Source organism: Mycobacterium uberis, assembly GCF_003408705.1.
Lineage (GTDB): Bacteria > Actinomycetota > Actinomycetes > Mycobacteriales > Mycobacteriaceae > Mycobacterium > Mycobacterium uberis.
This window is the reverse complement of the sequence record NZ_QAYL01000003.1, coordinates 1-57671: the sequence shown is the minus strand read 5'-3', so window position 1 is coordinate 57671 and position 57671 is coordinate 1. Positions and strand designations below refer to the sequence as shown.

The window sequence follows — 57671 nt, the reverse complement described above, 5'->3', positions numbered from 1 at the left end:
CCACAGGCGTGACGTAGCCAAGCGATGCCTACCCGGTCTCCCACATCGAACCCAGCGACTATACCTACTTCCGAGCCTACCTCAAGAACCTCCCCCACCACCTCGTGGCCAGGAGTCACGTGTTCGCGGTGCACAGGGAGATCGCCCTCTGTAACGTGTAAGTCAGTGCGGCATACCCCACATGCATGCACGGCAACCAGCAACTCGGACGGTTTGGGACGCGGCACCTCGGTGATGACTTGCTCGAGCGAGCCGACTTGGATCGGGCCGGGCCGACGCACCCGCCACGCACGCATCGTCATTTTCGCTTTCGGCCCCATCCCGCTATGATGCCGTGATCCGTCGAGACCGGGTTAGACCACCGAATTATTAGGTCTTTGATTATTATTTAGGTCTTTCGCACCTTGCCGACAGCCCAGATCAGGATAACCGAACCCAGGATCGCAGTGAGCAAAGTGAACCACCAACCACCGGCGGCGGTGTCGACAAAGAAGCTCAGTAGAAAGCCGCCGATTAACGCGCCCGCGACACCAATCACGATGTTCATCAAGATGCCTGACCCGCCGCCTTTCACGATCTTACCGGCGATCCAGCCAGCGATACCACCGATGATGATGTAGCCAATCCAGCCGACGCTGGTCAGCGTCGTTGAACGGGCAAGATATTCGGTAGCTGCCATGACATCCATTAGGGATCTCCTTACACTCGATAGTTATAGCCCAACCCAGATGTGGGGCTGTGATTTCGGTATACCCCGATTTGAGTGCCTATTTGGTAACAACGGTTTGCCGTGTGAGCGGCGAATCAGGCGGGCAAGGCCTGCGGTGGCAGTGAAGTGGAAACCGGACCGACTTGTCCCGCAGGCGTCTGGACGAGTGCCGGCTCTCCCGGTGCTGGCGCCGGGATCGGGGCTGTCCCTGACTGAATCGACTCGGCCAACGCTTTAGCTGCGCCCTTGTCCACCGGGTCGTCCGAGGTCCCAAGCCATACCGCAAACCAGCGCTGCGGGGGCCCCGCGTCAGGTGTGTTAGCCGCTGGCGAGCCAACTACGCCTGTCCAGATTTGGCCAATCGGCTTGGTGGGATCGCTGAATTTGACCTCATAATAGGACGCACTTCCAGTTGCCCCATTGTCATTGAGCGAAATGGTTTCTTGATTGATCCGCGTACCGGGGTATGGCAAATAGAATTCACCCATATCCGAGCCGAGGCGGACCGCAGCCTTGAGGTTATCAGGTTCGGCACTGGCGTAAAGCTTTTGGTCCAGTCGGCCAAGCACGGCACGGGTGTCGTTAGCAACCGGCGGCGGCTGGCCAGGCATGGGCGGCTGTCCGGTGGTTTTGCTGAGCAGCGCGGAACCGTAGTCGAGGTGCGAAGCGTCTGACTCAACCCAGCCGACAGGAAGGACGAAGCTAAAGCCACCGACGGGGTTGGCGGTTCGGCCGACATTGGGGTCGACTGCAGGTGGAGGCGATGCATTCGGATCGCCCGGCTGAGCTTCGGATGCATCAAGAGCACCTGAAAGGGGCACGGTGGCCTCCGGCACAGGTTCGGGTGCCGCGGCAGCCGTTGATGACGGCGCGGGCTCGGGATCGGCGTTGGCGACCACCGGCAACATAATTGTGACGGCACTGGTGCTGGCCACCGCAGCAATCACCAGCATCGCCCACAGTCTGTTGCGATGTGTCGAATTTGGGTCTGCCTGATTCATGGCGACGAACCTACCGTGTTATGGCTGCGACACAAGTACGACTTGCTGAAAAACGGTAGGGTTTTTCAGTTTGCCCGGTTCGAGACGTACTGGTTCACGGTCGGGCGTGTCGCTGCAAGCACCAGGTGTAAAAGTGCCACTTCATGAGCTTTGACGACGAGCCACACGCGATCTCCGGGTGTCAGCCGTAGCTCCGTGACAGGCATCAAAGGTGATTTCCGCGGCCAGGCCAAGAACGCCGTTAGGTTGCTGCGGGCCGCACCCGAAGGAAGCGCCTCCACAGGCATCCAGTTCCATCACGGTTAGTTCAACAGTGTTGTGTAGGCCGCCATGCGGCGGATCGCAATAGACTGAGACCGCGATAGACGCTAATACATCACACGAATACGGCGACTGCGTCTTGGCCAGCGGCGAGCTCATCTCCGAGGTCTTGGGCTGGCGTCTCGTGCCAACCCGCATCGGATCGGGTTAGCAAGGAACTGTCGGTGCCGATGCTCCCGTTGACTAGGTTGGCGCCTAACAATATCCGGACGCCAAAATGACTGCACGGCACGCTAAGCACATCAACTACCTTGCCTACCGTGCCGATCTCGGAAATCCTGCTGGACTCAAGTACTAGCACTCGATCGGCCAGGGTGAACACGTCCCAGCAGCTAGTGGGTTACCAGGATGATGGCACAGCTATTCCGGGTAACCAGGCTGCGCAGCACCGCTGCGAATAGCCGCAGCCACGGCCACACCAAACCAGGTCAACGGCTCGTCGAGGAGCAGCACCTCGGATTGGGCCGCCAACGCGCGTGCGATCGCGATCCGCTGCGCTTGACCACCCGACAGTTACCGTGGTTTGCGGTCGGCGAACTGCTCAGCGTTCACCAGGCGCAGCCAATCCAGCACCTTATCGCGAGCATGGACCTTGTCCTGGGTGTCGGCGATTCAAAACATGCCGAACACCTTGTGACGGCTGTGCGGTTCGAAGACCGCGTTGGCCGCAACAGTCACGTGCAGCAACAGCAACAGATCCTGCAAGAGCAACTCGACCCGACGATCGTGCGTTGCCACGTCCATCCCGGCCGCAGTATCGGTCAACACCCGGTCCCCAAGCGCACCAAATCCTCGTCAGAGCAAGTCAGGCCGGCGATGACGTCAAGGGCAGTAGACTTGCCCATGCCATTGGGTCCTAGTAGGGTCAGCACCTCACCCGGAGCTACCGAGAACCGATGACGGTCTGTCACGACCGCATAAAACTCTAATTCGCTCATGACGGCTACCTCGTATCGGCCCTGGTCATCCCGTGAGCATTCAAGTTCAACAGTACCAACGCTGCCGCTGCCACGAGCAGGATAGACAGTGCTACAGCTGCGTTCGCATCATTAACCTGCTGTAGGTAGATCTCCAGCGACAGAATCCAGGTAATTCCTTGCTAGGCGCCAGCAAAGGTCAGTGTCGCACCGCACTCCCCAGCGAACGAACGAATGCCAGCACCGCCTCCGACACCATCCCGGGCAGCAGTATCGACAGCGTGACCCGCCACCACACGATGCTGGCCGCACCCCGAATGTCGCCGCTCCTTCTGTAGTCTTCTACACTTGGCGTTCGCGATACGGTCGACACCTTCGAGGGAGATCACCAGAAACGGCAACAAGACGAAGGTCACGCCATCACCACAGTTACTGAACGCGATGGTGATGCCGGCGGCTTCCAGATACCCCCGATCAATCCAAGTCGGCCGAATGGATAAAGCAACGCGATGCTACCAACCACGGGCAGCAGCTACCAGCGGCAGCAAGATCAGCGGTCACAGCAATCGCACAAGCTGTACCGTGCAGCAGGTCAATACCAGCGCCATGGGGACCCCGAACAACACACAGAGCACAGTGCTCGTGGTGGCGGTCTTCAGGATCAGTAACAGTCTCATCGTCGATGAAGAGCTGGTGATCAACGGCCAGAAATTCGGCTAATCTACCTTGATCGCGATTGCTAACAAGGGCAATGCTACAAAGATGGTCCCCATTGCTGCGGTGATATACACTCAGCGGGGCCAATCGGTAAGCTGGTACACGTTGGTCGTCAGGGCTTGATGAAACCCAACTGAGCCAGGGCCTGGTGGCCTGCCTCGCCCGTGACCGTCGCTTGAAACTTCTACACCAGCGTGTGTAGCGGCGCCTTCTTGAGCAGCGTAATTTGGATATAGAAATTCACCGCCCCGACGGCCTCAGGAAAGTTGATGATGGTCATCATTATCCGCGATGCTGCACGCGTCGGTGACATAGACCAGTGCAGCGTCGGCCTGTCCTGTGAAGACCTTGTTCAGGACATCGGTCACGTTGAATTCTGCAACTGACGGGGATTGGGTGCACGCCGGTGGCATCTTCGATGCGCTAGGTCACCAACCCGCATGGCACCAGCCGCTGGCACACCACCACGTTGAACCCCGGTCGGCGAGGTCAGCGAAAGATCCGATCTTCTTCAGCTTGCCCACCGCGGTCACGATGACCAGTGTGTTGGAGGCGAAAGTTTATCCGTGTGCCAACCAGTAATCCGGCCCCGACGACAGTGTCTATCCGCACGATATCCGCCGATGCGAAAACATTCGGCGTTCGCGCCTTGGGTCAACTGGGTCGCAAGCTCCGGGGAACCCGCGAACTCGACGTCAACGCTGACGCCCGGGTTGTCCGTTTTGAACTGGCTGCTGATCTGAGTAAGCGCAGACTGTGAGTGAAGCCGCGGCAAAGTACCACAAGCGATCCGGAGGTTTGGAATGATTGAGATGGTGATGACGAGTGCGAGTTCGAACTGCACTCCGCTGTTTCGGCTAGCAAGCTGCCCACTAGCATCATCGATACCAAACCTGCGAGCACTCCGATGATACGCATGGGTGCAACTCTAGCTTGGCGCCGACGCGTACCGTACGATGACGCAAGGTGAGGGTACCGCCCAGCCGCGCAGCGGCGAGGTGGCGAAGCGGTTGTATAGTCACGTAACTTGTGTCCGACTTACGGCTATTCGCAATTTCGCCCAGTGGCTACTGTCCAGTAACATCTAGGCGAGATCGGCGCCACAACACGCTGAGATCCCGGGCAATGGCCCGATGCTGGTCACGACCAGAGCCGAGCTTGCTGCGCCGAATGCAAAGCAATTAAGTGCTGGTGAGCGACCAGGGTCTGCGTTCAACGGCGAACACGAGGAGGTCACGGCAGTGGAAGTGCTGGTCACTGGGGGCGACACCGATCTGGCGCGCACAATCGCCGAGGGCTTTCGCGACGGCGGCCACAAGGTAACCCTCGTGGGTGCACGTCGAGACGACCTCGAAGTCGTCGCCAAGGAGCTAGACGTGAACGCGATTACCTGCGACACCAATGACCCAGCCAGCCTGAGTGAAACCCGCGGATTGTTCCCTCATCATCTAGACACCATCATCAATGTACCAACGCCGGACTTTGACGCCAGCGACCCACGCACCTTCTCGCTGTCTGATACCGCCAATGCTTGGCGCACTGCGCTGGACGCGACGGTGCTCTCGGCGGTGCTGACGGTACAGTCCGTAGGTGATCATCTGCGCTCCGGCGGATCAATCATCGGCGTGCTGGCGAAGAACCCGCCAGCGGGTAGCGCCGAGGCCGCCATCAAAGCCGCACTGTCGAATTGGGTGGCCGGCCAGGCGGGCGTTTTCGGCACTCGTGGCATCACAGTCAATGCCATCGCCTGTGGACGTAGCGTCCAAGCCGGATATGAAGGTCTTTCACGCACGCCTCCGCCTGTCGCAGCGGAAATTACCCGGTTGGCGTTGTTCCTCACTACCCCGGCTTCTCGACACATCACCGGCCAGACTCTGCACGTCAGCCAAGGCGCACTAGCCCATTTTAGCTGAAAAAAGCTGGAAACTTAGCTGGTAACGGCGACCCCATCGCTACGGTAGACACCGTGGTTATTCAGCTTGATCTACAAATCCTTAGACTTTACAGCACCGGAACAGGGAAGCTTTTTCCGACGGCCATCGCCCAAGCTCGCGAGGCCAAGTTGGCTGGATTCAGCCCGGTTTTCATCATGGGCCACTTCAATCCAACCCTGCCGGCCAAGGTCATCACCACGCTGAACATGGTCAGCCATAACCGAGTAGTTCTAGGCAGCAGCACCAGTTGGCTCAAGCTCGAGTATGGCCAACTCGGCTTTAAGTTCGACACCTTCACCGATAAGCTGAACTCGATCGACGAGACGATACAAATCAACCTGCCGAGGATCAAGAGCGAGCAACCGAAAATTCTTCACGCGGATGCTACCACACCAACGAGACGCTGGCCAATCCCTACTTCCGTGACCACATTCCATTCATGATTGGCGGCAGCGGCGAGAAAAAGACAATCCCGCTTGCCGCAAGATATTTCGACCACGCTCAATGTTATCGCCGGGTTCGATAAGCTACCAGGCAAAGTGCAAGCGGTGCGGCAACGATGCAAAAAGACCGGCCACGATCCGGTGACGTTGAAAACCAGCACGCTGATCACGGCCGTTACTGACGAAAACATGAAACCGGACCAAATCCCCGCTCCCCGCCAAGATGACTCAGCGCATAGTGGTCGGTAACGCTAAGTCTATCGTAGATCAGATCCAGCTCAAGACGCTCGACGCAGGAATTGATAGCCTCATCATCAACATGCCCATCTACATACCGGGCGTCATCAGCGAAGCTGGCGAAGCGCTACGTTTGCTAGTAGGTCTGTAGCGGAAGCGCTGTCGGCGCAGCCACGAAACTTGTCACATCGCCGTTACTTCCGCGGGTGTGGCTAATTACACACACTCGCACCTAAGACTCTGGAGGGCGGCTTGACTACCGTGGTGATTAACTGCAGTCGCCATCACGGAGCCCCGTCAGGAGCAGCGGAACATTGAGTGTCCAGCCAGTAGCCACAGCTGCTCAAGACCGTCGGCATCGAGTCGTGATCATCGGATCAGGGTTTGGTGGTCTGAACGCGGCAAAGAAGCTCAAGCGGGCCAATGTGGACATCAAGTTGATCGCTCGCACCACCCATCACCTGTTCCAGCCATTGCTGTACCAGGTGGCTACCGGAATCATCTCCGAGGGGGAAATCGCGCCGCCGACTCGGGTGGTCTTGCGTAAGCAGCGCAACGTCCAAGTGTTGCTCGGCAATGTCACCCACATTGACCTGGCTAACCAGTGCATCATATCGGAGTTACTCGGTCATACCTATGAAACCCCCTACGACAGCCTGATCGTGGCTGCCGGAGCTGGCCAGTCGTACTTCGGGAATGACCAATTCGCTGAATTCGCACCTGGTATGAAATCAATCGATGACGCGCTGGAGTTACGTGGGCGGATTTTGGGCGCCTTCGAACAGGCTGAACGGTCAAACGATCCGGAACGGCGAGCGAAGCTACTGACATTCACCGTAGTCGGAGCCGGCCCCACCGGTGTCGAGATGGCCGGGCAAATCGCCGAGTTGGCCGACCACACGTTGAAAGGCGCCTTCCGTCATATCGACTCGACCAAGGCGCGAGTGGTTCTGCTCGATGCCGCCCCCGCGGTGTTGCCGCTGATGGGCGAAAAGCTAGGTCAGCGCGCCGCCGCACGGTTGCAGAAGATGGGCGTGGAGATCCAACTGGGTGCGATGGTCACAGATGTGGACCACAACGGCATTACGATCAAAAACTCTGACGGCACGGTCCGGCACATTGAATCGGCCTGCAAGGTGTGGTCCGCAGGGGTCTCGGCAAGCCGGCTGGGCAGAGACCTGGCCGACCAATCTTTGGTCGAACTCGATCGGGCTGGCCGGGTCAAAGTGCTGCCCGATCTGTCCATCCCTGGGTATCCGAACGTGTTTGTGGTCGGTGACATGGCCGCCGTCAACGGCGTGCCGGGAGTCGCGCAAGGCGCTATCCAGGGCGCTAAGTACGTAGCAAACAACATCAAGGCCGAACTCGGTGGCGCCGACCCCGCCGAGCGCGAGCCGTTCCAGTACTTCGACAAGGGCTCCATGGCCACAGTGTCGCGGTTTTCCGCGGTCGCCAAGATCGGTCCGCTGGAGTTCAGCGGCTTTATTGCCTGGCTGATGTGGTTAGTACTGCACCTGGTGTACCTGATCGGCTTCAAGACCAAGATCACTACGTTGTTGTCGTGGACGGTGACCTTTTTGAGCACTCGGCGAGGGCAGCTAACCATTACCGACCAGCAAGCCTTCGCCCGAACACGGCTCGAACAGCTGGCGGAGCTGGCCGCCGAAGCCCAAGGTACAGCGGTAGCTAACGAAGCCGCCATGTGGGCGAGCTAGCCAGTTACCCTGGTTCCCCCTGATTCGCTGTGACAGCCGGACTCAGCTATCGCTGGGCAGGTTCCGCAACTGCACCTGGCCCGGGGCTACCTAACGTTCGGTGTTGCCCGATGATCGTAACCAGCCATAGCCGCTGACGCCGGCCACGGGGGATCGGTGCAGAGGTGCCGTACACCATCTCGGAACTGATGGAGTGAAGGAAATCAGTAGTTGTTGACACCCAATAACATTTCCGCTGCCGCTGCAACTATTGAACCAGGCGTAAGCCGCCATGTCGGCCCATGCTTGCGCATGACCGAACAGTAGACACTGCTATGTACAAGGCCCATCGGCTGCAATCGTTTGGGCTTTACCCCAAGCTGGGCTTGGACACTATCGGGGCCAAGTTCAGTGAACTGCAGTCCCAACTCGCTGTCCATATGGTGCGGTGATACTCGGGCTTTTCGGGGTATTGACCGCGTCTTGTAGTTGCACGTTCTCGTGTCTGCGCCATCACCAGATCTGCCGATGCCTGCCAGCTTCTATTTTAACAAACTGTCAGCTCTCATTTTAACAAATATGAGGGCTACAGACATTAAGAGGTTTTCCAGGCAGACAACGGATGAGCCCCGTGCCGTAATGCACAGGGCTCATCAATCGAATAGACCGGGAGTCACTGACAGCCATCAGGACACCGGAGCGGTCGCTGTCGCATCAACAAACTAAGGATAGACACACCTGCTCGAATTTCACAAAGACTAGACTGCAAGTCACGTCTATCAACAGCTGCTCTCAATAAATATTGTATCAAATCCTAGGCAGCTGATCTACCAACTATGTCTATCGGCCGCCCGCTCGGCGACGACCCGACACGGCCGGACGCCAACTCTGAATACGACTGTCGGTAGTAATCCGGAGTACGCTGATTCTAATGCTCAGGAGATAAACGACTATGGCCAAACTGACGCGGCTGGGCGGTCTAGAACGCGCCGTGATGGGTCATTTGTGGGCCACACAGGAACCACAAACAGTTCGTCAGGTCCACGAAGCGTTGTCGGCGCGACGCGACCTCGCCTACACGACCGTGATGACCGTACTGCAACGATTAGCTAAAAAGAATATGGTCTCACAGATCCGCGATAATCGGGCCTACCGGTACGCGCCTGTGCATGGCCATGACGAACTGGTAGCTGGCTTAATGGTCGATGCGCTGGCCCAGGCCGAGGATTCCAACAGTAGGCAAGCCGCGCTGGCGCACTTCGTCGAACGGGTCGGAGCGGACGAGGCGGACGCGCTGCGACGCGCACTTGCCGAACTGGAAGCAAATCAACGCAATGCGTTACCTGCTGGCGTTTTAGCGGAGGGCTAGGTGAAACTAGCAGCGTGTCTGCGCTGGCCTTCACCATGCCGCTGGTTGGCCCCCGTATCGGCTCTAGTAGCACGCTCTACGTGGCCGTTGCGCGCACCGCATGCCGCGATGGCATTATGGCCGCCTATTGTGCTGGCTGCTAGGATTTTGGCGTTTAACACCGGCATCGCGATCGCCAGTCGGATACTCATGCCCGGCCCTGACAGGAAGCCCACCGTCAGCATTGTCGGCGCTGCCGGTTGGCTCGGTTGGCCACTTTGGGGGGCATACGTCGCCGCCTTTGCGCTGGCAGTGCTGGTCGGTGTGCGACTGATCGTTACGATCGCGCAGATGGCCATCGCCACACGGCGACGGCGGGCCCACCACCGCATGGTGGTTGACCTAATGGGGGTCAGACACGATGCTGCCCACACGCAGCCGCGCACCCTTCGGGTCTTGGAGGTAGCGCAACCACTCACCTACTGTCTACCAGGCGCGCGAAGTAAGGTGGTGGTCAGCGAAGGGACGTTGACTACGCTCAACGATACAGAAGTCACAACCATCCCCACCCACGAGCGAGCCCATCTGCGTGCCTGGCACTACTTAGTGCTGGAGGCAGTCACCGCGGTACATACGGCCTTTCTGCGGCCGGTCCGTAGCTCCGCCACGCTGAGTGCGGTGCGGCTGCTCGTCGAGCTGCCAGCCGATGACATCGCGGTGCATGCTGCAGGGCACACACCCCTGGCCCGGACGTTAGTTACTTGCTTGTCCGGGCAGGCGCCGTCAGGTGCGCTGGCTGCGGGCGGCCCCACCATCGCGCTAGCCATACCGTGGCTGACGGAGCTAAAACGGCTGTTCAATGCCTAACCCGGTCAACGCAAACGGTGACCAAAACATTTTTGTATGACCACCAGTCCGCTATGCCACAGTGTGTCGGAATAGCGTTGGCGAAAAACTTGTCGCACAAGTTCTCCAACCTAAGAGACCCAAGGAGGTGCAGAACATGAGTTCGTCGGAATCAAATACGGCCATTGCGCAAATCGGTGTCACCGGGCTAGCCGTGATGGGTTCCAACGTCGCCCGGAATTTCGCCCGGCATGGCTACACAGTGGCGTTGCACAATCGATCAATCGCCAAGACTGACACACTGCTCAAAGAGCACGGATCCGAGGGGAATTTCGTACGCACCGAAACGATCCCCGAGTTCCTTGCCGCACTACAGACCCCGCGACGGGTGCTGATCATGGTCAAAGCCGGTGACGCCACCGATGCCGTCATCAACGAGCTCGCCGATACCATGGAGCCCGGCGACATCATCATCGACGGCGGCAATTCGCTGTTCACCGACACCATCCGCCGCGAGAAAGCAATGCACGAGCGTGGTCTGTACTTCGTCGGCGCCGGGATCTCAGGCGGTGAAGAGGGCGCGCTGAACGGGCCCTCGATCATGCCCGGCGGACCCGCCGAGTCATATACCTCGCTGGGCCCGCTGTTGGAGGAGATCTCCGCGCACGTAGACGGTGTGCCGTGCTGCACCCACATTGGGCCGGATGGGTCCGGACACTTCGTCAAGATGGTCCACAACGGCATCGAGTACTCCGACATGCAGCTCATCGGCGAGGCCTACCAGCTACTGCGCGACGGGCTGGGCATGAGTGCACCGGAAATCGCCGACGTGTTCACCGAGTGGAACAAGGGCGATCTGAACAGCTACCTGGTGGAGATCACCGCCGAAGTGCTGCGCCAGACCGATATTAAGACCAGCAAACCGCTCGTCGACGTCATCCTTGATGAAGCCGAACAAAAAGGCACTGGCCGCTGGACCATCCAGTCCGCCCTGGAATTGGGGGTACCGATAACCGGAATAGCCGAGGCAGTGTTCGCGCGCGCATTGTCGGGCTCCGTGCCACAACGCAAGGCTGCCATCGGGCTGGCGTCCGGCAAGTTGGGCAACAAGCCCACGGACCACGAGACATTCACCGAAGACGTTCGCCAGGCCCTGTATGCCTCCAAGATCGTGGCCTATGCACAAGGTTTCAATCACATCCAAGCCGGTAGCGTCCAGTTCGGCTGGAACATCAAACCGGGTGACTTGGCTACCATCTGGCGCGGCGGCTGCATCATCCGGGCGAAGTTTCTCAACCGTATCAAGGATGCCTTCGACGCCGACCCGAACCTTGCCAGCCTGATCGTTGCGCCGTATTTCCGCAGTGCTGTCGAATCGGCGATTGACAGTTGGCGGCACGTGGTGTCCACAGCAGCCCAGCTAGGTATCCCACATCCCGGATTCTCGTCTGCGTTGTCGTACTACGACGCGTTGCGTACCGAGCGCCTGCCAGCCGCGCTGACCCAGGCCCAGCGCGACTTTTTCGGCGCGCACAGCTACGGACGCATCGACGCGCGGGGCAAATTCCACACACTGTGGAGTCGAGACCGCAGCGAAGTCGCAATCTAGTTGGGCTAAGCCAAAAGGGCATCCATGGGCCCCAAAAAACTATTTAGGGTGAAGCGGAGAGCGATGAGGTTTCTGAATGGACACCAGCCCGTGTTCGACCTGACCTACAATGACGTTTTCATCGTGCCGAACCGGTCGGATGTTGCGTCGCGGTTCGACGTCGATTTGTCGACCTACGATGGCTCCGGCACCACTATTCCGGTGGTGGTCGCCAACATGACGTCAGTGGCCGGGCGGCGGATGGCAGAGACGGTGGCGCGCCGGGGTGGCCTGGCGATCCTGCCGCAGGATCTACCGATCGCGGTAGTGCAGCAAACAGTGGAGTTCATCAAGAGCCGTGACCTAGTTCTCGACACCCCGGTGCTGCTGTCACCCGATGATTCGGTGTCCGACGCAACCGCACTGATCCATAAGCGCGCACACGGCGTCGCGGTGGTAGCCTCCGAGGGCCGCCCAATTGGTCTGGTACGCGAGTCGTCCTGCCTGAGTGTAAATCGCTTCACTCGAGTGCGGGATGTCGCGGTGACCGACTTCGTGACCGCCCCGGTGGGCACCGATCCGCTCAAGATCTTCGAGCTGCTCGAACATGCTCCGATCGACGTTGCGGTGCTGACTAACGCCGACGGCACGCTGTCCGGAATACTGACCCGCACAGGGGCGATCCGCACCGGCATCTACACCCCGGCCATCGATGCCCGCGGACGGCTCCGAGTCGGCGCTGCCGTCGGCATCAACGGCGATGTAGCCGGTAAGGCCGAGTTTCTCGCCGAGGCCGGCGTCGATGTGCTAGTGGTCGACACCGCACACGGACACCAGGTCAAGACGCTGGAGGCGATCAGGTGCGTCGCATCGCTGAACTTGGGCGTGCCGTTGGTCGCGGGCAACGTGGTGTCGGATGAAGGTACTCGCGAGCTCCTCGGCGCCGGGGCGACCATCGTCAAGGTCGGTGTCGGCCCTGGGGCTATGTGCACAACTCGGATGATGACTGGTGTTGGCCGACCGCAATTCTCGGCTGTGCTCGAATGCGCTTCTGCTGCAAGGCAGCTCGATGGGCACGTGTGGGCCGATGGCGGGGTCCGACATCCACGCGACGTGGCACTGGCATTGGCCGCAGGGGCATCGAACGTGATGATCGGGTCGTGGTTCGCCGGCACTTACGAGTCACCTGGGGACCTCATGCGGGACCACAACGACCAGCCGTACAAAGAGAGCTACGGCATGGCGTCCAAGCGGGCAGTGGTCGCCCGCACCGCCACCAACAGCCCATTCGATCGCGCTCGCAAGGCATTGTTCGAGGAAGGCATCTCGACCTCACGGATAAGACTAAACCCCGACCGCGGTGGTGTCGAGGACCTAATCGACCACATCACCTCCGGCGTGCGCAGCACCTGCACATATGTCGGTGCGTCCACCTTGGCAGAACTGCATGAGAAGGCGGTTATCGGGGTGCAGTCGGCGGCGGGTTTTGCCGAGGGCTATCCGCTGCCCTCGGGCTGGTGACGCCTGACCTCGACTAAGTCAGGCCGTGCAGCAGTCCGCTATCGCGTAGCCCAAACCTCTAAGCAATACAAAATAATATAGAAGACGACGTGCCCAGGCACCCGTTGAGACCGCAGGATTCCGGGACGAGCGGCCACCTGCACCATCGCCAGCTCCTCCGGCATCGCGAAGACCGGTCCTGTCATTAACGTCGCTGTCACCGTGGGCAGCTTGTTGTCCATCAGGTTGCTAATCTTCGGCAACGTGGTGTTCGTGGCAGCCGAATTTCTCGTTAACAACCCTGGCCCGCAGCACAGTCGAGGCTAGTGCCCGTGGCGGTATCAGACAGGATGGTTGTATTCGGCGCGCCCATCGCAAGTTGCCGTTCCAGCTTTCGGAGGGCCTAGTTGGGTATCTCGACCACCACTTTTACAACAGGCTACCTGACCGAACCAACACAGGTTAGTCTACCGCACCCGACGTTGGATGCGATCGGGATACCTGACCGAGTGGTCGACTGGACCAATACACTACCCCGGCGCTGCTGATCGTCACGTCGATGTCGATAGGATTCAGTGAACTAGTTGCCGAAGTATATCGCCGTGGCGCGCCCACCGAGCATCACCCGCGCCGTCGTGGGCGTGCAGCCGCTGTTTTTGTTGCCGTTCTACCCTGCCATCCGATTAACCCACTGAGCGGCGAACGGCATTATGCGCAAAGCCTGGGCATTGAGCCGGCCGAGGAGCTGCGGTCGAGCCAATCACCATAGGAACAACTGCTATCACTGGTGCGGACCTCAGCGCATGGCGGCATTGTTGGTGAGACAGTCGCTGCAGTTTGGCGCCCTGACCACCGAGGAACTGATGGCGCCCCGCTCCAAGATTGTGGCGCTGCAAACCGGCTACACCGTCACTTAACCTAGTTGCGGTCGCCGCCAAGTCCGGGTTCTTCTGTTTTCAATTATCGACCGTGACCTCGACGCCACCCTCAGCATCGTGTACATCAAACAGGCTTTCGACGTTCCACACGCCGATCGCGCGGACGCACTGTTGGCCTGCAGACCACGCTGTTGATCTATGAGTAAAAATGATAGCGGCACAGTGAGCATGGCGGCTGTCGAGGATTTAATCGAAGAGATCGTGGGCGACGTCCGTGACTAACATGACAACGCCACTCCAGACGTGGGAGCAAGCCGGCAACGGCTGGCGGGGGTAAAGTTTACCGCGCATTAATTTAACGCGCATTAATTTAAGTAGCCAGCGCCACCGAATATCGAGCCTCGAGGGTCCATAGGAGGCGATTGGCGGACTTATGCTCCGGGAGTTCGGTCACATTCCGGCAATTGGGAAACAGTGGAGCTGGCCGCTATGGACGTAGAGAACCTCTCGGATGCCTCGGCGCGTTGGCAAACGACCCAGCACCAACACATTTTTGTCGGCGCGGAATTCTCGCTGATCTCTCGGCCCGCCGCGACCGCCTTGAAGCGTTGGCTGAGCAGGGCAGAGTGAGCGCGGTCACCGCTATCAGGGATAATGGTCAGCCCTCATTCGTCAATGCTGGCAGGCGCTCAACTAGGTGCAACCGTGGCCTCGATCCTGCTCAGCCGAATTGGCGAGGTGGCGGTGACCAATCTGTTACGGATGTCGTTTCAGCTCACCGGTGTGCCATCACCTCTGAACACGCTGTCGCTGGTGACTGCGTTTACGCTGATGATAGCCCTGCATGTGCTGCCTGGCAAGATAGCACCCAAGAATATTGCCCTAGCCGGCCTAGAACGGACAGCAATGTGGTTTGGCCCCACTCTAAACTTGATCTACGTACGTGCTGCCCGACCGGTCATCGTGTTCTACACTGCATCTGCCAACGTAGTATTGCGCAGGCTGGGCGTGGAACCGAAAGACGAACTCAACATCACTGTTTCCACGGCTGAGCTTAGCGAGCTGATCACCGAAGCGGCATCAGAGGATCTGCTCTGCTGGATTAGTAAGAGCACAAGCAACTGACGCGAGCGCTGCAGGTTCGCACGAGGGTAGTCAACGCTGTTGGCCCGGCCGCTTGCCGATATCCGGGCGGCGCCAGTGGCGGTGGCCGGATATGGCCCAACTGCTGACGCGGTCGAACGCACTCTAGCCCAAGCCGGGCTATTCCCGATTTTCAGTTGCTGGTCTAGGCGGCGAGTTCGTAGACTACCTGCACATCTAAGGATATCCTGTCGCCCGGCGACAATCCGCAGACCGTGATTGATCTGGCGCTGGTAACTTACTGCCGGGGTGGCAAGGTGGTGGCGATGGAGGACCTGGTGGACGATCTAGTCGGCGCCATGCGCGACGGGACACATTGAAATTCAACATCGAGCAGCGCCGTCGGCAGCCCGTATGGTCCTCGGCGGCTACGCCTACTGGTCGATAGATGCGTTTCCAGCACACGTTTCGCAAACTGGGCGCCTTGCCGCCGATGAAGCTGTTGACCTGCTGTTGCGGGTCTGCAGAATACGCTCGCCAGGCTGTTGGCCGGTAGGCTGATGCGCATAGCCAGTGAGAGCCAGATCGGGTACCAGCGGGGCAGTAAGCCTAATGTGTGAGGAGAACCATGACTGATCGTGTGTCGGCGGGGAATTTGCGCGTCGCCCGTGTGCTCTACGATTTCGTCAACAACGAAGCCCTGCCTGGCACCGACATTGACCCGGACAGCTTCTGGTCGGGCGTCGACAAGGTGGTCGCCGACTTCACCTCGCAAAACCAGAGTTTGCTGAACTCCCGCGATGAACTGCAGGCCCAAATCGACAAATGGCACCGCCATCGGGTGATCGAGCCACTCGACCTGGACGCTTATCGGCAATTCCTCACCGATATCGGCTATCTACTGCCTGAGCCCGATGACTTCACCATTACCACCTCAGGGGTGGACGACGAGATCACCACGACCGCCGGCCCGCAGCTAGTAGTGCCGGTGCTTAACGCGCGGTTCGCGCTCAACGCCGCCAACGCCCGCTGGGGCTCCCTCTACGATGCCCTGTATGGCACCGACGTCATACCGGAAACCGACGGAGCCGAAAAGGGCGCTTACTACAACAAGGTACGCGGCGAAAAGGTGCTCGCCTATGCGCGCAAGTTTATGGATCAAGCCGTCCCGCTGGCATCTGACTCATGGACTAACGCGACGGGGGTGAGCGTCGTCGACGGCCACCTTCAGATCGCCATTGGTGCGGATTCCACCAGGTTGGCGAGTCCCGAGAAGTTTGTCGGCTACAGCGGCGAGTTGGGGTCCCCCAACTGGTCAGTGTTACTGGCCAATCACGGCCTGCACATCGAAATCCTGATCGACCCGAAGTCGCCGATCGGCAAAACCGACCCCGCTGGCATCAAGGACGTGATCCTGGAATCGGCCATAACTACGATCATGGACTTCGAGGACTCAGTCACCGCCGTCGACGCCGACGACAAAGTGCTCGGCTACCGCAACTGGCTCGGCCTGAACAAGGGTGACTTGGCCGAGGAGGTAAACAAGGACGGCAAGACCTTCACCCGTGTGCTCAACCCCGACCGCAGCTACACCACACCTGACGGCGGTGAGCTGATCCTGCCCGGGCGCAGCCTGCTGTTTGTCCGTAACGTTGGCCATCTGACGACCAATGACGCAATCCTTGTGGGCGGAGACGCCGGCGAAGAAAAAGAGATGTTCGAAGGCATTATGGATGCACTATTCACTGGTCTGGCCGCAATCCACGGGCTCAAAACCGGCGAAGCCAACGGCCCACTAACCAATAGCCGTACCGGTTCCATTTACATCGTAAAGCCGAAAATGCACGGCCCCGCGGAAGTCACGTTCACTTGCGAGCTGTTCAGCCGCGTCGAAGATGTGCTGGGGTTGCCGCAGGGCACCTTGAAGGTCGGCATCATGGATGAGGAACGTCGTACCACCGTCAACCTTAAGGCGTGCATCAAGGCGGCCGCCGACCGAGTTGTGTTCATCAACACCGGGTTCTTGGACCGCACCGGTGACGAGATCCACACCTCGATGGAGGCTGGCCCGATGATCCGTAAAGGTGCAATGAAAAACAGTACCTGGATCCAGGCCTATGAGGACGCCAACGTCGACATCGGGCTAGCCGCGGGCTTCACGGGCAAGGCACAGATCGGCAAGGGCATGTGGGCGATGACCGAGCTGATGGCTGACATGATCGAGCAGAAGATCGGCCAACCAAAGGCGGGCGCCACCACCGCGTGGGTGCCTTCGCCCACCGCGGCCACGCTGCATGCGATGCACTACCATCAGGTCGACGTGGCTGCCGTGCAACGAGAACTGGCTGGCAAGAGACGCGCCACCGTGGACCAGCTGTTGACGATTCCGTTAGCCAAGGAACTGGCATGGGCTCCCGAGGAGGTCCGCGAGGAGGTCGACAACAACTGTCAGTCCATCCTCGGCTATGTGGTGCGCTGGGTGAGCCAGGGTATCGGTTGTTCGAAGGTACCCGACATCCACAACGTGGCACTTATGGAGGACCGTGCCACCCTTCGGATCTCGAGCCAGTTGCTGGCCAACTGGCTGCGCCACGGCGTAATCACCAGCGAGGACGTGCGAGCCAGCCTGGAACAAATGGCGCCGTTGGTCGATCAGCAAAACGCGAACGACCCGACATACAGCCCGATGGCTCCCAACTTCGACGACAGCATTGCATTCCTAGCTGCGCAGGAGCTAATACTGTCCGGCACGCAGCAGCCCAACGGCTATACCGAGCCAATCTTACATCGTCGTCGTCGCGAATTTAAGGCACAGAGCCGGTGACGATACGGCTCAACATGCAGTGATGTGGTCGATGACTAGACTCGGCGCCGAGTTCAAACCAGGTCAGGTAATGGGTCAACGGAAAGGCGGCAGGTGTCGCTATGGGTAGGCACAGCATGCCCGACCCCGAGGATTCCATCGATCAGCCATCTAACCAAGTCGCTGCATTCAGGCCGGGCCAAGACAACGAGATAGATCGCAGCTCGGATCGTGGTTACCCGGGCGAGATTGGGTACCCAGAGCCTGTTTCTGAACCCGCGACTACCGACTCGCCGAGCGACCACGGCTATCCACACAAAGCAGAGTATCCGGCTGACTCCACACCCCAGATCCCCGACCAACCCGCCGGCTACCAGCGCTACTGCGCCGAAGACCATGAGGACCACTACCTCGGTGGTCAGCACCCCAACCGCGACAAAAGTTCTTTTACCGCCAGTGCAGCCGACGACTACTCAGACTTTCCACCCCGGCCTGTTAGCTCGTCGACTCGCTTGCAAGCGCCAACCGCCCTGTCGCGGCTATTCAACGCTAGCCACCGGAGCGGCGGCGAGTGGCAGGGCGGACACCGCAGTGACGGCGGACGACGTGGGGTAAGCATCAGCGTGATCGTGGCCCTTGTCGCGGTCATGGTAGTAGTAGGCACAGTGATTCTGTGGACTTTCCTCGGCCACATCTTGGACAAGCGCAAGCATCAGGCAGCCGCACGCTGCGTAGGTGGTCAACAGACGGTCGCTGTAATCGCCGATCCGTCGATCGCCGATTACCTAAAGGAGTTCGCCCACAGCTACAACGCAGCCGCCCGGCCGGTGGGCGACCACTGCATGGCGGTGACTGTCAAACCCGTCGGCTCGGAGGCAGCCCTCACCGGTCTCAACGGCAACTGGCCGGCTGACTTAGGAGCCAAACCGGCGCTGTGGATACCGGGCAGCTCGATATCCGCGGCACGGCTTGCCGTCACCGCAGGTCAGAAAACGATCAGCGAAAGCCATTCACTGGTGACGTCGCTGGTGCTGCTAGCGGTTCGGCCCGAATTGGAGCAGGCCCTCACCGACCAGAGCTGGGCAGCACTGCCCGGCCTACAAACCAATCCGTACTCCTTGGCTGATTTGAATCTGCCAGCCTGGGGATCACTCCGGCTGTCCTTACCAATAAATGGCAACAGCGACGCCACGCTTTTGGCCGGTGAGGCGGTGGCGGCTGCGTCGGTACCTGCTGGTGCACCACCCACTCAGGGCGTGGGAGCAGTGCGCACCCTGATGAGCGCCCAACCCAAGCTCACCGACGGTACCTGGGTAGAAGCGATGAGCGCACTGCTTAAACCCGGTGACGTGGCAACTGCTCCGGTGCACGCTGTGATCACCACCGAACAACAACTATTCCAGCACGGTCAGTCATTGCCAGACGCTAAGAGCACTTTGGGATCCTGGCTACCGCAGGGGCCGGCGCCGGTTGCTGACTATCCTGCGGTGCTGCTCAGCGGCTCGTGGCTGACGCACGAGCAGACTGCGGCGGCTAACGAGTTCGCCCGGTTCGTACAAAAGCCCGACCAACTGGCCAAGCTGGCTAAAGCTGGTTTCCGCGTTAACGGCGTCACACCACCGAGCAGCCCCATTACTAGTTTCGCGGCGGCGCCGTCCACCCTCTCAGTGGGTGATGACGGGATGCGCGCCACGCTGGCCGAAGCGATGATCCAGCCGTCTAGCGGAGTGGCAACGACCATCATGCTCGACCAGTCGATGCCCACCAATGAGGGTGGTAAGACCAGGTTGGCTAACGTCGTGGCGACACTCGATGCCACAATCACAACGATGCCGCCCACTTCAGTCATGGGCCTATGGACATTTGACGGCCAGGAGGGTCGAACGGAAGTGACAACCGGTCCGCTGGCCGACCCGGTCAACGGCCAGCCCCGCTCAGCAGCGCTGATGGCTGCGCTGGACAAGCAATATGCATCCAACGGTGGTGCCGTGTCGTTTACCACGCTGCGCATGGTCTACCAAGACATGCTGGCCAATTACCATGCTGGCCAAATGAATTCGGTGCTAGTGATCACTACTGGGCCACACACCGACCAAACCCTGGACGGGGCAGGGCTGCAGGATTTTATCCGTACCAGCACCGACCCAACCAAACCGATCGCGGTCAACGTCATCGACTTCGGGACCGACCTTGACCGGGCAACCTGGGAAGCTGTCGCCCAGCTCAGCGGCGGAAGTTACCAGAACTTATCGACGTCGGCCTCTCCTGACCTAGCTACAGCGATCAATACATTCTTGAGCTGAGCTCACTGACGCGGTTAGGAGCACGATGAACGTTGAATTCATTCCGGCTCGCCAGCTGCACCCATTCATGTCACGCTAGTTTGACAGCTCCCGAGGGGAGATCCACGACGTCGACAGGGGAGATGGTTCACCGATTTTTGCTGTGCCATAGAAATCCCACCTGGAGCTTCTTGTACCGTGATACTATGGCTGCATTTGTGACAGGCTTCGCTGTATCGCTCCCGACTATCTCGGCTTCAGGCTCTCTGCGCATCCCGCTAGATTCAGCTAAGCAATCGATGAACACGCCCGGCTGGTAAGCGAGTTAGTCGATCACCGAGACGTGAACGACTACCTGACGATAAGCCAAGACTAGGATGGGCCGGACGAATGTGCAGTGTCATTCTGGGCAATAACCTGGTTCTGGCCGGCCGATGTGTGGACGACGAAGGCATTTTAGTAGGGTGGTGGCTAGCCCGCCGATGCAGCACACAATTCTGTGGCGAAATTTCTTTGTCGAGCAGAGACCTGATCCCTGCCAGAACAGAACACCAGCCCAGCACCGCTGGTGGTGGCACGCTACCTGGCCATGCAACTCAACGCCGCAGCAAGGTTGGATGTAGCCGAAATGCCCAACCAGATGCTAGCCGCCGGTCCGCTGCTGGCACGGCTAGCACAAGAAGTGCCAGCCAAACTCGGTACAGAAACCCCCCTGTTTGTGTAAGGCATGAAAAACTTTGCCTTACGGCCCGATCCTTATGCTACCGTGGATGCACGTTCCTGAGGCGCGTTCTGGTTGCACTACCCACCGCCAAACATTTCATTACGGGGATACACCCGAGGCGGTCTCTGCGGCTATCACCCAACGCTTCGGCTGAGGGAGGGTGCGGGCCCGGCTCAGACGAACACCTCCACTGGAGGGCACGAACACACCAAATTGCGGTCACCGTAGACGTCGTCGATGCGACGCACAGGCGGCCACACCTTCGGCCGGAACGCTTTGCCGAGCGGATAAGCTGCCTCTTCTCGGGTATACAGATGATGCCAGTCGGAGGTCAACAGGCACTCAGCGGTGTGCGGAGCGCATCGTAGTGGGTTGTCCTCAACAGACCACTCCCCTGCACCGACACGAGCGATCTCGCCATGGATAGCAATCATAGCTTGGCAGAACGCATCGACTTCTGCCAAGCTCTCACTCTCGGTGGGTTCCACCATCAACGTCCCAGCCACCGGGAAACTCATCGTAGGCGCGTGAAAGCCGTAGTCTGCCAAGCGTTTCGCAACGTCGTCGACAGTCACACCAGTCGACTTAGTGATCGGCCGCAGGTCCAGGATGCACTCATGGGCAACCATGCCATTCTCGCCGGTGTACAGCACCGGGAAGTACTCGTCGAGCCGACGGGCTATGTAGTTGGCCGAGGCGATCGCGGTCAGTGATGCCGCTCGCAGACCGTCGGCGCCCATCATTCTAATATAAGCCCAAGTGATGGGCAGGATCGAGGCGGACCCATATGGCGCCGACGACACCGGCTGACCTTGGGGCAGTTCCGGGACAAAGGGATGACCCGGGAGGAACGAGGCCAAATGCGAACGAACTGCCACCGGCCCGACTCCCGGTCCGCCGCCGCCGTGCGGTATGCAGAACGTCTTGTGCAGGTTCAAGTGGCTGACGTCGCCGCCGAACTTGCCCGGCCGGGCCAGGCCGACCAGCGCGTTGAGGTTGGCACCATCGACGTAAACTTGACCACCGGCGTCGTGCACCGCCGCGCAGAGCTTGGCAATGTCGTTCTCATAAACGCCGTGTGTGGACGGGTAGGTGATCATCAACGCCGACAACCGGTTGGCATGCTCACTGATCTTGACGCGTAAATCGTCGAGATCAACGTCACCGTTATCGTGACAGCCCACCACGACCACCCGCATGCCGGCCAACGCCGCCGATGCGGCGTTGGTGCCGTGCGCGCTGGACGGAATCAGACAGATGTCACGATGCGATTCTCCTCGACTGGCATGGTAGGCATGGATGGCCAACAGACCTGCGTATTCCCCCTGAGAGCCCGCATTAGGCTGCAGGGAGACCGCATCGTAACCGGTGATCTGCACCAGCCAGTTCTCCAAGTCGCTGATCAGACGACGCAGCCCAGGGGTGTCAGATGCTGGCGCGAACGGATGCTGACGCGCGAATTCCGGCCAGGTGATCGACTCCATCTCGGTGGCGGCGTTGAGTTTCATCGTGCACGAACCGAGCGGAATCATGCTGCGGTCCAATGCGATATCCTTGTCCGCCAGGGCACGCAAATACCGCATCATTGACGTTTCGGTGCGGTATTGAGTAAAGGCGGGATGCGTTAAAAACTCCGAGGTGCGGGTCCCGATGTCCGGGCCGGTAAAGCTCGCCCGCACTGGCGTCGCTGCGAACGCCGCCAACACAGCTGCAATGTGCTCATCGGTGGTGAGCTCGTCGCAAGCCACCGAAACATGGTCGGCATCCATGAGCCACACATTGATCCCGCGCTCCTTGGTGGCACTCTGGATCTGCACCGCCCGGCCAGGTACCCGAGCCAGCACAGTATCAAAGAACGCTTGGTGCACTACCTCAACACCGGCGGCAGACAGACCGGCCGCTAGGTCACGTGCCTGCGCATGCACCCGACGTGCTATACCGGTCAACCCCTCAGCGCCATGGTAGCTGGCGTACATCGCAACCATCACCGCCGGCAATACTTGTGCGGTGCAGATGTTGCTCGTCGCCTTGTCGCGGCGGATATGTTGCTCACGGGTCTGCAGCGCCAGCCGGTAGGCCAGTGTGCCGTCGCGGTCGACGGAAACGCCGACCAGCCGACCCGGCAACTGACGGGCATGCCTAGTGTGTAGGGCGAGGTATCCGGCATGCGGTCCACCGAATCCCATTGGCACCCCGAATCTTTGAGTGGTACCGAATGCGACGTCGGCGCCGATCTCGCCCGGCGGTGTGATCAATGTCAGCGCCAACAGATCGGCACCGACGGCGACCAATGCACCGCGGTCGTGGGCCTGGGTGATCAAAGCGGTCCAGTCAGTAATCCTGCCGCTGGCACCGGGCAGTTGGGTGATGACGCCGAAGAACTCGCCGTCTGGTAGTCCGTCGCGTAGGTCGGCGATAACGATGTTGATGCCTAACGGTTTAGCCCGCGTGGCAAGCACCGCGGCAGTCTGGGCGAACATGTCGACGTCAACGGCCAGCCGGTTTGCCGTACTGCTCGCAGCACGACGCAATAATGTCATGGCCTCGGCTGCCGCGGTCCCCTCGTCGAGCATCGATGCATTCGCGACCTCCAAACCAGTCAGATCACTGACCAGAGTCTGGAAATTCAGCAATGCTTCCAGCCTACCCTGACTGATTTCGGGTTGATATGGCGTGTAGGAAGTGTACCAGGCCGGGTTCTCCAAGATGTTGCGTGACAGCACCGAGGGCATGTGGGTGTCGTAATAGCCCTGCCCGATCATCGATACGGCAACGGTGTTAGCACGAGCTAGCACGCCTAACTCGGCCAACGCCTCAGCTTCGGTGACCGGCGGCGGCAACCGGTCCAGGCCCGGTGCGATGCCAGTGTCGGTAACGTGATCAAGGATGCTGCTAGGGACTGCCTTAGCTGCCAGATCGTCAAGAGAGTCGACACCGATGACTGCAAGCATGGCCGCGACGGCCTGACTGTTCGGGCCGAGGTGCCGGGCTGCAAAGCTGATCTGCCTACTCGATGTGTTCAGTACCGACACTCGAAGACTCCTGATGTAGGGCTGCAACGCAACGCAGCGATGTCATCATCGTCGCGTTGCGGTCCTCTCCCTCTGTCGTCTACCCGAGCCGGGCGCCTGAGAGATTCGACAACCTGATCACCGTGTGGTGAGGTTGACTTTCCCCATGGGCGGGTAAACCGAATAGACGGATCACCGCTTTCCAGAGGCATCGGGGCCACGCGCGGTCCGGGTGCCTGAGAGGTTGACGGAGAGGTATTGCTCCTTCGGCGTCCGTAACTGGCAGTTACAGAACTCTCCCGCGTGAGGACGATGCAGAGACAACTTTACCCCCGCCTCACACGCAAGGGTAAACGAGAGGGTGCTGCCGGCTGCGCTACACTTAGCCGATTTTACGGTCGCGATGCTTGCGCCGAGAAGCCAGCTCGTCTTCCGGCGCGGCAATTGACTCGCCACCATCAGCGCGCTCACCACGGAAGTCAGCGATCACGCCGGTCAACTCACGCATAGCGCCGGACACGGCGATACCGAACACACCTTGCCCGCCTTGTAACAGGTCGACGACCTCTTCGGCCGATGTGCACTCGTACACCGTGGTGCCGTCGGAGAACAAAGTTATGTTGGCTAGATCCTGGACGCCGCGCTGGCGCAAATGGTCAACGGCAACCCGAATATTGTGCAGCGAGATACCAGTGTCGAGTAATCGCTTGACGATCTTGAGAACCAGGATGTCCTTGAACGAGTACAGGCGCTGGCTGCCGGAGCCGGCCGCACCCCGGATTGAGGGAACCACTAACGATGTCCGTGCCCAGTAGTCCAGCTGGCGGTACGTGATCCCGGCGATCTGGCAGGCGCTAGGTCCGCGATAGCCGACCAACTCGTCAGGCACGGAGTCGTCAGGGAATAGTCCAGGTTGCAAGGGTCTGCTCACTGCGGTGGGACCATGAAGGCTAGTGTCGCCACTGGTTGTAGCAGTCGGGGTGTCCCGGTGGTCTGCAAGGTCCAGCTGACCTTGACGTGACTGCTCGCTCACGGTGGTTCCTCTCGCCGATCGCGCTCTGGTTACTAGCTGCATCATGGCTGCCCCGGCAGCTATGTCTGATCAGGCCTGAGTGCTAGAGAGTATACGTTGTTCGGTAGCAGCCTTGCCTGAAGTCGTCATCAAAGTATGGCCATCACTAGTGTCTGTCGGCACTATCTGCCAGGCGTGTCGTATCGCAGTGCTATATCATAGCTATACCATGCCATATTCAGATGCTTCCATGATGTTTAGTGGAAGCGACGTACCCGCCTCAGGCCGTATCATCACACATCGTTGTACAGGCTAGGTCGCTTTGAAATCGTCAGGAGACACGCTGTCGAGAAACTCCTTGAACTTCTCTACCTCGTCCTCGCGAACAGCGCTGCCAGTCTCTTCGTCATTCTCGTCGGGAATCAGCAAACCGGCTTGTGCGAGCACGGCCTCCTCAACGTAGATCGGAACACCAACCCGTAGGGCGATCGCCACCGAGTCCGAAGGGCGCGCCGACACCTTGATATTGCGATCAAAGATCAAGTCAGCATAGAAAGTGCCTTCCTGTAGATCGACGATCCGCACCTCTTGGAGCGAATGCCCAAGTGCGGCAATGACGTCTCTGATTAGATCGTGTGTAAGCGGACGGGGCGGTTCGACGCCTTGCTGCTCGAGCGCAATGGCGGCGGCCTCCGATTGGCCAATCCAGATCGGTAGATACCGGTCACCATTGGCTTCGCGCAGCAGCAGCACCGGCTGGTTCTGCGGCTGCTCGACACGTATGCCGACAACACGAACTTCACCCATCTGTGTCCGCCCTCCGCACATGCCGCTGTGTCCGATTCACGCTCGGCGCGACGACGCGGTGGACAACGTGCCTTGCCACGCCGCCGAACACCAAGCTGTCGAACGAAGTTTAATCCTCAGCGGTGCAGAACGCCGCGAACCGCGGACTTGATCAACGAAGTGTGCAGAGTGATGGCGAGCGCAGCAACCTCACGCGCCAAATCATCGGCACGGTCACGGGCGCCGGCCTTACCAGCTTTGACTATCGGCCCAGCAATTTGAGCGATCAGGTCAGATTGGCGGTCGGCCGCTGACCGGAAAGCTCTCAGATGCCGCGGCTCAACACCATATTTGGACAGGGCTCGCGCGCATTGGAGAATCACGACCGCATGCTCATCGAAAAAACCGCCCGGCCCGGTGGCGATCACTCCGGCCTTGAGCAGTGCCATCAGCAGGTCATCTTCCACTCCCGAGCGGTCCAGGAGGTCTTCTCGACTCAACCGGATGTGAGCTGACGATACCACCGCCATGTCGGATCCGACCCCCGATCCGACATCGATACCCGGGCTATCCGTCACCGAAACCAATCGCGGCGCGGTGTAAGGCGGCGGCCCGAATGACGGCAGTTCACCATCAGGCTGGGCGTCCAGCTGCGCCCTGATGACCTTCAGTGGTAGGTAGTGATCGCGCTGTGCGGTGAGGATGAAACGCAGCCGTGCACAATCATATGCGGTGAACCGCCGGTACCCCGATGCAGAACGCCGAGGGGTCACCAACCCCTCAACTTCCAGGAAACGAATCTTAGAGATTGTGACATCGGGGAAATCCGGCCTCAGTAGATCCAGGACTGCCCCAATCGACATCCCGGCCAGCGCCGGGCTATCGGGTGCGCTCACTTGCCTCCGGTTCCCCCGTCGTTGCCACCCGGCTTGGGCCCGGTCAGGAACACTAAGCGGAATTTGCCGATTTGCACCTCGTCACCATTTGCCAATGCCGCCGAATCCACCGGCTCGCGGTTAACGTAGGTACCGTTGAGACTGCCGACGTCAACGACGTGGAACTCGTTGCCTTCCAACCGGAATTCCGCGTGACGGCGGCTTACCGTAACGTCATCGAGGAAGATGTCGCTGTCGGGGTGTCGACCGGCGGAGGTTATAGCCTGATCGAGCAAAAAACGCGATCCCGCGTTCGGCCCCCGCTTGACAACCAGCAACGCTGAGCCCGCCGGGAGTCCTTCAACCCCGGATACCGCGCTCTCAGCACCTGCCTGTGCTGGAGCGTCCAGTTCGTTGAGGAAGTCGGCACGGAAGACCGAGGTCGTCTCCACGGTGACTTCGTCAGAAGTCTGACCTTCCTGTCTTCCTGAGTCCATGTCCGTCACCCGCTGCTCCTTACTGGCCGCTGTGGCGTTGTCTGACCCGGGCTACTCGCCCGGCTTTCCCACTAGATTCTCCGCCTAGTACTGCCCGATTACAGTCGTCTAGGGATCATGTGTCGACCGTACCGCGCGGTGGTCTGCAATACGCTATCCACCTACAGAATCAGCCCCCATTGCCCGGCTCCTCCTCGAGCCGCATGACGTCCACATCGTCGTCGCGCGAAATTCCCAGGCACTTTAGCAATCGTCATTCGGTTAATGTGCCTCGGTAGGCCTCGGCGTCCAGCAGTGCCGCGATAGCTGACTCCAAGGCAGCGACGTCGGCGACGTTGACATCCAAAAGCCAGCCAGTGCCGTATGGGTCAGAGTTCACAAGCTGCGGACTGCCTTCCAGGTTGGTGTTGACCGTAGACACTGTTCCCGACACTGGGGCGTACAGCTCCGACACCGATTTCGTCGATTCCACTTCTCCGAAGGACTCACCCGCTATTAGCTCAACGCCCACTTCTGGGAGCTGTACGAAAACCACATCACCCAGTGCCGACTGTGCGAAGTCGGTGATCCCAATCCGGACGGTGTCTTCGCTACTTCGCCGAATCCACTCATGTTCGGCGGTGTAGTGCAGATCGGACGGGATATTGCTCACAGTAATCCTGTTCCTGGTCGGTGCTCACTTAACGGGCTGAGCGTATTGGTGCGGTTTTGGTTGCCGCAAGGTGGTCACGTCTAGTCGGTCGGCTAGTTGTACAGACATGCGCGCGCCAACGCGTTTGACGCTGTCCTCAGCGCCACCGGAGATGCGCATCGCCGCGGCGAGCGTCGGTGGATCGCCAATCGCCAAAATAGAATAGGGAGGGGAGAGTGCCTTGCTGTCGATAGTCAGTGACCCGGGAACACCGACCACCCAAGTATCGACACCGACCCGCACCGATTGGTGTGCATCATCGATCTCGATCGCCTCGGCGCCGGCAGCACGCAACTCGTTGATCACGTCAAGCATTGCTTCGGGTGCGACCCCGGGTCCGGGATCATCGATCGTCAACGTGACACCCGGCCCAGTAACACCGATTGCGCCGACCAAGATAGACAACGCGACCAATCGGGCCTTAGAACTTTGAATAGCGGCCTGATCGGTGTTGCCTGATGCTTGCAGCACGTTCAAGGTGTTCTGCAGTTCGGTCACTTCGGTGCTCAGCGTGGCCTCGCGTTGCCGCAACGAATCCAGCAGCACCAACAAGTCGGTGGGACGCGCGGTTTCCAAGGAATCACCGGACTCGGTCTGGCGGATCTGAATAACAATGGTGATCCCTAAAAGCAAGCACAACAGGATCGCCAGCGTTCCAAAAGCCAGACGTGAGCTATCGCTCTCCAGCGACCCGGACCGTCTTGCCCGGCGTAACGACCCGCTAAGTTGTCGCGGATAGTCGGCTGGTAGTTCGTGGCGACCATGACGCGCTGCTTCATGCGCTTCAGAGTCAGCGTTGGGTGGGTCGTGCTGGTTTGGCGCAGCACGACGTTCCCGTCCTGGAGGGCCGGCGGGTGTTGGGGGGTCCTGGCTCATGATAACCCCACCTCAACCCCAGCCATGGTGCCACTCTTCTCCCCCACAAGTGGGTGGGGGTACCTTCCATTTGTGGGGGCGCTCCTCCTTATCGCTTCGCTCTGCATCGTCGCCGGCGCGTCAAACCCCGAACAACCTGCGCCGCAGCGCGGCGGCATTGCCGAAGATACGAATACCCAACACCACGATGATCGCCGTGGAGAGTTGCGTACCAACGCCCAGCTGGTCGCCGACATAAACGATCAGGGCAGCCATCAAGACGTTGAACACGAACGAAACCACAAAGACCTTCGGGTCAAAGATCCGCTCAAGATAGGCACGCAGCCCACCGAACACCGCGTCGAGCGCAGCGATCACCGCAATCGGTAAATACGGTTGAATAACCTCAGGCACGCTAGGGTGAAAAACCAGGCCCAGCGCGATGCCAATCGCAATCGCTACGAGACCACTCATACTAGCCGGACTCCCCTCCACGCTACCTCGAGAGGGATCATTCTCACGAGGATTTCTCTCACTAAGCCCCAATCTGTTTAGCGAACTTGACATCTCGGGCCGTTCCAGCGGGCAACGTGAGACCGTCGGCGATGTTCACGCTGACGCCGACGCCGTAAGAGGCTTCCAGCAGCCTGAGACGCTGCAGACCAAGGCTGTCGTTGAACACGTCCCGCATAGTGTGCGACGGCCCCACCGCAAGGACGGTGTACGGGTTGCTGGTGGGATTGTTGTCAACTAAAATCGCCTCACCGGCCTGCCGAATAGTCGCATTCGGCCCAATCCGCGCGCCATCAACTGAGATTGCCTCAGCGCCGCTCGCCCACAACGAGTTCACGACGAGCTGCAGATCACGGTCTAGAACGATTTGCCCGCCGCCCTTCTTGCGTTGCTTGAACACATCGGAAAGATTAGGGCCTGCACCGGGGTCAGTTATGGTCACCGTCAAACCAGAACCGATGACTGGTGTGCTGGCTGCCGCTAGGCTGAGCACGTCAAGGCGGTTCAGCAACTGCTGCCCTTCAGCGTTGTGTGCAAGCGCGAGCCGCTGCACGTCATCGACTTGAGCCGAGAGCACACTACGCTGTTGGGCCAACTTGGCCGCCGCGGCCTGGGTAGAACGCACGCTTGTCACCAAAAGTTGCTGAGCCGCGCGCACACCAGGTGCAACCAAGCGGGCCTGTGTGACCGCAGCGGCAAAGACCATGGTGACCAGAGCTGCCGCCAAGCCTTGCCAGACCCAGCTAAAAGCACGAGCTCGCGGCATAATTGAGCAGCCACATTTGGCAGCGGCCACGGCATAGCCAGGGTCAAGATGCTCGGACAGCAAAGCACGCAGCAGCGAGGGCACCGGAACCTTCTTGGGCCGCGCTGCCGCGTGGAGACTGTAACCCGCGTTCGGGTCATAACCGCCGAGCTGTCGCTCACATTCAGCCATGTTCACTGGTTTTTCGTGCAAGCTGCCAACGGGCTTGGTGTTTGCTCTTGGGCATCCGCCGCATGACCATCGTCATCTGCACCGCATACAAGACGAATGCCCACAGGTACATATAGATACCCCAAAGCAGAAAGGCCCAACCGCAAGCCCTCAAGACACGACTCCACAACATGTCCCAGGTTCCTAGCAGCACGAAGGGAAAGCCGACCATCAAGCTGAATGTCGCCGCCTTACCGATGTAGGTTACCGGTAAAGACGACAGTCCGCGACTCCACAGCAACGGCAGCATCGCAACCAGTAGCGCGTCGCGTGTCAACAGAGTCACGACAAACCACCACGGCACGATCCCGCTCAACCCCAACACGACGGGGATCGTCACCATATACAGCCGATCGACAGCGGGGTCGAGCAGCACACCCAATTGCGAAGACTGATCCAGCAGCCGGGCAATCTTGCCGTCGGCCCAGTCAGAGGCGCCGCCGAACGCCAGAATCGCCACCGCCCAACCGTCGGCGTGCCTGACTAACAGAACATAGACAAACACCGGGATCAGCGCCAGACGGACGACGCTGAGCAGGTTGGGCACTGTTAGCACCCGATTAGGCAGACACACTAAGTCCACGAACCGTGACCTTAGCCCAGCGACATTACAGTACGGGTAACGAGCCGAGGGCGATCGGACCTCAGCGGAAAACCCCAGGCAGATTTAAGGTGGAAAGTGTGTCATCAGACAATGGGTTGTCGTTGACCATGTAGGTCCACGTTGACGTCGGCCGGGCCAGTTTGGACATATCCAGTCCTGGCTCCTCTTCGAAAATACTAGCGGTTTCGAATGTCTGCTGGGCCGCCTCGATCGCGTCGGCAGCCAGCGAAGCAAACGCGTCGACCGCCAACCGGTGGAACTCGTCCAGCGGGTTCTGCCGGCCAAGCGCGCGCAAATGGATACTTTCGCGGATGTCGGCCAGATACGCCAGATGATCGGCCCAGCCACGGTCGAGATGGTATAGCATTATCACTCGGCAAATCACCTCGAGGCGTTTTTCGCCCTCCTGTTTAGGCAGTACCTGAGCCAGCTCCTCATAACGCTGAGGGGCTAGTTCTGCGAGCTCTTCCCGCGCGGTTGCGGTACGCAGCAGCGTATTTCGCCGTTCGACGATGATAGTACGCTGCTGGGCAATCAACTGGTTGTAGCGCCACGTATTCGCGTGCACGTCCAGCAGCCGACCCTCCGCGACGCGCTGAGCGTGGTCAAGTAAACCGGCGGTTTTGGGGCTGATGATACGGCCGTCCGCATCGGTCTGCATAGGCAACTTGTTGCGCTCGAGATTGGCCGCAACAACATCGTCTTCCCAACTGAAGAAGAACACCGACGACCCAGGATCACCCTGACGCCCGGCCCGGCCGCGCAATTGGTTATCCAACCGCGCAGTATGGTGCCGCCCGGTGCCAACCACGTGCAAACCACCTAACTCGGCGACTCGGTCGTGATCGGCTTCATCAGATCCGCCAAGGCGGATATCAGTGCCGCGCCCGGCCATCTGGGTGGATACAGTGACTGCGCCGAATTTGCCAGCCTCCGCGATCACCTGCGCTTCTTCGGCATCGTTTTTGGCGTTGAGCACCACTGCGGGCACGCCGCGGCGCAACAGCCGCTCGTGCAGCTCCTCGGATTCGGCAACGTCACGGGTCCCGACCAGCACCGGCTGCCCAGTCTCGTGTATCTCAACGAGGTGGGCCACAATCGCTTCGTTCTTGGCGGCAGTGGTGATGTAGACCCGGTCCGATTCATCCTCGCGAATATTGGGAGTATTCGGCGGTATCGGTGACACACCGAGCTTGTAGAACTGCCGTAACTGCTCACCGGCGGCCAGCGCGGTGCCGGTCATGCCGCACACGGTGGTATAATTATTGATCAGCGCCTGCACCGTAATGGTGTCGAGCACCTCGCCGGTCTCGGTAGTCTCAATGCCCTCTTTGGCCTCGACCGCGGCTTGCAGGCCATCCGGCCAGCGCTGTAGCTGGGCGATGCGTCCCCGGGAGGCGTTAATTAGGTACACGGCGTCGTCTCGAACGATGTAGTGCACGTCACGCTGCAGCAGCACATGCGCGTGCAATGCGACGTTGACCTCGGTCAGCGTAGTACCAACATGTTCCTCGGAGTACAGATCGATGTCGCCAAGCGCCTTTTCGACCTTGCGCGCCCCGACATCGGTCAGGTGGACGTTGCGGCTGTCGGAGTCGGTTTCGTAATCGGATTCGGCGGACAGCTCACCGACCAGCTTAATGATTTCAAGCCTCGGCGTCTTCCGGTGCGTGGTACCGGCCAATACGAGCGGCACCAGCGCTTCATCGACTAGCACAGAGTCAGCTTCGTCGATAAGAGCCACATCAGGATTGGGCGATACCAGGTCGTCGACGTCAGTCACCAGCTGATCGCGCAGCACATCAAAGCCGATCTCGTTGACCGAGGCGTAAGTAACGTCGCAGCCGTAAGCCGCCTTGCGATCCTCGCTTGTTGATTCCGCAGTGATCCAGCCCACCGTTAGGCCCATCGCCTCGAGCAGCGGACCCATCCACTCCGCATCACGGCGGGCCAGATAATCGTTGATCGTGACGACGTGCACGTGCCGGCCAGCAAGGGAGTATCCAGCCGCCGCAATCGCTCCGGCGAGGGTTTTGCCCTCACCAGTGGCCATCTCGATCACGTCGCCGGCAAGCATGCGGAGCGCACCCAGCAACTGCACATCAAAGGGTCGCAACCCCGTTGACCGCTCAGAAGCTTCCCGAGCGACGGCAAGGAACTGCGGAATATCGTCGGAATCGGCGAGATCGTTGAGGTTGAGCAGCCCGCACGCTTTGCGTAGCTGCTCATCGCTCAAATCGGCAGCTTCCTTGTGGTACGCCGCTGCGGCGGTGACCTCGGCAAGAGAGCGGCGTAGATTCTTTTCCATGCTGGCGCCGAGTAGCTGCCAAAGTCGGCTGCTCAACCGGCCAGGACGAGTGCGGGTGGCCTTAGACACAGATCAACGGTACGCGAGCCATCAACCGTCGCGAGCGTGCGCGTATATACACTGACACGGCACAAACCCTGGCAATCTGCGAACGTTTGCGGCCCAGGCCAGCCTGATCAGATCAGGTTGGATCGGCGAGGATAGGCGATGCTCGGATCGGTCAGCACGTTCACGACCGACGGTAGACCGCTAATGAAGGCACGCTCTAGTGCGGGCCGAAGCTCACCGGGCGCCGACACGAGCTCGCCGTGACCGCCGAGAGCACGGACCACCTCATCATAGCGAGTACCCGGGCGGAGCTCCGCTACCACCGAATAGCCATACAACGCTTCCATCGGGTGTTTCTCTAAGCCCCAGATTCCATTGTTGCCGATCACCGACACAACCGGCACACGATGCCGGACCAGGGTGTCCCATTCCATGCCACTGAAGCCAAACGCGCCATCACCTTGCAACAGAATGACTTGACGGTCGGGCTGGGCAAGTTTGGCGGCCAGGGCGTAGCCAGGGCCCGACCCCAGACAGCCGAACGGCCCGCTGTCCAACCAGCAACCCGGCAGATAGCTGTCGATCACCCGACCGGCATAAGACCCGAAGTCACCGGCGTCGATCACAATAATAGCGTCGCGATCCAGCCGTGACGCTAGTTCAGCGTACACCCGCATCGGATGCAGTGGGATCCGGTCGTCGCCTAGCTCAGCGTTCTCGAGGTCACGCGCGGTGGTCTCGGCCGTCCGCAGCGTGCGAATCCAATCCTGATGGTCGGTCCCACCAACGCCAGCCAGTGCCGAAAGGATAGCCGACAAATCCCCGTAAAGCTCGGCCGCGACGGGCCGTGGGTAGTCGCGATCGGGTTCAGCGCGGTCCACCACTATAAGCTGTGTTTGCGACCCGAACGCCGTGCCGAAGCCCAGCCGGAAATCCATCGGTACCCCGACAACCAACGCCACATCTGCCTCACCCAGTGCTTTTCCCCGTACGCGCGAGAAGGCCAACGGGTGGTCGGCGGGCACCACGCCGCGAGCCATCCCGTTCATTAGCACCGGGACCTGGCGTTCTTCGGTCAGACGTAGTAAAGCGACCTCGGCGTGCCCCCACCAAACGTTGGTCCCGGCCATGATCACCGGCCGGTGCGCTGTGGCTAACAAGCCAGCAGCCCGATCCAGGGCGTCAGGGTCGGCAGCGGGAACCGCGGGCAGGCTGGCCACAGCGCCGAGGCCACCGCCAACGTCGTTAGCCATGGAAAACACGTGATCCATCGGAATGTCGACGAAACCTACTCCGGACGGGACACCCACCGCGGCCTGCAAGGCCTCGTCGACAAGCCGGCCGGCGTCGTCCGCCGACTGCGCAGTGGCCGCGAAACGAACTAGCGGAGCCAAGAATGACACATGGTCGATCTCCTGTAATGAACCCATACCCCATCGCAGTGCGGGTGCCCGGCCACCGAGTACAACCAGCGGCGACTGGTTCTGCTGTGCCGCCGCCATCGCGCTCATTCCGTTGGTGACGCCCGGACCTGCAGTTAGCACAGCCACACCTGGCGTCCTGGTCACCTTCGACCAACCCTCGGCAGCGAAAGCCGCCGTCTGCTCATGGCGAGTGTCGATGAGCCGGATACCCTCGCTACGACAACCATCATAAATGGAAAATAGATGCCCGCCTGACAACGTGAAAACGGTGTTGACACCGCTGGCTTTTAGTCGACGTGCGATGAGCTGGCCGGCGTGAATGCTGTTGGTCAGGACGGGGTCAGTGCTCATATCGGCAGCCTATCCAAGATTTTAAGATACCTTCACCGAAAGAATTTCTGATCCGGTGCTTTCGGTGCCTCGGCCGGGAGGAGACATCAACGTGGAGTTAAGACCATTCCATCCATCGGTCAACTGGGGCCACGCGCTGCCAGACTCGCTGGGGTGGATCGCCAAGGCGTGGGCGGTCAGTGCCGTTTGTGTCATCGTCTTAGTGGTACTCAGCCTCACCACCCGCTGGGGCCGCCAATATTGGCGTATTACCAGCGGCTACTTCGTAGGCCCGCAGTCGGTCGGCGCGTGGTTGATGTTAGCTGTACTGCTGCTCTCGGTCGTCACCAGCGTGCGGTTGAACGTTTTGTTCAGCTACCAAAGCAAAGACTTATATAATGCGCTGCAGGCGGCCTTCGAAGGCACTGGCGCACAAAATGAACTGGTCAAACAGTCAGGCGTTCATGGCTTTTGGATGTCACTCGGAATTTTCTCTATTTTGGCAGTCATATTCATAGCCCGCGTGATGGCCGACATTTACCTGACTCAGCGATTCATCATCGCCTGGCGAGTGTGGCTTACCGACCACCTCACGGCTGACTGGCTGGACCAACGCGCCTATTACCGGGAACAATTCATTGACAGCACGATCGACAATCCCGATCAGCGTATCCAGCAAGACATCGATATCTTCACCGCCGGCGCCGGCAGCACCCCCAACGTTCCCTCCAACGGAACGGGGAGCACCTTGCTGTTTGGTGCTGTCGAGTCGGTGATATCGATGATATCGTTCACCACGATTTTGTGGAACCTTTCCGGCCGGCTCGACGTGTTTGGGCTCGAAATCCCGCGCGCCATGTTCTGGATCGTCACTGTGTACGTACTGGTAGCGACGATCATCACGTTCTGGATAGGCCGCCCGCTCATCAGGCTGAGTTTTGCCAACGAAAAGCTAAATGCCGCCTTCCGCTATGCCTTGGTGCGGTTGCGCGACACCGCCGAGGCAGTGGCGTTCTATCGCGGTGAGCGGGCTGAAAGGAAACAATTGAGGCGACGCTTCACCCCGATCATCGATAATTACCGCAGGTACGTCAGCCGCACCATAGGGTTCCTAGGTTGGAACGCCTCGGTCAGTCAGACCATTGTTCCGCTGCCGTGGATCCTTCAAGCGCCGCGGCTATTCGCCGGGAAAATTAACTTGGGGGACGTCGGCCAAACCGCGACCGCCTTCAGTAATATTCACGACTCGTTATCGTTCTTCCGCAACAATTACGCCGCATTTGCGGCTTTCCGGGCCGCTATCATCCGGTTGCACGGACTCGTCGAGGCAAATGCCCGCAGCCGGGAGCTGCCCCACGTCGCAACTAAGTCGACCGACGACGGTACGGTTCGTGTTGCCGCTGTCGAGGTGCGCACGCCAGCAGGCGAACAGTTGATTGACCTGCTAGACCTGCAACTTAACCGCGGTGACTCGCTGGTAATAACCGGGCATTCCGGGGTCGGCAAGACCACGCTGCTACGCAGTCTAGCCGAATTGTGGCCATACGCGTCCGGGAGGCTAAGCCGCCCCGACGGTGAGAACGAAACAATGTTCTTATCGCAGTTGCCTTATGTGCCGCTAGGCAATCTACACGGCGTGGTGTGCTATCCAAATCCGCCAGCCGACATCCCTGAAGACAGAGTGCGGGACACGCTGACGAAGGTAGCCCTCGCCCCACTGTGTGACCGGCTAAACGAAGAACGAGACTGGGCTAAGGTGCTATCCCCCGGTGAGCAGCAACGCGTTGCCTTTGCTCGCATCCTGCTTACCAAACCGAAGGCGATATTCCTCGACGAAAGTACGTCTGCGCTTGACGAAGGGTTGGAATTCGCGCTCTATCAGATGCTGCGAAGCGAACTGCCGAACTGCGTTGTCGTCAGCGTCAGCCATCGACGCGCGGTCGAGCTGCTCCATGAACAACAGCTGGAATTACTTGGCGGCGGTCAGTGGCGGCTGGGCCCGGTGAAAAAGGAGCCGCTGCAAGTCTAGCTGGCACAATGCTTTCAGTAGTCCCAGGTAGCGCACTTACTGACCGGATTTCGACTAACCTTCCAGAGAAACCGCCGACAACTGGTGGACGTGGGACGATCAAGCCACGTCAGACGGTCTAGGAACATCCGACTTAGGGAAAATGCCCTCAAGGGTAAAGAGCCGTATCTTCCGTCCCACGCTCATCCAGGGGCATTTCCCTTTCCGATAGTTTGGAGGAAGAGGACTCTCTCAGAATCAGTCATTGATTACACGTTTCAAAAACCTTGCGATTAACGATCCCATCCACGATCGTCTTCAAAGCCGTCTTCACGGTACGCAGGTAAAGCACCTCAGTAACCGCAAAAGATTGTCCTCAGTAAACCGCGGCGACGCCGAGTTCGCCTCCCACTGCGTTTGCATGTTATAGCCGGGATTGCCGCAGCTGCAATCCCATCAAGCCTACACTACCACTGCCACGTAAGCTCCAACACGGCGGTTGGAGAGCGATCCCTCACACCGCTAGCATAACCCTTGCCATCCTGAGCGAACAATGTTGGCGGCACACGCCCCGACTCGACAGCGTATAAGCCGGTCGACCACTGCATTGTCTGCACGCAGCACCTGACCGTGCACCGATGTGACTAGCCCACCAGTGGTGAATCCAGCATAGAACGTCTTGCCCAACAACAGGCCGAGCATACTCCACGGCCCTTTATCTTGTGGCGCAAAGAATTCCGGCTACTTTCGGAAATCGAAATCCTCACCAAGTGCGGTATAAGCATTATAGCGATTCAGTACCGCGGCCAAGTTATCCTACTGGATGGCGAGCGCGGCCTCCATGCCCGCGATGCTCTCTCAGCCGTCGATCGGTACGGCCAACAGCATCTTAACTCACTCCAAGCACGCCTTGTCGACGATCAAAAACGCGGCGCCTTCTAGCCGCTCCATGATAAGTACGACAGTTTTAGCATAATTATGGAGTCTTCGGCGACGAACCGCTGGCTGAGCTTGCTGACGATGATCTCTATGAGGCAGGAGCGACGGCGGATAGGGCGGAGCCGTAATAAACATCCGATCCATGTGCCGAGTAGCGCCTCCCGACCGATATGCCTAACTGGATGCTCAGGCCGTCGTCGTTAGATGCTGCCGAGCACAAATGGCTTCTCGGCCAATTCTGGGGCGTATTTGGCTCCCATCTCCGGGTTCATCACCAATCTCTCAGCGACGACGACAACGACCTTCGCCTTTACCGCACCGGATTCCGAGAACCGCTTCCACATCACGGCCGGCCTCTGGGCTCGCACTATCGATGATGAGCTCGGTGGCACTGTTTCGTAACGCACTTGTACACTTAGGTGTGCGGCCCGTTTAAACAATAGGTCGATCACCTTGCTGACGTCGCAGAGATGTGATCAGATATGAGCATCTTGTGCTCCCGCAACGCCGGCACTGTTATCTCGCAAAACAGCCAGCCCTTATCATTGCCGGTTTAAATCAAGCCCCCGGTACTATAGGCTGAATCATCACCTTCCCCAGGAAGTAGCCGCGCTCGAACTGGAAACTCAAGTTTCCTAGCCAATTAAAGTGCTAAACACCGCCACCACAGTAGACACGAATCTTGACATGGTCAGATTGCCTGACACCGCGACAAAGTACTTAATACATCTCCTCGGGCGAATCAGGGTGACCGGTCGCCTGCTGGACCACGATTCCTCCACCCAGGGAGAAACGCCCGGCGACAAAAAGCGATATCATCCGCCGCGGCGGATGGCTCGAGCATCAGCACCCGCACGCCGGAAGCCGCGGCGCTGACAGCCTCATATCCCCCGCCAATACCGAAGCCGATAACCATCACATCAACGTCATCTGACCAGGACACCATGATGATAGCTGGCAATCCGGAGCTCGCCACTACTTTGCTTAATGTAATCGTAGAAAACTCTGATCGTGGATGGGACATAGGCGATAATCGATAAACGACACTCCCACCTAAGACTTTAACACATAGGCGAACTGAATTTCACCAGGCATCACGCCTCACTGTACCATTTCTGTGCTGCGTCAAATCGTTCGGAGCTTTCGGCTTCGATGCAGATGTGATGCAAAACGGATCCACGATTAAGTAAAAATTAACTGTAAACGTTCTCACCGCAAACCGACGTGATCAGATCCAACTGCACGTCCCCGAGATCACTCAGCGAGATGTTCGCCACCAAATCTGTGAGTCTGCCACCGTAGCTGCAGGAATCCTGAGCAATAATGTACATTGGAAATGTACACATACTTGCGAACGCCTAACAGACCGGTGAGAGCCGTTTCCGTGGCGTTCAGGTCCGAGGTAACCTACGCGATCTGTATCAACATCAACGACTGAACAGGAAGGCGCATCGTCTCGCGGGATAGCCCAGCCTACCGGTCAGCAGAAGGGATCGGCAGACTCGAGAAAAACTTTGCCGCAGTAGGCTGTGCCGTGCAGAGTCGGAGACCGTCAAATGAACATGTTCTAATTTCGGTCTGCCCGTCAATACCGCGTCAGCACACCCACCAACAGCCGTATTTGGATGTCGAACGTTGCCTCCGGATCGGTCAGAGTGCCGGCGCCGTACTGCCCAAAGACCTCCAGGCTGGTCGCACCTACCACCCCTGACCACAGCAAAAAGCATTTGACGACGACGGTATCATCACCGGGAAAACCAAATTCCTTGCGAATCCGTTCGAAGTCCGATGACATCGGTTGCGGGACAACGTCATTGGTTAACCGGATATCTCCGGTGGCAATCCCAGCGGAGATTGCGTCGAAAAAAGCTCCCACCACCCGAGTGCTGACTCCAACGGGGTGCTCCGCGGGGGCGTGATATCCTGATGCCGGGCTACCATAGAGCAGAGCCCAACGGGCGGGGTGCGCGACGGCCCATTGTCGCACCGCCCGCGCGATAGCAATCACGTCGTCGGTCCATTGATCGGTTACGACGTCGCGAGCTCGCTCCACCGTGTCGACCAGCTCGGAATAGGCATCAACAAGCAACAAGGTCAGCAACTCATCACGGCTTGACACGTAACGGTAAACCGCCGAGGAAACCATGCCCAAGTCACGAGCTATTGCACGCAGCGATAATCCGGCTACGCCATAATCAACCAGCTGGCGACGGCCCAGTTCGACAATTTGCGCTTCGATGTGCTCCCGCGAGTTCTGCCGTTTGCCCACCCAGCCAGTCTGACACAACCGAGATCACCGCTCTTGCATTATTGATTTAGTCCACTGGAGGAGATACGCAATGCCTACACAATATTTTTAGAGCGCGAACTGCACCGCGCGAGCCACTAACGCAGTAGCCCGTTGGTTGGCCGAACAGGGGATATCAGTATCGCCGGGATCCGGATACTGCGGGTAGCGTGATCGCAAGACGGGCAAACAGCGTGCTGTGACGATCAGCTGACGGTGTCGACTATGTCGTTTCTCCGCACGGTAACACCCAGGGGACACACAATGTCAGAGCGGCGGACAGCATCAAGATTGGGCCGTGCTGACGCCGACAACACGCCGGGATCAGCGAAGTGGCCGAGGCCACCGAACCTGAACTATTGAAATGCCATATAACCAGGTGGTACTGGCAGGTCAAAAGCTATGTCGCAAGGATTAGCACCGGAATCAACCGACGAGCAACTGCGTGCTGCCGCGTCTTTGGTTCCGGTGTTCACACTCTACCCTTCCCGCTGATCAGCACTAACGGCGGTTGGGGATCACTCCGAGATCCTGACGGACCTGTTCGGAGGTAGACCGCCATGACACTGCCGCGGGCAACCCCCCCCAGACACTGTTGAAAATCCCGACGATTTGCCCCTTGCCTCCAGTGGGAGCCAGGTATACGGGTCCACCCGAGTCACCTTTCTGGCTCTGAATACTGTGGGACATGGTAAACCATCCGTTGTTGACGCTCACCACGGTCCCGCAAGTTTCACCGGTGATAACACCGAAATGGCAGATCGCTTGTCCAGGCTGCACTACCACCGTTGGGTTTGATTCCAGTCGACGCCCGCCGGGCAGAATATTGCTCACTATCACATGGTCATCGAGCACAATCGCCTCGTAGTCGGCAATTAACTGATCGGTGGCCACTGCCATGCCGCTTGGCGTGCTGTCCCGGTATGTCGCAAGACGACCGATAAAATTGGCCTCCCGGTCGGTGACAGCTTCCCCACCGCGGCAGTGACCGGCAGTAAACGCGATTTTTAGATCTGGATCGACATAACCCAAGGTACAGATGCGGTTGGCCTGGTGGATTTCCATGCCTGGGAAAACCAAGGCGGAGTCCGCACTGGCCGCTGCCGGCGACAGACTGGGTCCGAATGCCATGACGGCAACCGACACAGCGAATGCGCGCACAGCCAGACGACGCACCATGGACTCCGATCCATCGGGGCCGGCACGACTGCCGACCGCAAGTTGAGGTTACGGCGTAACCCTCCCCTAACGAGCACGTTGACATTGTCCCCTGTTCAGTTGTCACTTCTGACTGCGGGGGTAACACTACCGGGATATAGCCAGCGAGATGAAGTCATCAGCCTGCATAGCGCCCGATCGGACGGTCCGAGGACGTAACCTAGCCGATCACGCAGACACGTCGCCAATCGCCACGTACTCGCGAGTTTGCAAAGCCCACACGTTGAATGTGTCGACTTGTTTAATTAGGCCGTAGTACAGGGGGAACAGCTCCGGCTGAAAACTACCGAACAGCCGGTCCCAGATAATGAAAATACTACCGTAATTCTTGTCGAAGTAAATCTTACTCGCCCCATGATACACCCAATTGATCCACCCGATGGTATAATGACATGTTAAAAATAAATTCATAAGGACTACGAGAGTCTATCGATCTGCTCGGTCTCGGGATGTCAGCGGACACAATCGACATAACCGTTGGTTGGTTGGTGGTGTTGAAGCGAGGTTTTGGTCTGTTCTTATCTGGGGAGAGTCTAGCCAGTGTGACCATGGTGATGTCGTGATGCAAGACCGTCGCCCCTTACGGTACATGCGCTAGCCTTCACCTCATTTTGATGAAGACCAGCGCAACCCCCCGCCAGACAGTGTGCTGCGAGTCGCTACCCCAACCCCCGCACAGATACATCCCAGACACCTAGTCCCGGCCAGTATCCCAATCTACATTTACATGTAGATTCCAACAGGCCCACAATCTCCTCAGCCGCGTACCGCAACAACCACAAACCCACCGCCAAGCACGACACACCAGCCATAGCGGCAAGCTCCTTCTACAAACAACTCACAACACCACCCGCTTTACCGACGGACTCACGGCTACCAGAACATCCACACAGTAGATCAACTCACACAACCCATCGACCCACACCACCACACCCCACATAAAACAAAACCACACAACACCAGACCAGGGTGGGCAGAAGCCCTGGCGGGCTAATCCATCGCATCCGCAGCACGCAGAGTAACCTGGATGACGCAGCTGGTCTGTTGGCGCCGCACCACGCGGCGCCAACATCGAGTGATGCTAGCGAAGCATTGCGAAAGGGAACCTGGTGAGAATCCGGAACTGTCCCGCAGCGGTATGCAGGAATAACCACCGTCTGAAAGCACTGGTCTTAGAAAATCTGAGATTTAGGACGCGACGGCCATTAGGAACACCTAGCAGTGCACGCCTGCGAGTCCGAAGACCTGCCGGCTGTGTCGGGCGCGCCCGCGTCCGACGGCTCATCGCCTCGTGGAATGGGCGTTTGACCGTAGCTGTTGCGGCTGTAGTACCTGAGGTGCTGCCGCAATCGGATCGGCTGTGCGTCCGCTGGTGGTGACCACCCCGTCGATTTAAGGATGAAGTCGATCAAATGGACAAACCTGTGACCGCTCCACCATTCACCGCAACCGTTACCGGCTCCCCACGTATAGGCCCGCGCCGCGAACTTAAACGGGCAACCGAAGGCTATTGGACCCAACGTACCAGCCGATCAGAACTGGAATCCGTTGCTGCGACCTTGCGCCGCGACATGTGGTCGTTTTTGGTCGCCGCCGGCCTGGACTCGGTACCGGTGAACACCTTTTCCTACTACGACCAGATGCTCGATACGGCATTCATGCTCGGCGCACTGCCGGCTTGGGTCTCACGAGTGCCTGACAACCTAGACCAGTACTTCGCCCTAGCGCGCGGTAACGACGACATCGAGCCATTAGAGATGACAAAGTGGTTCGACACCAACTACCACTACCTGGTTCCCGAGATCGAGCCCGCGACCACATTCTCACTGAACCCAGACAAGGTGCTCAGTGAGCTGAAGGAAGCACTTGAGCAAGGGATTCCGGCCCGCCCGGTTGTTATCGGGCCAATAACCTTCCTGTTACTGAGCAAAGGCATCAATAGCGGGGGTGCACCGATACAACGACTTGAGGAGTTGGTGAAGGTCTATTCTGAGCTGCTGTCGCTGCTCGCCAAGAATGGCGCGCGATGGGTGCAGTTCGACGAACCAGCGCTGGTTACTGATCTGTCCCCCGATGCGCCAGCCTTAGCAGAGGCAGTGTATACTACGCTCGGCTCAGTGAGCAACCGACCCGCTATTTATGTGGCAACCTATTTTGGCGACCCTGCCGCTTCCTTGGCGGGACTGGCCCGCACTCCCATTGAGGCGATCGGTGTTGATCTCGTCTATGGTGCCGACACGGCGATCGCGGCGGTACCCGAACTGGCCGACAAGACTCTGGTGGCCGGCATCGTCGACGGACGCAACATCTGGCGCACCGACTTGGAGTCGGCGTTGAGCAAGTTGGAGACGCTGCGGGGTTTGGCAGCCACCGTTGCTGTTTCGACATCGTGCTCCACACTGCACGTGCCGTATTCGCTGGAGCAAGAAACCGACCTGGACGACAACTTGCGCAGTTGGCTGGCATTTGGCGCGGAAAAGGTGGCCGAAGTCGTCGTGCTGGCACGCGCACTTCGCAACGGGCGCGACACGGTCGCCAATGAGATCGCCGCGTCCAATGCCACTGTTGCCTCGCGGCGCAACGATCCGCGACTACACAACGAGCAGGTCCGCGCGCGTATAGACTCGATCATCGCGTCCGGTGCGCACCGCGGCGACGTGGCAAAGCGTCGCGCCAGCCAGGACGCACGCCTACACCTGCCGGTGTTGCCAACCACAACGATCGGCTCCTACCCGCAGAACTCAACGATCCGCAAAGCACGCGCAGCATTGCGGGCCGCTGAGATCGACGAGGCCGAGTACATCAGCAGAATGAAAAAGGAAATCGCCGACGTTATCAAATTGCAAGAGCAACTCGGACTAGATGTACTAGTCCATGGCGAACCGGAACGTAATGATATGGTGCAGTATTTTGCTGAGCAATTGGAAGGCTTCTTCGCCACGCAGAACGGTTGGGTGCAGTCCTACGGCAGCCGTTGCGTACGCCCGCCGATCCTCTACGGTGACGTGTCCCGGCCTCACCCGATGACAATTGAGTGGATCACCTATGCACAGTCCCTAACCGACAAGCCGGTGAAGGGCATGTTGACCGGACCAGTCACGATCTTGGCCTGGTCATTCGTTCGTGACGACCAACCGTTGGCCGACACCGCGAACCAAGTGGCACTGGCGATTCGCGATGAGACTGTGGATCTACAGTCCGCCGGTATCGCGATCATCCAGGTTGACGAGCCCGCGCTACGCGAGCTGCTACCACTGCGTCGCGCCGATCAAGAAGAGTATTTGCGTTGGGCTGTAAGGGCTTTTCGACTAGCGACCTCGGGGGTAGCCGACTCGACGCAGATTCACACTCATCTGTGCTACTCAGAGTTCGGCGAGGTGATTGGAGCTATCGCCGACCTGGACGCCGACGTCACATCCATCGAGGCGGCACGCTCACATATGGAAGTATTGGACGACCTTAACGCGGTCGGCTTCGCCAACAGCGTAGGCCCGGGCGTTTACGACATTCACTCACCGCGGGTACCGCGCATCGATGAGATGGCCAAGTCGCTGCGTTCAGCTTTAAAATCCATACCGGTACAAAGGCTTTGGGTTAACCCGGACTGCGGGCTGAAGACCCGTTCGGTCGACGAAGTTAGCGCGTCACTGCAGAACATGGTCGCAGCAGCGCACGAGGTGCGGGCAGGGACTTAAGTCACCTCGGATTCGTCGGCTGGCTCGGATAGCACCTGGACCGACACATCGTCGGCCCAGGGCTGTCAGGTCACCATGTCGGCCACTGTGACCACGCCGCGCCCAGATTCGCCTGCCGCTGCGTCCCGTTTAGATTTGTTTGTGGGTTGGCTATGTGTCGAGTAGTGCGATTCGCACCTCGCTGAATGCAAAAGTAGCAGCACTATGTGTATCATGATGGTTAATTGCTCGTTGTGAACGAGGATGAGGAAGGCAATTATGTTGACTTCCTGCTCCACAACGTGGATGCAGTGGTAGTCAGCGCAGTATTGCAAAAACATCTAGTAGCGATCAAGCTGAGTCCCGTCTGGACAGAGTTTCGTCATTGCAGGCACTAACCGCCACGTAGGACACGCTATGCCCCCCTTCGATAGATTCCTGGAAACACGGCGATTGGCTACGGCCTGTGACAGGGATAAATTGCCAAAACTGCCGAGGTCCTACAGTGGGAAAAGATCACCCATAAAACTTGGAGGAGGGGTCGTGATGGCTAACAAACACCGTGAGGATGAGAAGCGCAGTGCAACCCGGTACCGCTAAAGCAGAGGAAGGCAACTATGAGACTGCAAGTCAGTCGATCAAGCAGATGGTTTCAGTTCGCCTGGAGACGCAACTCCTCAAGGAATTACGCCAGTTTGCCGAGGAGCAAGAAGCAAGCGTAAGTGACCTGCTTCGTCAAACCGCCCTCGACCTAGTCAGTCGAATATTCGCGCACGAAATCTGTGGTGGTCCACCCCGCCAGTAACCCACAGATGATCACTAGTACATTAACCACCGCAAGGCCAGCCACCTACGGCGCACCTAGTACGGACCCATAAAGACCGGCTTCAATTAATAGCGAGTCTTCCTTAACTCACTAAAGGCATCATATAGCGAATATACTTTCAACAAAATATTACGTTAATAATATGCACATTAATGGATCGCAAAATATTATAAAGCAAACACATCTTACGATGATCACCCCAGGCCGAGGGGAACACAAGGTATTGCCAATTATGAAGTCTGATTGGCCGACGGCCGATAGAAGATCAGCAACTGGCCGAGTGCCCCAGCGAAACCCAGTAACATCGAGATCAGTAATCCGTTCCAACCGTCGAACCAGTTCTCACCAAAGATCAGCCAATCCAAACTGAGGTGGCCGGCGCCCAACATGGCAACCGCGACTGCGCTAGTAGCCAACACCAGGTTGTATTCCCAGCCCTCTTTAACGATGAAAAAGCCGTTGGTTCGGTGCACCGTCCAAGCGGCGACCAGCATCAGCGCGACGAAGCCCGTCGCCGGGATCGGTGTCAGTAGGCCAGCGACCAGACCCAATCCGGCGGACATCTCGGTAGTCGCGGCCACGGTGGCGTGAAACGTCCCGGGCTTCATGCCGATGTTCTCGAACCACCGTGCCGTTCCCGGTATCCGACCACCGCCGAAGAACTTATTGTAGCCATGCGCGGCGAGTGTCAATCCCAGCACCATCCGCAGGACCAGTAACCCGACGTCGTAGGAAGTCATAGACTCAAACCTAGCTGATGAGACAAATCCTCGGCAGGTAGCGTTGCCCGGGCAAACCCATGAAGAACCGTACAGGAGCTCGACATCAACAACACGATCATTGGAGCAGACAGTGTCGGAATTGCGTTGAACACTCGGCCCAACAGCACCGGAATCCCCGGCATTCATGCGATACCTACTGGGAAAAGCGCATGACGCAGGAATGGATCACGACGTCAAACCAACATGCGGCCACGTCCACCGAGCACTCTGTAGTGTTGCTGAACGGCGACGCGCATCAATCGCGAGAAATCCTGGGTGGCAAGGGCCATAGCATCAACGCGATGCGCCGACACCAATTGCCGGTTCCCCCAGCGTTCTGCATTACCACCGAGGTCGGCGGCCGGTATTTGACCGCTCCCGAACCTACGATGGAGGCTATCTGGGACGACGTGCTGGACAGGATGCGGTGGCTGGAAGCCGAAACTTCACGCACGTTTGGGCGGGGGCCACGGCCATTGCTGGTCAGCGTTCGCTCCGGGGCCGCACAGTCAATGCCCGGCATGATGGACACAATTCTGGACTTGGGCATAAATACTCCCGTCGAGCAGGCGCTGGCTGCGGCCGACACCTCGTTGATCGCCCACACTTTCGCCCGCGACACCCGCCTACGGTTCACTCGCACGTATCGGCGCATCGTAGGTGAATCAGATCCTCTGTCCACCGATCCCTACACTCAGTTGCGCGCGGGCATCGAATCCGTTTTCTCCTCATGGAATTCTCCTCGCGCGGTTGCTTACCGCACCCACTACGGTCTGGATGACCAGGGTGGTACAGCTGTGATTGTGCAAGCGATGGTGTTTGGCAACCAAGGCGCCAACTCCGGAGCCGGAGTGTTATTTTCCCGCAATCCGATAACCGGCGGCAGTGAACCGTTCGGTGAGTGGCTTCCCGGCGGCCAAGGCGACGACGTGATGTCGGGATTGGTGGACGTCCAGCCGATTACAGCCCTGCGCGACGATAAACCGGCTGTCTACGACGAGTTGATGGACGCAGCTAGCCACTTGGAGCGGCTCGGATCTGACGTTCAAGAGATCGAGTTCACCGTTGAGGACGGCAAGTTGTGGCTACTACAGACCCGAACCGCAGAGCGCTCGGCACAGGCGGCGGTGCGCCTGGCGCTACAACTGCGGTACGAGGGGCTCATCGACGATGCCGAGGCACTGCGCCGAGTGACCCCGGCACACGTCGAGACCGTGCTCCTACCCCCACTACGGCAGGAGATACGTTTAGCTGCACCACTTTTAGCTAAAGGCATGCCAGCTTGCCCGGGCGTGGTATCGGGCAAAGCGTACACCGAAGTCGATAAGGCTCTAGACGCCGCCGAAGCGGGCGAGCAGGTCATCCTGGTGCGCAACCACACCAGGCCCGAAGACGTCCTCGGCATGTTGGCCGCACAGGGTGTTGTCACCGAGGTCGGTGGTGTCGCCAGCCATGCGGCAGTGGTCAGCCGCGAACTCGGCCGAGTGGCCGTGGTGGGCTGCGGCCAGGGAACCGTCGCATCGTTGGCTGGCAAACAGATCACCGTCGACGGCGACGAAGGCGAGGTTCGCCACGGCAATCTGACACTGTCCGCGTGGTCGGAGAATGACACACCAGAGCTACGCGAGCTGGCTGACATCGCGCGACGCATCAGCCCGCTACGTGCACACGCGACCGGGGACCATCCGAGGCTGGATGACTCGTCCGATGCCGCGATACGCGCAGCAATGGACACCGGGCACACCGACGTGGTGTCAACTACCCCGCTCATCGTCATGATGACCGCGCTACGGCTGCGAAGCCAGGCCAAACCGTGACCGAATTGACAGTACTGCAGGCAGTTCGGCTGAAGGGTCGGGTAAGTTCTTCCGACTTGGCTGCAACTTTGGGAGACGATCTTACCGAGGTCACTAAAACCGTCAAACAACTAACCGCAGCCGGCCTACTAGTCGAGGGAAAGACACTGAGGATCAGCCCCACCGGCCGCACGCAGCTAAACGCCTTACTCGCCGATGAGCGCAAAGACATCGACACGACCGCACTGGCAGCTTCCTATCACGAATTCTGTCCCGTTAACCTTGATTTCAAGGCCCTGGCGACGGACTGGCAAATAAAAAATGATAGTCCTAATACCCACGAGAATCCCGAATACGATGCTGCGATTTTGGCGCGCCTCGATGCAGTGCACGAACGGATGGTACCAATCATCGAGGTAGTGGCGAAGCAGCTGCCACGGTTGAGTACTTACCTGGGGAAATTGCATACCGCGTTAGAGAAAGTCAAGGCTGGACAGATCGCATGGTTCACTAAGCCACTCATTGACTCCTACCACACAGTGTGGTTCGAACTACACGAGGAGCTGATCCTCGCTATTGGCATCACCCGAGAGGAAGACTCGAGATCCATTGATGCGCAGTAAGTTCTGTAGCAATCTATCCAACACCGCTTGAAGGGTTAGCCCGCTGCTTCACACCCATCGACACGACAACACCGGACATCGGTGTCAAAGTGCGCTACTCTAACACAACAGGACCGCTGGGCGAGCTCAGATGCATTACCAGAATCAGATAACGGCGACACGGATCAGTTTCTCAAGGCCGGCGAAGTCGTCCGCATTGCGACTGTAGAAGTCCACAGTGGTTGACGTGCGCCGTCGCGACGACCAACAGATCGGCGAACCTGCTTCGCGGTTCTTTTCCTTCGCGCACCACAACTGCGACGATTAGCACGTAACCACGTACCATGGCTCCGTCGAAAGAGATTGGCTCCAAAGTCGATTCGATATCCTATAACCGGTTCGGCTGCTTGGCCTCTTCCACCGGTGTTGTGGTCGACAACGGACCGGAAGCCAAATCAACAGCCATAATGGCTGATATTGCTATCTCGTTGGGCGGTGCAGCGACCACCGCAGAACCGTGTCAGTCGATCACAACCGACGTATCCAGAATACCGGACGTCATGCTAGAGATTTTTGGTCGATCAACTGGTCGAAGACTGCGTAGAACTGTCAATGATCAATGCACACGCGGACACCGGTCAGTGTAGCAACTTCTTCGTGCGTAACGTTTAGGATACGGCGACCGATTTCATATAGGACTAAGCTCAGCTACCAGATCGCCATTGCGCGTAATAACGAATGTCCCACCTGCGGTGACAACATGGACCATCTTCGTATTCTCATTGCACAAATCACGCTGAGGAATTGCTCTAGCCACACCCAATCGCAGCACATTACATTACGATTTTCTACAGGAAAACCCTACGTTAAAGGCCAGGATACAGCAGCTGCAGACAGACGTCGATACCTGCCATCGTCAACTCGGCCGCATGCACACTAATTATTACTATAGTGTCGCCTATGCTGTACACGTCATAGGTCAGACCCTTCGCAGGTCTCAGTACTAGATGTCCGGCCGTCAGTTCTGGCCGGACATCCGAGGCGAATAGCGAGGCGTCCTAACCTGCTCAGAGCAGCCAGGATCGCGACAAAAGCTCGGCCGGTTGAGTACCACAACCGGATGCTGGAAGCGGCGACACCCGTTGACTAGGTCTGTCGTGATCCGCTGCACCCGGACATCCTGGCCAAGCTCCGGGTACAGCCCCACAACGACATTGCTGAAATAGTTATGAGCTTGTGCCACAACAAACCTAAATTATCAGCACCTCAGCGCTCAGAGCGCCTTCCCGCCTCACCCAACATCTACGACGTCGCCCTGGATACCGCGGCTAGCACGGCGACGGTAACCGTGGGACTAGGCAGTTGCGTACAGTGCCATACCAACGTGTGCACGACGTGGGTGCCCTACGAGCGGGCATAGCTCGATAGCGACGGAATCTAACGACGGTACCAGCAACCCGGTGCGGGTATAGTGTATTACCCGGCGGTGCGTGCGGGCCGCATCAATCGTTCGCCACGGTAAAAATCTGCCGGTAACCGCGCCACCTTGAACACCGACACCGGCCGACCGAGAAGCCGTCGCCAAAATACAGGCTCCGTCAGCTAGCACATTTGCAACCTGCATAACCGCAACGGCATTCGGGCCGATGAGCCCCGGAATTCCGATAACAAAACATGAAAATGTTTATTCGCCAAAGCATCTAGCGAATATCTAACTGCTCACTAACTGCTTGCCGGCAAGATCAACCACTGCGGCTAGGCAACCACACCAAGTGTGATCAGCGAGCTCATGCTCAACCAACTGCGCGGGCTCGGCGGTCGCCAGGACCCGCCGTGGATAGGTCAGTGCAGACCCGCCGTCGAGGCGAATCGTCAAATCAGGACAGGCTCGATGGCGGCGGATATCGTTGATGACGCCATCGAGCCGGACGAGTTGGCCGTCGAATGCATAGGGCAGAAATTGGTCGTTGGAGACTTTGGCTGACATCAATATAGAATGGTGCTTCGACGGTCGTCATTCAATGCATCACCGTGGCCTCAGCCGAGCAAGACGATGAACGCCAGAATAAATTCGCCAACCTTGTCTGATTGCTCAAGCGGCAAGAAAAGCCCAGCATACTCCACGATTGTTACTTCACTGCCCGATTACAGCACCGTTCCGTCCAGCGCATGAAAACCGTAGCTAAGCAACCGGTGTCACCACCGTACAGGTACAAACTCGGCAATACAGGCGGCTCGGTCCACAGCCGCTCCAATTCGGCATGCTGCGCCGGCGACTAAATGTCGCACAGCAAAGCTCAACACAATGATAATTGAAAGTAGATGGAAGGATTAACTGCGCAGCAGCTAATACGGTAACGTCAGCACCAGCCGGCCACGGTCGGTCAGCCGGCCCGACGATCGAAACGCTGCCGAAAGCGGCACCGACATGATCACCGTCTTGGGAACGGACTGTCGGACATCGTGTCCAGGGCCAATAGCGGCCATGTCAACCCCAGTCGTGACCGATCACCACATCGCGTTCGGTACTATCTACAGCTAGAAGCACGCGCAAGGCGTCATCCATCAACACGACACCGTGATAACTCCCATCGGTGGGTAGCGACGTATAAAACGTGCCCTCAAATGCTCAAATAATAGGGCATGATAGCTCATCTATCCGGCGGGGAATGATCTTACGCCAACCGTAGGCGGTGTCAGGGAAACCGTGCAGACACAAGGCGATCTGTGTGGCACCAGGTCAGAGTCTTAAGGTACCCAGCGGGCTTTCGCACGTCGATCCAGTGTGGGCTCAATCATCGCGGGACATCCGGCGCATCTCACGGTAAACGCCACTCGTCACCGCCGCGCTATAGTCTCTGTCCTGAAATCAGCAGCATCGCCGCTACGTTTACTCTTGTGCAGCATGTCCTGCTAGCTTGCCTAACAGGACATGCACCCAAACAACTTAACGCGGGGTCATCGACCTGAGACTTATGTGGTATCGACTGGCCAATGCAAGGCACGACTGACGGTCCGACGTACCCGTTAGCGTCTAGGTATGACGACCTCCGCACGGACCCACCGCTGGGCCAAGATCCAAGATCAGCGCCACTCAACGGCAAATCCTCGACGCAACGATCGCAGTATTAGCGACCAGGACTTCACTGCGGCGACGATGGCCAACGTGATGGCCGGCTCTGGCGCCAGCATCTCCTACCACTTCGGGGGGCAAACACAAGCTGTTTCTGACAATGTTGGAGTACATGGCCGACACTGTCGACGCCACGACGCGGTAAAAGGCCCAGTCCGTCCCAGCGGGGATCGACCCGGAGGATGGGTATTCGAGGTCCATGTGCGAGCCTACCTCGAGGCGATGTGGAAGAACCGGCGCCTAGTCAGGATACTGTCGTCCGGAAACACGCCAGCCGGCTTCGAGATCGCTCATCGCGGCTGCATGATGGCCGCCTTCTGCAGTTGGATGGACGAGTCTGGAGCTGGACACGTCGCTACGCAGGCAACTGCTGAGCCACGTGCTGATGGCGACCATGGCGAAAGCAACACTGATGGTGGCTGTATGCGACAACCCGGACAATGTACCGACGATCATCAACACCACAATTAACTGGATCGACTGGCTCACTGTTCGATACAATATGGGCAACCATTCGTTCCAGCTTGGCTACGATAACCTTGCGCATATCGAACATCGCCTTGGTGGCTGTCATCGCACGGGTCAGATTCGCTTAGCTGATCAGCTCATAGAGCCGGTCCAGGATGATCTGCTCACTCAGGCCGAAGTGGTCTTTACACCGGCCACATTGCGATTCCTCACCACCGTCGGTTAACGCCAACGTCAGAGAGGCTGCTTCATCAGTGCAGGCCAGACTATCTCAGTGCTGACCGCAGCGGCCGACCAGATGTCGACAGTATTGATAGTACTAAAAAGTAATTCTAATACTTGGATTCATGACAGTACCCCTCGAACTATGCGGCTAACTCGGACGGCTCTACATTTCATCGAACCCGCCAACCTGTGGCGTTCACGGCTACCCAAGCAGCTGGTCGACTTAGTGCCATGCAACGTGCAAGCCAGGCACTTCCGCTGCCGGTTTTTCACCGCTGCTCAAGAACAATTTCTACAAGACACGGCGGCAGCACTGGACACCTGGGACACCGGAAAGTGACTTACCGATCTCGATGACGAAAGCATTTTGTCGTAATTGGTGTTTCCATCATTAGGAATATGTTCCGGCTCGTTTCATATGCTAAAGCTGTTTGTGTGAAGCGATGCAGGCGTCCGATGATTGTGCAACATAAATAATTATGTACTACTTTCCGCTACTGACTCCTACTGTACAAGTGTCGACACCAGATTTCGACGATGCAGTAAGCAGAGTTATTCATTGTGGCGCAATATTTTCAAGGAAATCTTTCCTACCATCACGCCGCACTCAACGCAACGCAATTTCCACCGCGAGCAATGGTAACCGTTCTGGACCATCGCTGAAGCAATCGGTATGGCGGTCGCATTCCGCATCGGCTCTGCAACAAGCGATTTCACCGTCAGCGGCTCGATCGGGATGACCTATAACAGCCCAGAAGGTGCGGTTCTCCACTACACAGAGACGTCATTCGGTGGCCAGCGTGCGGTGGTCAAGCTCGTCGCCTCACGGGCATTGGATCGGCCCCCAAAACTCAAAGTTCTGGTGTCGGAGGGTAAAGCGACGTGGGTGCCGTTCATCATCGACCGAACGGAAGAGGGATATCGCCAGCACTCAATAGTGTTGGAAAACAAGATCAATCGTGGTGTGCACGAGATAATCTACGCACATATGTACGCGTCGTTCCAGCACGACTGATCGGCGATCGTGGCGATGACCGCAATGGTTTTCAACAATGTACTCTAGGATAGCGACTGTCCACACCTGGATGACACCTTCGGCCACACTCAGAAAACGCTGCACTAGCTGTTCGACGACATGGATACGACGGTTAGGAATCGAGTTTTATGCGGCAGCTTCGCCGAGCTATTTACCGATGAATCACAGCCGCCAAACCATGGTGAGTGCGTAGCAGACTAGTTCGACAAAACCTCCACCGACACGGCGACTAATACCACCAATTCTGAGGTCGGGCGTTTGAACAGAATCAAAGAATCGTTGTCGTCAGGTTGAGCGGTATTGCTGCCCACCATGGGAAGCGCCGAACATACTGCCCGATTCGACGTCTGGAAACAAGCCCTGAACACAGCGTAGCACCATACACAGCCCCCAAACGGTTAGCTTTGTCAACGCAGATAAGACCCCTGGATGCCGACGAATGGAGCCCTGGCTCCAAGGCAGCACTAATCGTCCTAATGTTGCACGGCAGAGATCAAAACTGGCTCTCCTGAAAAGCCGCCGGCCAGACCTTCATAAATTTAAAAATACCACGTCATCACGATCGACACACGTAGACACGGTGATAACAACCGTACGCCGGACGCCGACTACACCCTCGAAAGTTTGACCGAAGACGTCCTACGCGTGTTTGATTCGACCGGCAGCCCGGTGGTGATTGGGACCAGTGTGAGCCGACTCACCAGCATCCCTTGTCGCCGAAAGTACCGTTGACCAAAGGGCGATCGGGCTGATGTTTGGTCGACGCGGTGCCGCATTACAATGAAGGGTAGCAACGCCCGCATCCGCGATTTCATGTTCATCCACCTCCAGGGTTTTGCTTCCCCTGACGAGGCCGTCGCTGTCGTGGCCTACCTGCCGTACCGCAGGAAACCACGTAATCCCGAAGGATTGAAAAAACCTACGACTGCACGGCAAACGCTGATACTGGCACTGGAATTCGGTAATGATGACCAAACCCGGAGACGACCCGGAGCTGTGCATCGAGAAAATCGAGCACACTACCGTCGATCTGAAGATCCCAATCCTGTTGATTCACGACAAACTCTCCAACATGGTCAGCTCCGAGGACGTTCAGGATTTTCTCACCAAGGCATCGCAGGCGGAGTTCGTCGAATCGGCCAACGCGAAGCATACCACAGCTGGTGATGACAGTAACGCGTTCACCGAAGCCATCGTGGACTTCGTCCGACACAACTCACCCTCTTCACCAGAGGGCTTCTCGTCATGCTCGCCGAACTGCTTGCGCATCGCCGACAACACCTTGGCACCGAACTCAAAGATCTGACGCGAGGCGAAGCACGCATACAGGACGGTCGTCAGCACTGGCATCGGTACCCCCTCATCGACCGCCGTGCTAAACGGTCCACCGACCTTCCCCACTGTCGGACACCCGTCCGGTGAACTCGTTCAGCGCGGGCGATTGGTGCAGCGCTGACGCAGTCAAATCCAGGCGTCACGAACTGACCACACTTCCCCGTCGCCATACCTCGGCGACTGCTGGGAGATCGATATCGTATTGGTAGAATTCCGGGTTTTCCAACAGTATGGTTTCGACATCGCTGGCTTCGAGGTCTTTCTGCACGCAAGTACCGATATCAGCATTTATAGCAGGGTTTCCTCACTCGGCTAGCGATGCCATCATCCCGTACTCAATCCCTTTGTGCACTATCCTGAAGAAATAGCTTGCCCCACAAGGGACATAGTGCAAATAGCCCTTCTCAGCTTGCGCGAGATCACCGTGTCGGTCCGGCGTACGCGGTGCTGTTTCGACACCCGGCGCGATGGTAACGAACAGTGGCTCTGCGTACGCAAAGCGCAGTCGTCACCACCGACCGTCAGGCAATAGCCACGTTCCCGGCTCCACACACCACCACTGATACCACAATCAAGTAGATGAATCCCTTTCTCGGAAAAGATCTTTACGTATTCGATGTCATCACGGTAGTAGGAGTTTCCACCATCAATCACGATGTCATCAGACTCGAGTGTGTCGACCAGATCTATGATCACCGAAGTGATGATATCATCCGCGGGCACCATCACCCAGACCACTCGTGGAGCGCGAAGTTTGCCGCGTAGCTCGGCCAGCGACGCCACCTCGATCGTTTTTCGCTCACTGACCAGCGCCTTGACCACATCAAGGTTGTGGTCGTACACCACGCACTCATGTTCGTCCTTAGACTAAGCGGTGCACGATGTTGGCACCCATGCAACCCGGGCCAATCATTCCCATCTGCATCTTCTTCGGTCTCCTTGCCGTGTTGCGGGAGTGCCCGCAGAGAACCAAGTTCTTGCCAACTGCGATGGCCCCACAGCAGCGACTGCGCAGCCTAGAGCCCCTAAGGGACCCACGGTCGTACAGATCGATTTGCCCTACATGGCTAGCAGCAGCGTAACAATGCTCCACATCTCTTCGATGCCATCTTCTCGAGCGAAAAGTTGCCGATCATCGGTCAACCCGGCGTAGAGAAGTCGTTCATAAGGCCGCACCGGTTCACCGAGTCCCACCGCGAAGGAAAAATTCTTAGGTGAACATCGTGCCACAAGTCGCCCAGTTAGGCGGCTAGCTGCAGGCGCATAACTCGAATCGGAATCGATGCGCAGCACGATCTGGTTGAGTTCAGCTTGTCGGCGGTTAGACCAGAAAGCCAACCCGGGAACATTCCGCAAAAACAGCAGCACATCGATAACCTTCGCCAGCAAGGCCTTTCCCGCGCGCAAGAAGATCGGCCCTCCGAACCACCGCCAGTTGTTAATCTCGGCCTCCCGCCAGTGCAACGTAAATGTTCGGCTTGCGAATCTTGTCCACCTCAGTGACGTCGGTAGAGTCGCGGTACGTACCACGTACTTAACACTGTGGATTCAGAGCCGACATCGCGCGAAACACCTTGGCCTTTTGTCGTTCAAACCATCGACACTCGGGCCCATCGTCGGCTCCATCGCAATCAGTGCTAACACCTGCAGTGGATGGCTTCGTATGATGCCACATACAGCCCCGACCACATCATAGAACCTGCCGCAGGTCTGCACACTGAAGCCTTGGGCCATGGTGAGGTGGATATCGGAAATAATGTGCCGGTCCCACAATTGTGCAAACATCTGGTTGATGAATCACAGGTATTCCACCTCAACAACATGCCGTTTGTCTAAAAAGTGGTCCACCCGCCGGATCTGCTCTTCGTCAAGCACCGCGTGTAGTCGAACATTGAGTTCCCGCGCCGAATCCAGGTCGCGGCCAAATGGCTTTTCCACCGCGACGTGTACTCGCCGCAGCAATCCTACGTTCGCGAGGTTCTTTACAATCGGCGCTAACAAGGCCGGCGGCATTTCAAAGTAGTACAGCGGTCGGTAATCCAACCCGATAAGCTCAGACTACAAATCAGCAGAGTTTACTATCGATAACGTCGCCGCGCAGGTAGTCCAATTGACCCGCTGGTCTGTCGAGCATCCCACCAGACTCACTGATCACCTCTCGAGCGCACGATCAACTGCTCAATTGACATACCTATACTGGCCACACCCAAAATTTAGACAATCCAACAAGCCGTGGGACTCAAGCCGACACAACGCCTGGAAAGTCCTCGTGCAGGCCAGTTCGTTGGTAATTTCGAATCTCGTTGTAAACCTATGTGTTGTTGGTTGGTGGTGTTGAAGCGAGGTTTTGGTCTGTTCTTATCTGGGGAGAGTCTAGCCAGTGTGACCATGGTGATGTCGTGATGCAA

General features: G+C 58.3%; 41 protein-coding genes, 14 pseudogenes and 2 riboswitches (1 of these 57 running past the window's edge). Of the genes and pseudogenes, 21 read left to right on the top strand and 34 right to left on the bottom strand.

Features of this window, described 5'->3' with window-relative positions; all coding sequences use genetic code 11:
* The 6 genes and pseudogenes from MUBE_RS03835 to modA all read right to left on the bottom strand — a co-directional run.
* A protein-coding gene (locus MUBE_RS03835; protein ID WP_207801646.1) for a zinc-binding alcohol dehydrogenase family protein crosses the window boundary here: on the bottom strand, positions 1–320 show its beginning. 712 nt of this gene lie to the left of the window's left edge; only the first 320 of its 1032 coding nucleotides appear in the window; it begins with the start codon at positions 318–320; the stop codon falls past the left edge of the window.
* A 68-nt stretch (positions 321–388) separates the two neighbouring features.
* The gene (locus MUBE_RS03830; RefSeq protein ID WP_116539555.1) at positions 389–688 is read right to left on the bottom strand and encodes a GlsB/YeaQ/YmgE family stress response membrane protein; all 300 of its coding nucleotides are present in this window, start codon (positions 686–688) and stop codon (positions 389–391) included.
* A 116-nt stretch (positions 689–804) separates the two neighbouring features.
* Entirely contained in the window at positions 805–1710 is a 906-nt protein-coding gene (locus MUBE_RS03825) for an alanine and proline-rich secreted protein Apa (protein ID WP_116539554.1), read from the bottom strand.
* A 65-nt stretch (positions 1711–1775) separates the two neighbouring features.
* Positions 1776–2969 (bottom strand): annotated as a pseudogene (locus MUBE_RS18830) (ATP-binding cassette domain-containing protein).
* A gap of 5 nt (positions 2970–2974) precedes the next feature.
* Positions 2975–3721 (bottom strand): annotated as a pseudogene (locus MUBE_RS03815) (ABC transporter permease).
* Positions 3722–3777: 56 nt separating this feature from the next.
* Positions 3778–4583: pseudogene (gene modA / locus MUBE_RS19280) on the bottom strand (molybdate ABC transporter substrate-binding protein).
* A 323-nt stretch (positions 4584–4906) separates the two neighbouring features.
* On the opposite strand from modA, the gene MUBE_RS03805 reads away from it, so the two are divergent.
* From MUBE_RS03805 to MUBE_RS03795, 3 genes and pseudogenes are all read left to right on the top strand, one after another.
* Positions 4907–5578, top strand: coding sequence for an SDR family oxidoreductase (locus tag MUBE_RS03805; RefSeq protein WP_243632808.1), 672 nt, complete (start codon positions 4907–4909; stop codon positions 5576–5578).
* A 53-nt stretch (positions 5579–5631) separates the two neighbouring features.
* A pseudogene (locus MUBE_RS03800) lies at positions 5632–6430 on the top strand (LLM class flavin-dependent oxidoreductase).
* 163 nt (positions 6431–6593) lie between these two features.
* Positions 6594–7994 carry an NAD(P)/FAD-dependent oxidoreductase gene (locus MUBE_RS03795; RefSeq protein ID WP_116539552.1) on the top strand — a complete coding sequence of 467 codons (1401 nt, stop codon included), beginning with the start codon at positions 6594–6596 and terminating at the stop codon, positions 7992–7994.
* A 42-nt stretch (positions 7995–8036) separates the two neighbouring features.
* On the opposite strand, the pseudogene MUBE_RS17035 reads toward MUBE_RS03795, so the two are convergent.
* A pseudogene (locus tag MUBE_RS17035) lies at positions 8037–8468 on the bottom strand (PaaI family thioesterase).
* Between the two features lie 457 nt (positions 8469–8925).
* Here MUBE_RS17035 and MUBE_RS03785 point away from each other — a divergent pair.
* The 4 genes and pseudogenes from MUBE_RS03785 (at position 8926) to MUBE_RS03770 (ending at position 13276) form a co-directional block, all read left to right on the top strand.
* Positions 8926–9342, top strand: coding sequence for a BlaI/MecI/CopY family transcriptional regulator (locus MUBE_RS03785; RefSeq protein ID WP_116539551.1), 417 nt, complete (start codon positions 8926–8928; stop codon positions 9340–9342).
* Positions 9343–9356: 14 nt separating this feature from the next.
* A pseudogene (locus tag MUBE_RS03780) lies at positions 9357–10188 on the top strand (M56 family metallopeptidase).
* 136 nt (positions 10189–10324) lie between these two features.
* The gene (gene gndA / locus MUBE_RS03775) at positions 10325–11776 is read left to right on the top strand and encodes an NADP-dependent phosphogluconate dehydrogenase (RefSeq protein WP_116539562.1); all 1452 of its coding nucleotides are present in this window, start codon (positions 10325–10327) and stop codon (positions 11774–11776) included.
* A gap of 63 nt (positions 11777–11839) precedes the next feature.
* Positions 11840–13276 carry a GuaB1 family IMP dehydrogenase-related protein gene (locus MUBE_RS03770; RefSeq protein ID WP_116539550.1) on the top strand — a complete coding sequence of 479 codons (1437 nt, stop codon included), beginning with the start codon at positions 11840–11842 and terminating at the stop codon, positions 13274–13276.
* A gap of 38 nt (positions 13277–13314) precedes the next feature.
* Here the strand turns inward: MUBE_RS03770 and MUBE_RS03765 are convergent, their stop codons facing one another.
* Positions 13315–13497 carry a hypothetical protein gene (locus tag MUBE_RS03765; RefSeq protein ID WP_116539549.1) on the bottom strand — a complete coding sequence of 61 codons (183 nt, stop codon included), beginning with the start codon at positions 13495–13497 and terminating at the stop codon, positions 13315–13317.
* 1185 nt (positions 13498–14682) lie between these two features.
* Here MUBE_RS03765 and MUBE_RS03755 point away from each other — a divergent pair.
* From MUBE_RS03755 to MUBE_RS17030, 4 genes and pseudogenes are all read left to right on the top strand, one after another.
* Positions 14683–15596 (top strand): annotated as a pseudogene (locus MUBE_RS03755) (CNNM domain-containing protein).
* 248 nt (positions 15597–15844) lie between these two features.
* A complete protein-coding gene (locus tag MUBE_RS03750; RefSeq protein WP_116539547.1) occupies positions 15845–18040 on the top strand; it encodes a malate synthase G in 2196 nt (731 codons plus the stop codon).
* Positions 18041–18141: 101 nt separating this feature from the next.
* Entirely contained in the window at positions 18142–20322 is a 2181-nt protein-coding gene (locus MUBE_RS03745; protein ID WP_165849682.1) for a substrate-binding domain-containing protein, read from the top strand.
* 547 nt (positions 20323–20869) lie between these two features.
* Positions 20870–21025, top strand: a complete 156-nt coding sequence (locus MUBE_RS17030; RefSeq protein ID WP_243632804.1) for a hypothetical protein — start codon at positions 20870–20872, stop codon at positions 21023–21025.
* Between the two features lie 173 nt (positions 21026–21198).
* On the opposite strand, the gene gcvP is transcribed toward MUBE_RS17030, so the two are convergent.
* From gcvP to MUBE_RS03680, 12 genes are all read right to left on the bottom strand, one after another.
* Complete coding sequence (gene gcvP / locus MUBE_RS03735) at positions 21199–24057, bottom strand: aminomethyl-transferring glycine dehydrogenase (RefSeq protein ID WP_116539546.1); 2859 nt, start codon at positions 24055–24057, stop codon at positions 21199–21201.
* Between the two features lie 193 nt (positions 24058–24250).
* Positions 24251–24348: riboswitch (glycine riboswitch) on the bottom strand.
* 70 nt (positions 24349–24418) lie between these two features.
* Positions 24419–25069 (bottom strand): MerR family transcriptional regulator, encoded by a 651-nt coding sequence (locus tag MUBE_RS03730; protein ID WP_207801645.1) that lies wholly within the window; start codon positions 25067–25069, stop codon positions 24419–24421.
* Between the two features lie 291 nt (positions 25070–25360).
* Positions 25361–25855, bottom strand: a complete 495-nt coding sequence (locus MUBE_RS03725) for a bifunctional nuclease family protein (protein WP_116539544.1) — start codon at positions 25853–25855, stop codon at positions 25361–25363.
* A gap of 116 nt (positions 25856–25971) precedes the next feature.
* Positions 25972–26730 (bottom strand): transcriptional regulator FtsR, encoded by a 759-nt coding sequence (gene ftsR, locus MUBE_RS03720; protein ID WP_116539543.1) that lies wholly within the window; start codon positions 26728–26730, stop codon positions 25972–25974.
* Positions 26727–27206 (bottom strand): glycogen accumulation regulator GarA, encoded by a 480-nt coding sequence (gene garA, locus MUBE_RS03715; protein WP_424399030.1) that lies wholly within the window; start codon positions 27204–27206, stop codon positions 26727–26729. The genes ftsR and garA overlap by 4 nt, the downstream gene beginning before the upstream one ends.
* 253 nt (positions 27207–27459) lie before the next feature.
* Positions 27460–27858, bottom strand: coding sequence for a glycine cleavage system protein GcvH (gcvH, locus tag MUBE_RS03710; RefSeq protein ID WP_116539541.1), 399 nt, complete (start codon positions 27856–27858; stop codon positions 27460–27462).
* Between the two features lie 24 nt (positions 27859–27882).
* The gene (locus tag MUBE_RS03705; RefSeq protein WP_116539540.1) at positions 27883–28773 is read right to left on the bottom strand and encodes a DUF881 domain-containing protein; all 891 of its coding nucleotides are present in this window, start codon (positions 28771–28773) and stop codon (positions 27883–27885) included.
* Between the two features lie 120 nt (positions 28774–28893).
* Positions 28894–29226 carry a small basic family protein gene (locus MUBE_RS03700; protein ID WP_116539539.1) on the bottom strand — a complete coding sequence of 111 codons (333 nt, stop codon included), beginning with the start codon at positions 29224–29226 and terminating at the stop codon, positions 28894–28896.
* A gap of 61 nt (positions 29227–29287) precedes the next feature.
* Complete coding sequence (locus tag MUBE_RS03695) at positions 29288–30202, bottom strand: DUF881 domain-containing protein (protein ID WP_116539538.1); 915 nt, start codon at positions 30200–30202, stop codon at positions 29288–29290.
* On the bottom strand, positions 30195–30824 hold the full coding sequence (locus MUBE_RS03690; RefSeq protein ID WP_116539537.1) for a CDP-alcohol phosphatidyltransferase family protein: 630 nt from the start codon (positions 30822–30824) through the stop codon (positions 30195–30197). Before MUBE_RS03690 ends, MUBE_RS03695 begins: the two co-directional genes overlap by 8 nt.
* A 61-nt stretch (positions 30825–30885) precedes the next feature.
* Positions 30886–33222 carry an accessory Sec system translocase SecA2 gene (gene secA2, locus MUBE_RS03685; RefSeq protein ID WP_116539536.1) on the bottom strand — a complete coding sequence of 779 codons (2337 nt, stop codon included), beginning with the start codon at positions 33220–33222 and terminating at the stop codon, positions 30886–30888.
* A 107-nt stretch (positions 33223–33329) separates the two neighbouring features.
* A complete protein-coding gene (locus tag MUBE_RS03680; protein ID WP_116539535.1) occupies positions 33330–34976 on the bottom strand; it encodes an acetolactate synthase in 1647 nt (548 codons plus the stop codon).
* A gap of 91 nt (positions 34977–35067) precedes the next feature.
* Between MUBE_RS03680 and bacA the strand changes: the two genes are divergently transcribed.
* Complete coding sequence (gene bacA / locus MUBE_RS03675) at positions 35068–36984, top strand: vitamin B12 ABC transporter pemease/ATP-binding protein BacA (RefSeq protein ID WP_116539561.1); 1917 nt, start codon at positions 35068–35070, stop codon at positions 36982–36984.
* Between the two features lie 441 nt (positions 36985–37425).
* On the opposite strand, the pseudogene MUBE_RS03670 reads toward bacA, so the two are convergent.
* From MUBE_RS03670 to MUBE_RS03660, 3 genes and pseudogenes are all read right to left on the bottom strand, one after another.
* Positions 37426–38926, bottom strand: a pseudogene (locus MUBE_RS03670) (FAD-binding protein).
* Positions 38829–39297: pseudogene (locus MUBE_RS17025) on the bottom strand (VOC family protein). The pseudogenes MUBE_RS03670 and MUBE_RS17025 overlap by 98 nt, the downstream one beginning before the upstream one ends.
* 190 nt (positions 39298–39487) lie before the next feature.
* Entirely contained in the window at positions 39488–40171 is a 684-nt protein-coding gene (locus MUBE_RS03660) for a TetR/AcrR family transcriptional regulator (protein ID WP_207801644.1), read from the bottom strand.
* Between the two features lie 97 nt (positions 40172–40268).
* Between MUBE_RS03660 and MUBE_RS17020 the strand changes: the two are divergent.
* Positions 40269–40684 (top strand): annotated as a pseudogene (locus MUBE_RS17020) (nitroreductase family deazaflavin-dependent oxidoreductase); the annotation flags it as partial.
* Positions 40685–40690: 6 nt separating this feature from the next.
* Here the strand turns inward: MUBE_RS17020 and MUBE_RS03650 are convergent.
* The 3 genes and pseudogenes from MUBE_RS03650 to MUBE_RS15040 form a co-directional block, all read right to left on the bottom strand.
* The gene (locus tag MUBE_RS03650) at positions 40691–41368 is read right to left on the bottom strand and encodes an Rv1815 family serine proteinase (protein ID WP_165849681.1); all 678 of its coding nucleotides are present in this window, start codon (positions 41366–41368) and stop codon (positions 40691–40693) included.
* 95 nt (positions 41369–41463) lie between these two features.
* Positions 41464–41850 (bottom strand): annotated as a pseudogene (locus MUBE_RS03645) (sterol desaturase family protein); the annotation flags it as partial.
* A gap of 395 nt (positions 41851–42245) precedes the next feature.
* Entirely contained in the window at positions 42246–42476 is a 231-nt protein-coding gene (locus MUBE_RS15040; protein WP_424399029.1) for a hypothetical protein, read from the bottom strand.
* Positions 42434–42674: riboswitch (cobalamin riboswitch) on the top strand. Its footprint overlaps the gene before it by 43 nt.
* Positions 42675–42819: 145 nt before the next feature.
* On the opposite strand from MUBE_RS15040, the gene metE reads away from it, so the two are divergent.
* Complete coding sequence (metE, locus tag MUBE_RS03640; RefSeq protein ID WP_116539533.1) at positions 42820–45102, top strand: 5-methyltetrahydropteroyltriglutamate--homocysteine S-methyltransferase; 2283 nt, start codon at positions 42820–42822, stop codon at positions 45100–45102.
* 559 nt (positions 45103–45661) lie between these two features.
* Entirely contained in the window at positions 45662–45886 is a 225-nt protein-coding gene (locus tag MUBE_RS03630) for a ribbon-helix-helix protein, CopG family (RefSeq protein ID WP_165849680.1), read from the top strand.
* Positions 45887–46137: 251 nt separating this feature from the next.
* Here the strand turns inward: MUBE_RS03630 and MUBE_RS03625 are convergent, their stop codons facing one another.
* Positions 46138–46647, bottom strand: a complete 510-nt coding sequence (locus MUBE_RS03625) for a DoxX family protein (protein WP_116539530.1) — start codon at positions 46645–46647, stop codon at positions 46138–46140.
* Positions 46644–46811, bottom strand: coding sequence for a hypothetical protein (locus MUBE_RS15465; RefSeq protein WP_165849679.1), 168 nt, complete (start codon positions 46809–46811; stop codon positions 46644–46646). The genes MUBE_RS03625 and MUBE_RS15465 overlap by 4 nt, the downstream gene beginning before the upstream one ends.
* Positions 46812–46838: 27 nt before the next feature.
* Between MUBE_RS15465 and MUBE_RS03620 the strand changes: the two genes are divergently transcribed.
* Together MUBE_RS03620 and MUBE_RS03615 are read left to right on the top strand one after the other, a co-directional pair.
* Positions 46839–48485 carry a pyruvate, phosphate dikinase gene (locus tag MUBE_RS03620; RefSeq protein WP_116539529.1) on the top strand — a complete coding sequence of 549 codons (1647 nt, stop codon included), beginning with the start codon at positions 46839–46841 and terminating at the stop codon, positions 48483–48485.
* On the top strand, positions 48482–49087 hold the full coding sequence (locus MUBE_RS03615; RefSeq protein ID WP_116539528.1) for a helix-turn-helix transcriptional regulator: 606 nt from the start codon (positions 48482–48484) through the stop codon (positions 49085–49087). The genes MUBE_RS03620 and MUBE_RS03615 overlap by 4 nt, the downstream gene beginning before the upstream one ends.
* A 997-nt stretch (positions 49088–50084) precedes the next feature.
* Here MUBE_RS03615 and MUBE_RS17015 read toward each other — a convergent pair.
* From MUBE_RS17015 to MUBE_RS19825, 3 genes are all read right to left on the bottom strand, one after another.
* On the bottom strand, positions 50085–50309 hold the full coding sequence (locus tag MUBE_RS17015) for a hypothetical protein (protein ID WP_243632803.1): 225 nt from the start codon (positions 50307–50309) through the stop codon (positions 50085–50087).
* A 468-nt stretch (positions 50310–50777) separates the two neighbouring features.
* Complete coding sequence (locus tag MUBE_RS17010; protein ID WP_243632802.1) at positions 50778–51053, bottom strand: hypothetical protein; 276 nt, start codon at positions 51051–51053, stop codon at positions 50778–50780.
* A 359-nt stretch (positions 51054–51412) separates the two neighbouring features.
* Positions 51413–51553: a hypothetical protein gene (locus tag MUBE_RS19825; protein ID WP_424399028.1), complete on the bottom strand. Its 141-nt coding sequence runs from the start codon at positions 51551–51553 to the stop codon at positions 51413–51415.
* A gap of 1058 nt (positions 51554–52611) precedes the next feature.
* Between MUBE_RS19825 and MUBE_RS19820 the strand changes: the two genes are divergently transcribed.
* The 4 genes and pseudogenes from MUBE_RS19820 to MUBE_RS19815 all read left to right on the top strand — a co-directional run.
* Complete coding sequence (locus tag MUBE_RS19820) at positions 52612–52893, top strand: hypothetical protein (protein ID WP_424399027.1); 282 nt, start codon at positions 52612–52614, stop codon at positions 52891–52893.
* 141 nt (positions 52894–53034) lie between these two features.
* Entirely contained in the window at positions 53035–53232 is a 198-nt protein-coding gene (locus MUBE_RS16250; RefSeq protein WP_207801643.1) for a hypothetical protein, read from the top strand.
* 333 nt (positions 53233–53565) lie between these two features.
* A complete protein-coding gene (locus MUBE_RS16245; RefSeq protein WP_207801642.1) occupies positions 53566–53907 on the top strand; it encodes a hypothetical protein in 342 nt (113 codons plus the stop codon).
* Between the two features lie 400 nt (positions 53908–54307).
* Positions 54308–55144: pseudogene (locus MUBE_RS19815) on the top strand (alpha/beta fold hydrolase); the annotation flags it as partial.
* 14 nt (positions 55145–55158) lie between these two features.
* On the opposite strand, the pseudogene gnd reads toward MUBE_RS19815, so the two are convergent.
* The 3 genes and pseudogenes from gnd to MUBE_RS16990 form a co-directional block, all read right to left on the bottom strand.
* Positions 55159–56188, bottom strand: a pseudogene (gene gnd / locus MUBE_RS03570) (phosphogluconate dehydrogenase (NAD(+)-dependent, decarboxylating)); the annotation flags it as partial.
* Between the two features lie 134 nt (positions 56189–56322).
* Positions 56323–57048 (bottom strand): annotated as a pseudogene (locus MUBE_RS16995) (hypothetical protein).
* Between the two features lie 12 nt (positions 57049–57060).
* Positions 57061–57276: a hypothetical protein gene (locus tag MUBE_RS16990; protein ID WP_243632800.1), complete on the bottom strand. Its 216-nt coding sequence runs from the start codon at positions 57274–57276 to the stop codon at positions 57061–57063.
* Between the last annotated feature and the right edge of the window lie 395 nt (positions 57277–57671).

Bases quoted from the DNA above. Each gene is read 5' to 3' on its own strand.
- MUBE_RS16990 (WP_243632800.1), bottom strand. From the start codon at position 57,276: ATGCCGCCGGCCTTGTTAGCGCCGATTGTAAAGAACCTCGCGAACGTA.
- MUBE_RS17010 (WP_243632802.1), bottom strand. From the start codon at position 51,053: ATGTCAGCCAAAGTCTCCAACGACCAATTTCTGCCCTATGCATTCGAC.
- MUBE_RS03750 (WP_116539547.1), top strand. From the start codon at position 15,845: ATGACTGATCGTGTGTCGGCGGGGAATTTGCGCGTCGCCCGTGTGCTC.
- MUBE_RS16250 (WP_207801643.1), top strand. From the start codon at position 53,035: ATGCGGCTAACTCGGACGGCTCTACATTTCATCGAACCCGCCAACCTG.
- metE (WP_116539533.1), top strand. From the start codon at position 42,820: ATGGACAAACCTGTGACCGCTCCACCATTCACCGCAACCGTTACCGGC.
- MUBE_RS03700 (WP_116539539.1), bottom strand. From the start codon at position 29,226: ATGAGTGGTCTCGTAGCGATTGCGATTGGCATCGCGCTGGGCCTGGTT.
- MUBE_RS19820 (WP_424399027.1), top strand. From the start codon at position 52,612: ATGGTGGCTGTATGCGACAACCCGGACAATGTACCGACGATCATCAAC.
- MUBE_RS03725 (WP_116539544.1), bottom strand. From the start codon at position 25,855: ATGGGTGAAGTTCGTGTTGTCGGCATACGTGTCGAGCAGCCGCAGAAC.
- MUBE_RS03830 (WP_116539555.1), bottom strand. From the start codon at position 688: ATGGATGTCATGGCAGCTACCGAATATCTTGCCCGTTCAACGACGCTG.
- MUBE_RS19825 (WP_424399028.1), bottom strand. From the start codon at position 51,553: ATGGCCGCTATTGGCCCTGGACACGATGTCCGACAGTCCGTTCCCAAG.
- MUBE_RS15465 (WP_165849679.1), bottom strand. From the start codon at position 46,811: ATGCCGGGGATTCCGGTGCTGTTGGGCCGAGTGTTCAACGCAATTCCG.
- MUBE_RS03620 (WP_116539529.1), top strand. From the start codon at position 46,839: ATGACGCAGGAATGGATCACGACGTCAAACCAACATGCGGCCACGTCC.
- MUBE_RS16245 (WP_207801642.1), top strand. From the start codon at position 53,566: ATGGCGGTCGCATTCCGCATCGGCTCTGCAACAAGCGATTTCACCGTC.
- gndA (WP_116539562.1), top strand. From the start codon at position 10,325: ATGAGTTCGTCGGAATCAAATACGGCCATTGCGCAAATCGGTGTCACC.
- MUBE_RS03650 (WP_165849681.1), bottom strand. From the start codon at position 41,368: ATGGTGCGTCGTCTGGCTGTGCGCGCATTCGCTGTGTCGGTTGCCGTC.
- MUBE_RS03695 (WP_116539538.1), bottom strand. From the start codon at position 30,202: ATGGCTGAATGTGAGCGACAGCTCGGCGGTTATGACCCGAACGCGGGT.
- MUBE_RS03765 (WP_116539549.1), bottom strand. From the start codon at position 13,497: ATGGACAACAAGCTGCCCACGGTGACAGCGACGTTAATGACAGGACCG.
- MUBE_RS03625 (WP_116539530.1), bottom strand. From the start codon at position 46,647: ATGACTTCCTACGACGTCGGGTTACTGGTCCTGCGGATGGTGCTGGGA.
- MUBE_RS03705 (WP_116539540.1), bottom strand. From the start codon at position 28,773: ATGAGCCAGGACCCCCCAACACCCGCCGGCCCTCCAGGACGGGAACGT.
- MUBE_RS03770 (WP_116539550.1), top strand. From the start codon at position 11,840: ATGAGGTTTCTGAATGGACACCAGCCCGTGTTCGACCTGACCTACAAT.
- MUBE_RS03745 (WP_165849682.1), top strand. From the start codon at position 18,142: ATGGGTAGGCACAGCATGCCCGACCCCGAGGATTCCATCGATCAGCCA.
- MUBE_RS03785 (WP_116539551.1), top strand. From the start codon at position 8,926: ATGGCCAAACTGACGCGGCTGGGCGGTCTAGAACGCGCCGTGATGGGT.
- MUBE_RS03680 (WP_116539535.1), bottom strand. From the start codon at position 34,976: ATGAGCACTGACCCCGTCCTGACCAACAGCATTCACGCCGGCCAGCTC.
- MUBE_RS03825 (WP_116539554.1), bottom strand. From the start codon at position 1,710: ATGAATCAGGCAGACCCAAATTCGACACATCGCAACAGACTGTGGGCG.
- garA (WP_424399030.1), bottom strand. From the start codon at position 27,206: ATGGACTCAGGAAGACAGGAAGGTCAGACTTCTGACGAAGTCACCGTG.